The sequence below is a fragment of the Stenotrophomonas sp. 21LCFQ19 genome (assembly GCF_056861425.1).
The window spans coordinates 1-56653 of the sequence record NZ_JBSPUF010000020.1; the positions used below are offsets into that span (position 1 = coordinate 1).

At 64.6% G+C, this 56653-nt stretch carries 52 protein-coding genes and 2 pseudogenes (1 of these 54 cut by a window edge); 29 read left to right on the forward strand and 25 right to left on the reverse strand.

Going from position 1 to position 56653, the window contains the following annotated elements; genetic code table 11:
- Window positions 1–58: 58 nt before the first annotated feature.
- Window positions 59–847: a GntR family transcriptional regulator gene (locus tag AC13FW_RS18155; protein WP_282268348.1), complete on the reverse strand. Its 789-nt coding sequence runs from the start codon at window positions 845–847 to the stop codon at window positions 59–61.
- A gap of 56 nt (window positions 848–903) precedes the next feature.
- Between AC13FW_RS18155 and AC13FW_RS18160 the strand changes: the two genes are divergently transcribed.
- Genes AC13FW_RS18160 through AC13FW_RS18175 form a run of 4 tightly spaced genes read left to right on the forward strand, consistent with a single transcriptional unit; the run spans window position 904 to window position 4478 of the window.
- A complete protein-coding gene (locus tag AC13FW_RS18160; protein WP_482989991.1) occupies window positions 904–1683 on the forward strand; it encodes an enoyl-CoA hydratase/isomerase family protein in 780 nt (259 codons plus the stop codon).
- 11 nt (window positions 1684–1694) lie between these two features.
- Complete coding sequence (locus AC13FW_RS18165) at window positions 1695–2027, forward strand: DUF1330 domain-containing protein (protein WP_482989992.1); 333 nt, start codon at window positions 1695–1697, stop codon at window positions 2025–2027.
- A complete protein-coding gene (locus tag AC13FW_RS18170) occupies window positions 2024–3067 on the forward strand; it encodes a nitrilase-related carbon-nitrogen hydrolase (RefSeq protein WP_482989993.1) in 1044 nt (347 codons plus the stop codon). Before AC13FW_RS18165 ends, AC13FW_RS18170 begins: the two co-directional genes overlap by 4 nt.
- The gene (locus AC13FW_RS18175) at window positions 3060–4478 is read left to right on the forward strand and encodes an aldehyde dehydrogenase family protein (RefSeq protein ID WP_482989994.1); all 1419 of its coding nucleotides are present in this window, start codon (window positions 3060–3062) and stop codon (window positions 4476–4478) included. The genes AC13FW_RS18170 and AC13FW_RS18175 overlap by 8 nt, the downstream gene beginning before the upstream one ends.
- A 9-nt stretch (window positions 4479–4487) precedes the next feature.
- On the opposite strand, the gene AC13FW_RS18180 is transcribed toward AC13FW_RS18175, so the two are convergent.
- From AC13FW_RS18180 to AC13FW_RS18205, 6 genes are all read right to left on the reverse strand, one after another.
- The gene (locus AC13FW_RS18180; RefSeq protein ID WP_282268341.1) at window positions 4488–4802 is read right to left on the reverse strand and encodes a hypothetical protein; all 315 of its coding nucleotides are present in this window, start codon (window positions 4800–4802) and stop codon (window positions 4488–4490) included.
- A gap of 55 nt (window positions 4803–4857) precedes the next feature.
- On the reverse strand, window positions 4858–6441 hold the full coding sequence (locus AC13FW_RS18185) for an FAD-binding oxidoreductase (RefSeq protein ID WP_482989995.1): 1584 nt from the start codon (window positions 6439–6441) through the stop codon (window positions 4858–4860).
- The gene (locus AC13FW_RS18190; protein WP_482989996.1) at window positions 6438–7100 is read right to left on the reverse strand and encodes a hypothetical protein; all 663 of its coding nucleotides are present in this window, start codon (window positions 7098–7100) and stop codon (window positions 6438–6440) included. Before AC13FW_RS18190 ends, AC13FW_RS18185 begins: the two co-directional genes overlap by 4 nt.
- Window position 7101: 1 nt before the next feature.
- Window positions 7102–7821, reverse strand: a complete 720-nt coding sequence (locus tag AC13FW_RS18195; RefSeq protein WP_482989997.1) for a hypothetical protein — start codon at window positions 7819–7821, stop codon at window positions 7102–7104.
- Window positions 7818–8309 (reverse strand): VOC family protein, encoded by a 492-nt coding sequence (locus tag AC13FW_RS18200; RefSeq protein ID WP_482989998.1) that lies wholly within the window; start codon window positions 8307–8309, stop codon window positions 7818–7820. Before AC13FW_RS18200 ends, AC13FW_RS18195 begins: the two co-directional genes overlap by 4 nt.
- A gap of 67 nt (window positions 8310–8376) precedes the next feature.
- Window positions 8377–8808: a c-type cytochrome gene (locus tag AC13FW_RS18205; protein ID WP_482989999.1), complete on the reverse strand. Its 432-nt coding sequence runs from the start codon at window positions 8806–8808 to the stop codon at window positions 8377–8379.
- A 304-nt stretch (window positions 8809–9112) separates the two neighbouring features.
- Between AC13FW_RS18205 and AC13FW_RS18210 the strand changes: the two genes are divergently transcribed.
- Window positions 9113–11026, forward strand: a complete 1914-nt coding sequence (locus AC13FW_RS18210) for an alpha/beta hydrolase family protein (RefSeq protein ID WP_482990000.1) — start codon at window positions 9113–9115, stop codon at window positions 11024–11026.
- Window positions 11027–11136: 110 nt separating this feature from the next.
- A complete protein-coding gene (locus tag AC13FW_RS18215; protein ID WP_482990001.1) occupies window positions 11137–11913 on the forward strand; it encodes a glucose 1-dehydrogenase in 777 nt (258 codons plus the stop codon).
- 8 nt (window positions 11914–11921) lie between these two features.
- On the opposite strand, the gene AC13FW_RS18220 is transcribed toward AC13FW_RS18215, so the two are convergent.
- Entirely contained in the window at window positions 11922–12317 is a 396-nt protein-coding gene (locus AC13FW_RS18220; protein ID WP_482990002.1) for a c-type cytochrome, read from the reverse strand.
- A gap of 216 nt (window positions 12318–12533) precedes the next feature.
- Here AC13FW_RS18220 and AC13FW_RS18225 point away from each other — a divergent pair, with 216 nt between their 5' ends.
- Window positions 12534–12824, forward strand: coding sequence for a hypothetical protein (locus AC13FW_RS18225; protein ID WP_482990003.1), 291 nt, complete (start codon window positions 12534–12536; stop codon window positions 12822–12824).
- 206 nt (window positions 12825–13030) lie between these two features.
- Here AC13FW_RS18225 and prpB read toward each other — a convergent pair whose 3' ends face one another.
- The 6 genes from prpB to AC13FW_RS18255 all read right to left on the reverse strand — a co-directional run bounded on the left by prpB (window position 13031) and on the right by AC13FW_RS18255 (window position 19476).
- Window positions 13031–13915: a methylisocitrate lyase gene (gene prpB / locus AC13FW_RS18230; protein ID WP_482990004.1), complete on the reverse strand. Its 885-nt coding sequence runs from the start codon at window positions 13913–13915 to the stop codon at window positions 13031–13033.
- A 28-nt stretch (window positions 13916–13943) separates the two neighbouring features.
- The gene (locus AC13FW_RS18235) at window positions 13944–15623 is read right to left on the reverse strand and encodes an electron transfer flavoprotein-ubiquinone oxidoreductase (RefSeq protein ID WP_482990005.1); all 1680 of its coding nucleotides are present in this window, start codon (window positions 15621–15623) and stop codon (window positions 13944–13946) included.
- A 63-nt stretch (window positions 15624–15686) separates the two neighbouring features.
- Window positions 15687–16607, reverse strand: a complete 921-nt coding sequence (locus AC13FW_RS18240) for a polysaccharide deacetylase family protein (RefSeq protein WP_482990006.1) — start codon at window positions 16605–16607, stop codon at window positions 15687–15689.
- A complete protein-coding gene (locus AC13FW_RS18245; protein WP_482990007.1) occupies window positions 16604–17539 on the reverse strand; it encodes a polysaccharide deacetylase family protein in 936 nt (311 codons plus the stop codon). The genes AC13FW_RS18240 and AC13FW_RS18245 overlap by 4 nt, the downstream gene beginning before the upstream one ends.
- The gene (locus AC13FW_RS18250) at window positions 17536–18210 is read right to left on the reverse strand and encodes an isochorismatase family protein (RefSeq protein WP_482990008.1); all 675 of its coding nucleotides are present in this window, start codon (window positions 18208–18210) and stop codon (window positions 17536–17538) included. The genes AC13FW_RS18245 and AC13FW_RS18250 overlap by 4 nt, the downstream gene beginning before the upstream one ends.
- 27 nt (window positions 18211–18237) lie before the next feature.
- The gene (locus AC13FW_RS18255; RefSeq protein WP_482990009.1) at window positions 18238–19476 is read right to left on the reverse strand and encodes an MFS transporter; all 1239 of its coding nucleotides are present in this window, start codon (window positions 19474–19476) and stop codon (window positions 18238–18240) included.
- 140 nt (window positions 19477–19616) lie between these two features.
- On the opposite strand from AC13FW_RS18255, the gene AC13FW_RS18260 reads away from it, so the two are divergent.
- From AC13FW_RS18260 to AC13FW_RS18295, 8 genes are all read left to right on the forward strand, one after another.
- Window positions 19617–19925, forward strand: coding sequence for a hypothetical protein (locus tag AC13FW_RS18260; protein ID WP_481615768.1), 309 nt, complete (start codon window positions 19617–19619; stop codon window positions 19923–19925).
- A gap of 20 nt (window positions 19926–19945) precedes the next feature.
- Complete coding sequence (locus AC13FW_RS18265) at window positions 19946–20788, forward strand: SDR family NAD(P)-dependent oxidoreductase (protein ID WP_482990010.1); 843 nt, start codon at window positions 19946–19948, stop codon at window positions 20786–20788.
- 442 nt (window positions 20789–21230) lie between these two features.
- Complete coding sequence (locus AC13FW_RS18270) at window positions 21231–22097, forward strand: polysaccharide deacetylase family protein (protein WP_482990011.1); 867 nt, start codon at window positions 21231–21233, stop codon at window positions 22095–22097.
- Complete coding sequence (locus AC13FW_RS18275; RefSeq protein ID WP_296246636.1) at window positions 22094–22948, forward strand: HpcH/HpaI aldolase/citrate lyase family protein; 855 nt, start codon at window positions 22094–22096, stop codon at window positions 22946–22948. The genes AC13FW_RS18270 and AC13FW_RS18275 overlap by 4 nt, the downstream gene beginning before the upstream one ends.
- Before the next feature lie 88 nt (window positions 22949–23036).
- A complete protein-coding gene (locus AC13FW_RS18280) occupies window positions 23037–23555 on the forward strand; it encodes a MaoC family dehydratase (protein WP_482990012.1) in 519 nt (172 codons plus the stop codon).
- A 9-nt stretch (window positions 23556–23564) separates the two neighbouring features.
- Complete coding sequence (locus AC13FW_RS18285; protein ID WP_481615337.1) at window positions 23565–24734, forward strand: acyl-CoA dehydrogenase family protein; 1170 nt, start codon at window positions 23565–23567, stop codon at window positions 24732–24734.
- Between the two features lie 187 nt (window positions 24735–24921).
- On the forward strand, window positions 24922–26100 hold the full coding sequence (locus tag AC13FW_RS18290; RefSeq protein WP_482990013.1) for a CaiB/BaiF CoA transferase family protein: 1179 nt from the start codon (window positions 24922–24924) through the stop codon (window positions 26098–26100).
- Window positions 26101–26116: 16 nt separating this feature from the next.
- The gene (locus AC13FW_RS18295; RefSeq protein ID WP_482990014.1) at window positions 26117–27232 is read left to right on the forward strand and encodes a CaiB/BaiF CoA transferase family protein; all 1116 of its coding nucleotides are present in this window, start codon (window positions 26117–26119) and stop codon (window positions 27230–27232) included.
- Window positions 27233–27321: 89 nt separating this feature from the next.
- Here the strand turns inward: AC13FW_RS18295 and AC13FW_RS18300 are convergent, their stop codons facing one another.
- From AC13FW_RS18300 to AC13FW_RS18310, 3 genes are all read right to left on the reverse strand, one after another.
- Entirely contained in the window at window positions 27322–27678 is a 357-nt protein-coding gene (locus AC13FW_RS18300; protein ID WP_282268299.1) for a hypothetical protein, read from the reverse strand.
- Window positions 27679–28005: 327 nt separating this feature from the next.
- Entirely contained in the window at window positions 28006–30639 is a 2634-nt protein-coding gene (gene hrpB / locus AC13FW_RS18305) for an ATP-dependent helicase HrpB (RefSeq protein WP_482990015.1), read from the reverse strand.
- An 88-nt stretch (window positions 30640–30727) separates the two neighbouring features.
- Window positions 30728–31330, reverse strand: a complete 603-nt coding sequence (locus AC13FW_RS18310) for a hypothetical protein (protein ID WP_482990016.1) — start codon at window positions 31328–31330, stop codon at window positions 30728–30730.
- Between the two features lie 104 nt (window positions 31331–31434).
- Between AC13FW_RS18310 and AC13FW_RS18315 the strand changes: the two genes are divergently transcribed.
- Window positions 31435–32229 carry a TatD family hydrolase gene (locus tag AC13FW_RS18315; protein ID WP_482990017.1) on the forward strand — a complete coding sequence of 265 codons (795 nt, stop codon included), beginning with the start codon at window positions 31435–31437 and terminating at the stop codon, window positions 32227–32229.
- 22 nt (window positions 32230–32251) lie between these two features.
- On the opposite strand, the gene panE is transcribed toward AC13FW_RS18315, so the two are convergent.
- From panE to AC13FW_RS18330, 3 genes are all read right to left on the reverse strand, one after another.
- Entirely contained in the window at window positions 32252–33190 is a 939-nt protein-coding gene (gene panE / locus AC13FW_RS18320) for a 2-dehydropantoate 2-reductase (RefSeq protein ID WP_482990018.1), read from the reverse strand.
- Window positions 33191–33427: 237 nt separating this feature from the next.
- Window positions 33428–34222 (reverse strand): ABC transporter permease, encoded by a 795-nt coding sequence (locus AC13FW_RS18325; protein WP_282272006.1) that lies wholly within the window; start codon window positions 34220–34222, stop codon window positions 33428–33430.
- Window positions 34219–35172, reverse strand: a complete 954-nt coding sequence (locus tag AC13FW_RS18330) for an ABC transporter ATP-binding protein (RefSeq protein WP_282272004.1) — start codon at window positions 35170–35172, stop codon at window positions 34219–34221. Before AC13FW_RS18330 ends, AC13FW_RS18325 begins: the two co-directional genes overlap by 4 nt.
- Before the next feature lie 137 nt (window positions 35173–35309).
- On the opposite strand from AC13FW_RS18330, the gene AC13FW_RS18335 reads away from it, so the two are divergent.
- From AC13FW_RS18335 to AC13FW_RS18365, 7 genes are all read left to right on the forward strand, one after another.
- Window positions 35310–36020, forward strand: a complete 711-nt coding sequence (locus AC13FW_RS18335; protein ID WP_482990019.1) for a ferredoxin--NADP reductase — start codon at window positions 35310–35312, stop codon at window positions 36018–36020.
- The gene (locus AC13FW_RS18340) at window positions 36020–36196 is read left to right on the forward strand and encodes a hypothetical protein (RefSeq protein WP_482990020.1); all 177 of its coding nucleotides are present in this window, start codon (window positions 36020–36022) and stop codon (window positions 36194–36196) included. The genes AC13FW_RS18335 and AC13FW_RS18340 overlap by 1 nt, the downstream gene beginning before the upstream one ends.
- A gap of 173 nt (window positions 36197–36369) precedes the next feature.
- Window positions 36370–36954, forward strand: a complete 585-nt coding sequence (locus tag AC13FW_RS18345) for a hypothetical protein (protein ID WP_482990021.1) — start codon at window positions 36370–36372, stop codon at window positions 36952–36954.
- 9 nt (window positions 36955–36963) lie between these two features.
- The gene (locus AC13FW_RS18350; protein ID WP_303747954.1) at window positions 36964–37161 is read left to right on the forward strand and encodes a helix-turn-helix transcriptional regulator; all 198 of its coding nucleotides are present in this window, start codon (window positions 36964–36966) and stop codon (window positions 37159–37161) included.
- 67 nt (window positions 37162–37228) lie between these two features.
- Window positions 37229–38764 (forward strand): alpha/beta fold hydrolase, encoded by a 1536-nt coding sequence (locus AC13FW_RS18355; protein WP_482990022.1) that lies wholly within the window; start codon window positions 37229–37231, stop codon window positions 38762–38764.
- Window positions 38765–38793: 29 nt separating this feature from the next.
- The gene (locus AC13FW_RS18360; protein WP_482990023.1) at window positions 38794–39549 is read left to right on the forward strand and encodes an ABC transporter ATP-binding protein; all 756 of its coding nucleotides are present in this window, start codon (window positions 38794–38796) and stop codon (window positions 39547–39549) included.
- Entirely contained in the window at window positions 39546–40739 is a 1194-nt protein-coding gene (locus tag AC13FW_RS18365; RefSeq protein ID WP_296246669.1) for an ABC transporter permease, read from the forward strand. Before AC13FW_RS18360 ends, AC13FW_RS18365 begins: the two co-directional genes overlap by 4 nt.
- 286 nt (window positions 40740–41025) lie before the next feature.
- Here the strand turns inward: AC13FW_RS18365 and AC13FW_RS18370 are convergent, their stop codons facing one another.
- A complete protein-coding gene (locus tag AC13FW_RS18370; RefSeq protein WP_482987103.1) occupies window positions 41026–42012 on the reverse strand; it encodes an energy transducer TonB in 987 nt (328 codons plus the stop codon).
- 208 nt (window positions 42013–42220) lie between these two features.
- Window positions 42221–42811, reverse strand: coding sequence for a TIGR00645 family protein (locus AC13FW_RS18375; RefSeq protein WP_296246677.1), 591 nt, complete (start codon window positions 42809–42811; stop codon window positions 42221–42223).
- A 106-nt stretch (window positions 42812–42917) separates the two neighbouring features.
- On the opposite strand from AC13FW_RS18375, the gene AC13FW_RS18380 reads away from it, so the two are divergent.
- Window positions 42918–43607 carry a glutathione binding-like protein gene (locus AC13FW_RS18380; protein WP_296246679.1) on the forward strand — a complete coding sequence of 230 codons (690 nt, stop codon included), beginning with the start codon at window positions 42918–42920 and terminating at the stop codon, window positions 43605–43607.
- Window positions 43608–43667: 60 nt separating this feature from the next.
- On the opposite strand, the gene AC13FW_RS18385 is transcribed toward AC13FW_RS18380, so the two are convergent.
- On the reverse strand, window positions 43668–44981 hold the full coding sequence (locus tag AC13FW_RS18385) for a WD40 repeat domain-containing protein (RefSeq protein WP_482990024.1): 1314 nt from the start codon (window positions 44979–44981) through the stop codon (window positions 43668–43670).
- A gap of 102 nt (window positions 44982–45083) precedes the next feature.
- Between AC13FW_RS18385 and AC13FW_RS18390 the strand changes: the two genes are divergently transcribed.
- Window positions 45084–47309 carry a S9 family peptidase gene (locus AC13FW_RS18390; protein WP_482990025.1) on the forward strand — a complete coding sequence of 742 codons (2226 nt, stop codon included), beginning with the start codon at window positions 45084–45086 and terminating at the stop codon, window positions 47307–47309.
- A gap of 272 nt (window positions 47310–47581) precedes the next feature.
- Window positions 47582–49378 carry a DUF885 domain-containing protein gene (locus AC13FW_RS18395; protein WP_482990026.1) on the forward strand — a complete coding sequence of 599 codons (1797 nt, stop codon included), beginning with the start codon at window positions 47582–47584 and terminating at the stop codon, window positions 49376–49378.
- A 184-nt stretch (window positions 49379–49562) separates the two neighbouring features.
- Here AC13FW_RS18395 and AC13FW_RS18400 read toward each other — a convergent pair.
- Window positions 49563–50171, reverse strand: a pseudogene (locus tag AC13FW_RS18400) (NAD-binding protein); the annotation flags it as partial.
- A gap of 71 nt (window positions 50172–50242) precedes the next feature.
- Window positions 50243–51374: pseudogene (locus AC13FW_RS18405) on the reverse strand (monovalent cation:proton antiporter-2 (CPA2) family protein); the annotation flags it as partial.
- A 326-nt stretch (window positions 51375–51700) separates the two neighbouring features.
- Between AC13FW_RS18405 and mgtE the strand changes: the two are divergent.
- The 3 genes from mgtE to AC13FW_RS18420 all read left to right on the forward strand — a co-directional run.
- Window positions 51701–53071, forward strand: a complete 1371-nt coding sequence (mgtE, locus tag AC13FW_RS18410; RefSeq protein ID WP_481546878.1) for a magnesium transporter — start codon at window positions 51701–51703, stop codon at window positions 53069–53071.
- 274 nt (window positions 53072–53345) lie between these two features.
- Window positions 53346–56051: a bifunctional acetate--CoA ligase family protein/GNAT family N-acetyltransferase gene (locus AC13FW_RS18415; RefSeq protein ID WP_482990027.1), complete on the forward strand. Its 2706-nt coding sequence runs from the start codon at window positions 53346–53348 to the stop codon at window positions 56049–56051.
- 251 nt (window positions 56052–56302) lie between these two features.
- Window positions 56303–56653, forward strand: the start of a protein-coding gene (locus AC13FW_RS18420) for an alpha/beta fold hydrolase (protein ID WP_482990028.1). 378 nt of this gene lie beyond the right edge of the window; the window shows 351 of its 729 coding nt (coding positions 1–351); its start codon is at window positions 56303–56305; its stop codon lies beyond the right edge, outside the window.

Consider the following 56653-nt stretch of genomic DNA (forward strand, 5'->3'; position numbering starts at 1 on the left):
CCCCCCCCACTACAGGGCATCACCGGGAAAGCCTCAGCCGGGCATGGCCCGGCCGCCTTCAATCATGCCCGCCGGCATCCACATCCAGGGTCATCTGGTAGGTGAACTGGTCCGGCCGGTACAGCACGCTGAGCAAGTCCACCATGTTGCCGTCACCGTCATAGGAGCGGCGCTCCAAGGCCAACAGCGCGGTACCCGGCTCGACCTTCAGGTGCAGGGCGGCAATCGCATCGGCGTTGACGGCCGACAGCACCTGCTCCACCTGCTTGATCTGGATGCCAGCCGATTGGAACAGCTTCAGCCGTGAGCTGTTGGACAGCTTGGCTTCGCTGAAATCGGGGTGATCGGTATTGGTCCAGCTGTTGTAGTAGCCAAACGGGGTATCGCCACGCAGGCGCAGACGGATCGCATGTGCCAGCAGGTCGCGCGGGCCGGTATCGAACAATGCACGGATCGGCTCCGGTGGCACCGCACGGCGGAACTGCAGCAATTGCACCTTGGTGTGCTCGGCCAGCACTTCCAGGCTTTCCAGCAGCCCGGTCAAGGGGCTGTGCATCGGCTTGGGCCGGGAACGGTGAATGACGTGGGTGCCCTTGCCGCGGCGGCGCTCCACCAGTCCTTCAGCGGCCAGCTCGTCCAGTGCCCGTTTGGCGGTGATGCGGGACACACCAAAGCCATCGGCCAGGTCGAACTCGGTGGGGATGCGGGCGCCGCGTGGGATCTCGCCATTGAGGATGCGGTCGCGCAGCAGGCTGAACATCTGGTGGTAAAGCGGCGTCGGCAAGTCGTTGCGCAACAGCTTGTGCGCGTTGGCACTCAATAGTGTGGCCAGTGTGTCTTGGGACATCTCGCTTCACCCTCCTTTGGCTTAATGCTATAACGATAGAACAAATAGGATAGGCCATGGTCACTGAAGAAACCGTGATTTGCTGGAGCCGTGACGGCGCGCTCGCCCGCATCGGCATCCACCGACCCGACAAGCGCAACGCCCTGGCCACCCGCCACTGGGCGGCGATCGAGGCCGCACTGGACGAAATTGCCGCCAGTGATGCCCAGATCGTGGTGGTGTCCGGCGTCCCGGGGGCGTTCAGTGCCGGCGCCGATATCGACGAACTCGGCCAGCTGCTCACCGCTCCGGAGGCCTTTGCCGCCAACAACGCCCAGGTCCAACGCACCCAGCTCAAACTGCAACGCCTGCCGCAGACCACGCTGGCCGTCATCGACGGCGCCTGCGTGGGCGGCGGCCTTGGCCTGGCCCTGGCCTGTGACCTGCGCCTGGCCAGTACCCGCAGCCGGTTCGCTATCACCCCAGCCAAGCTCGGTTTAGTTTACAGCGCCGATGACAGTCGCCGGTTGCTCAACACCGTCGGCATGGCCCGTACCCGGGAAATGCTGTTGACCGGACGTCTGCTCGACGCAGCCACCGCACTGGATTGGGGCTTGATCAACCAGTTGGCGGGCGAGGATGGCATCGAGGCGCTGGAGCAGGCGCAGGTGCAGCAGTTGCTGGCCACCTCCGGCCAGGCGCGGCGGGCCATCAAGATCGTGCTCGGGCATCTGGGTGGCGATGCCAGCGTGGGTGTGGCACAGGCCGATGCGGCGTTCAACGACGCCTTCAGCAGCAGCGATTTCGTTGAAGGCGCCGCTGCCTTCCTCGAAAAGCGCGCGCCGCGTTTCAACTGAGGCCTGCATAGATGCCCGCCTACCTGATCATCGAAGCCCACGTTACCGATCCACAAGGCTTTGCCGCCTACGTCCGTGCGACACCAGCGGTGGTGGCGCGCTACGGCGGCCGCTATCTGGTGATGGGCGGCGAACAAACCAGCTTGGAAGGCGTACACGCGCCGAGCCGCACGGTGATTTCCTGCTGGCCTGACCGCGACGCTGCCTTGGCGTTCTGGCAGAGCCCGGAATACGCCGCGATCAAGCCGCTGCGCGCCGGCACCGGCAGCTTCCGCGTGCTGCTGGCCGATGGCGTGCAGACGCAAGCCCTCAACGACACCGCAACCGAAGGGAAAGCCCCATGATCGATGCTTATCGCGCGCTGGCGCTGCAGACCACCTGCCGCGCCATCAATGCCTGCGCCACGCCGGAAGACGCCGCCGTCGCGGTTGCGGACAATATCGAGCGCGTAGGCCGGCAGATCCGCGCCTCCAAGGCCTTCATCGGCGCCGACCTGAAACTGGTGGTGCTGCCGGAATACTTCGCCACCAGCTATCCGCTGGGCGACACCATTCCCGGCTGGGCGGCCAAGGGCTGCTTCGCCATGGATGGCGCCGAATACGAACAACTGGGTCGCATCGCCCAGGACAATGGTGTCTATCTGTGCTCCAACGCCTACGAGCGTGATCCGAATTTCCCAGAGCTGTATTTCCAGTCGTCGGTGATCCTGGACGACAGTGGCAACCAGGTCCTGCGCTATCGCCGGCTGATCTCGCTGTATGCACCCAGCCCGCATGATGTCTGGGACAAGTACCTGGACGTGTACGGCATCGACGGCGTGTTTCCGGTTGCGCGCACGCCGCTCGGCCGCCTGTCCTGCATCGCATCGGAAGAAATCCTGTATCCGGAAATCGCGCGGGCGATGGGCCTGCGTGGTGCCGAGGTGTTCCTGCATTCCACCAGCGAAGTCGGCAGCCCGGAGCTGACCCCCAAGGACATTGCCAAGCGTGCCCGTGCGCTGGAAAACATGGCCTATGTGGTTTCGGCCAATACCGCCGGCATCAGTGGTGTGGATATTCCGCTGGGCAGTGCCGATGGCATGAGCAAGATCGTTGATGACCAGGGCAGGGTGCTGTCCGCCGCCGGTACCGGCGAGTCGATGGCCGCCTACGCTGATCTGGATATCGCCGGCCTGCGCCGCCGCCGCCTGCGTCCGGGCATGGGCAACTTCCTGTCGCGGCTGCCGCAGGCTGCGATCAATGCCGGCCTCGGCAGTACCGCCTTGAAGCCGAACGCACTGCTGGACGGCGACAGCTTGAAGATTCCGCAGCGGGCCGACTTCGCTGCCCGCCAGAAAGCCACCCTTGATGCACTGCTGAGCGCTGGAGTACTGGGCAATGACTGACGCAAGCACGCTGCCGCTGCGCAATCCGCGCACCGGTCTGTTCGATGGCGAACTGCCGATCACGTCCGCTGCCGAAGTTGCTGCCTTGGGCGCTGGCCTGCGCAAGGCGCAGCTCGATTGGGCTGCATGCAGCATCGAAGAACGCTGCGCGCGCTTGAATGCCTTGGCCGATGCGTTGGTCGCGCGCCGTGACGGTTTCCTCGACGCCTTGCTGGCCGATACCGGCCGCTGGCACGAATCGCAGATTGAAGTGGACGGCACGGTCGGCGCGATCCGCCGCTGGGCGCAGCAGGCGGCCGGCTGTCTGGCGGAAAAGCCCGCCCAGCGGGAGGCCATTCCCTTCATCCAGAGCCAGCAGACCTGGGTGCCGTATGCGGTGGTGGGGGTGATCAGCCCGTGGAATTTCCCGCTGATGCTGACCTTGATCGATGCGGTGCCGGCGCTTGCCGCGGGCTGCAGCATCCTCGCCAAACCCAGTGAAGTCACCTCGCGCTTCGTGCCTCTGCTGCGCGAAGCATTGGACGAAGCGGACCTGGGCGCGGTGTTCAAGCTGGTCACCGGCGCCGGCGCCACCGGCCAGGCGGTGATCGATGCCAGCGACCAGATCTGTTTCACCGGCTCGGTCGCCACCGGTCGCAAGGTCGGCGAAGCCTGCGCTCGCCGTTTCATTCCGGCTTCGCTGGAACTCGGTGGCAAGGACCCGGCGCTGGTCTTGTCCGATGCCAATATCGCGCATGCCGCCCGCGCCTTGGCGTGGGGCAGCTTCGTCAATGGTGGCCAAAGCTGCATGTCGATCGAGCGGGTCTACGTGGAAGCGCCGGTGGCCGATGCCTTCATCGCCGCGCTGGTGAAAGAGGCGTCCGCATTGGAGCTGGCCTGGCCGGATCCGAAGCAGGGCCAGATCGGCCCGGTGATCGCCGCTTCGCAGGTGGAGCTGGTACGCGCGCAGCTTGCCGATGCCAAGGCCAAGGGCGCGCGAGCGCTGACCGGCGGCGAGCTGATCGACCATGGCGGTATCTGGTGCCCGCCGACCGTGCTGGTTGATGTCACTGACGAGATGGCGGTGGTCGCCGATGAAAGCTTCGCCAGCGTCCTGCCGGTGATGGTGGTGGCCGATGAAGCCGAAGCCATCGCGCGAGCCAATGCCACCGAGTTCGGCCTGTCGGCGGCGGTGTTCACGCAAAGCCCCGAGCGTGCGCAGCGGGTGGCGCGTCAGCTGCAGGCCGGCGGCATTTCGATCAATGACGCCTGCTTGACCGGCATGGTGCAGACCGCCGAGAAGCAGAGCTTCAAACTCTCCGGCATGGGCGGCTCACGCATGGGCACGGCATCGATCCGGCGATTCGTGCGCGCACGCGCGCTGCTGATCAACACAGGTACGGCATCACCCTGGTGGTTTGCGCCGGCCTGAGGATCTGCCTCAGCACACCAGTACGAACTGGCCCAGGAAAATACCGAAGCCCAGCATCCACATCGCCAGCATCGCTGGAACCCCGGCGATGCGCAGCAGCCAGCGCGGCTGCGGCCGCGCATTGCGTGTCGCGCGGAAGATCAACAGCAGCAACACAATGCCGCCGCCAACGAACAGCGCGAAGATCGACCAGCCCAGCAGCCAGAATTCGGTGGATTTGGTGGATTCCTGCGGGCACTGGGCCATTGCCAGCGCGGCCGGTGACACCATGGAAAGGGTGACGATGGATAACAACCGGGCCAGTCCCGGCGAAGCAACAGGCATGTGCAGGATTCCCCCCTGAGGGATGCGTCAACGGTGATCCTGCCACATCTTACGCTCAGAGCCCCAATACGCCGGGGTTCATGCGCCGCTGCGGATCCAGCAACCGCTTGATGTCGCGCAGCAGGGCGGCAGGTGGATCTTCCAGTTCCGACAGGAACGGATAGGTGCGCCCAATCTGATTGGAAGCGCCACCCATCCGTGCGAACAGGGTGCAGGTCAGCTGCCGCAATTGCTCGACCAGCGCCCGCGCATCGGGATTGTCCGGCCCTTGCGCAAAGGTCTGCAGCAGCGCTGGCTGCAGCGTGGCTGCGTGCAGCGGCTGCCAGTTGTCCTGCCAATGAAACACAGCCTCGAAGCTGAAGCTGTAGTTGCATAGCGCCGAGCACAGGTACGTAACGCGCACGCCACAGTGTTTGATCTCGGCAGCGTGCGCGGCGATCAGCTGTTGATGGGCGCGGATCAGTGCTGGCGCGCGTGAGTGCGCCACCTTGACGTTCAATGCCGCCCAACGGCTGCCGTTGGCGCCCAGCACCGCGTTGAGCCCTGGGAAGGGATCGGCGCGGGCGATACGTGGCACGGTTGCGGCGATCCCGCTGCCGCCGTGTTGCTGGGCCAGCGCCCGAGCAGTTGCCAGATCATGTTCAACCGCCGCCGGACTATTGCCCGCGGCAACCAGATGCAGGCTGAAGGCATCGGCCGGAACGACCCGGCGCCCGGCCCTGGCCATGCCGAGCAAGGCCCTGCACTTGCTGGCAATACCCGCGGTGCTTTCCAGCACCTGCCGCAGCGCCCGCAGCGCGCCAGCCACGCTGCGGGCGCGCTCGACATTCGCCGCCACCGCACCGGCATCCAGCACATAGGCTTCCTCGGCCAGGCCCGCGCGGGCAACGGCTGACAATGCACGCGCGGCGGATTCGAAATCGGTGAACGCGAAGGAGGCGTAACCGTTGTGTGCAGGCAGCGGAATCAAGCGGAACGCAGCACGGGTCTTGATGCCGAAAGCGCCGCCGTCATGCATGAACAGGCCGGTGGTGTCCGGGCCGAAGTTGCGGAACACCGGTTCGGGCGCTGCCTTCAGCGCCCACTGCCCGGTGCGCAACACGTCGCCATCGGCGGTGATGACTTCAACGCCGAGTACATTGTCGGCGGCCGATCCATAGCGCGCGCTGCCGAAGAACAAGGCACCGTGACTGAGTCCGCCGCCAATGCTGGCGCCTGCACCTGAGAACGTACCGAAGCACGGTACACGCAGGCCCAGTGGTGTGAGCGCGTCATGGAGTTGCTTCCAGGTCACCCCTGCCTGCGCCACCACGTACATGTCCTCGGCGCTGATATGTTCGATCTGGTTCAGCGCGGACAGATCCACCAGCACGCTGCCACTGCTTTCACACAGGTAACCGCCGGTATAGCTCAGGCCGCCGCCACGCGGGATGACCGATAGCCCCGCAGTGGTGATGCGTGCAACCGCCTGCGCCAGGCAAGCACGGTCGCGCGTGCGGATGACCGCCAGCGGCGGCGGCCCGCTGCTGTACAGGTCGCCGGCCATCAACTGCAAGGTGTCGCCATCGCACAGGACCGCGTCCTCACCCAGCAACCCGCGCAGATCTGCCAGCAACACGTTGTGATGGTTCATTGTCATGTTGGCTTGAACACGCTGACGAACACGATTGCGGCAATGAACAGCCACAGCATGCACAGCACCGAAGTCGCCTTGACATAGGTGCGACGGATGATGGTGTTGCTGGTATCGCTGGGGCCTTCCTGCGCCATCACCTTCCAGGTGCGGAAATGCGCGATCAGCGCGAGCCGTATGCCGACGCCGGATGCCATCACCCCGGCGTACAACGCCAGCTTCCAGCGCAGCCATGCGGGCATGTCCCAGCCGCCGCCGAGCAGGCCAGTAGCCAGGCACAGCAGCAGCGCCATGAACAGGTAACGGGAGCCGCGGTCGATCGCCGCCAGGCGTGCACCCAGGCGGGTATGCCGTAGCTGGTGCACGGCTTCGACGAAGATCAACCACAGCACGCACAGCACAGCGGCGATGGCGGCGGTGGTGTAAGCACCGGGTATCAAGCCATACAGCGCGGCCAGCGAGAATCCCAACCCTGCCTGTAACACCAGTGCGTAGCGCACGTGCTGGTCCACGTGCATCACATGCTCCATCAACCGGCTGCGCTCAACGAAGGGAATGTTGCTGCCATTGCAGACGTAGCGGTAGGTACTGTTGATCACCAGTTCCGAGCCCAGCCAGTAGCCAAGCACGGCGATGTGCGCAACCAGCAGGATCTGCAGCAGCACTTCAGTGCTCCTGCACGTGATAGCTGCTCAGCTCGTAGGCGGTCTGCATGTAGCCGGTGACGCTGGCGCGCAGTAGGGTGTAGTGCTCATCGGCGCTTACCCACAGATCGTAGTCAGGGTGCTCTTCCGGCATGCCGACATCGAGGATGCGGAAATGCCGTGCCTTGAAGCGGCCGGCGATGACATCGATCTCTTCCTCACCGATGTATTCGATGGCCAGTTGTACCGGGTAGATCATTGGGCCGGTAGCGCCACGATGATCCGGCGAGGACAGCAACATGAAGAAACGCTGCTTGCCCGGCCCCTGCGCCAGATCGTAGAGCGACATCGCATAGGCATCGTTGATGATGGCGTGGTTGCCGAAGGCCCGTAGCGGCGACTGCAGCGGGAAGCGCTGGTAGATGCGCCCCTCCACCGTAGTCGAGGATTCGCACTGGGCCTCGCTGGCGTTGAAGGTGAACCAACCCGAGCCGCGGAACTGGCCGCCAACGGCGATGCGCACGAAGCATTCCTGCGGCATGTTGCTGGAATCCACGCGCAGGTTGACGTCGCGCACAACAGCGGGCGCATCGTCGATCTCGCAATGCGCGGCCAGCACGCGCGAGCCGTCGCGGTGCACGTCCAGGCGGAAGCTTTCGCGGCCACGTTCGGCGCCCTGCCGGTGGCTCTGGTTGCTGGTGTACTGGATGCTGCCGGTGATGGAACGGGCGATGCCGGTCATGCCGTGGTCTCCTTGGGAAGCGGTTCAATCTGCAGGATGCTCACCGGCACGTGGTCCGGGTCGTAGACGATCATTTCGCGGTACAGGCCGGCCGGCGAACGGGCGCTGGCGGTGTGCTTGGGATAGGCGAGTGGCGGCGTCAGGAAGCGGTACCCGGCTGCGCCCAGCGCGCAATGCAGCGCATCGAAGCAACCGGTGGACAGCACCAGCGCTGCCTGCCCGTGGGCAGGTTTGCCCAGCGGCGGTGCAAGCGTGTTCAGCGCGGTCTGGCTTATCTCGAACAGGCCGACGATGACCGCTGCTTCCGCTTCGGCCGCGAGCATTGCGATACGGATGCGGCAGGCGGGCAACTGCAGCAGTCCGCCTGCCATCGGCCCTTCCAGGGTCTTTTCCTCGACCACCACCAAGCCCAAGGTGTCGCGGTAGAACCGCAGCGAGGCTTCCAGGTCGCGGCAGAACAGGGTGAAGCGCTCGAACTGAAGGTGCATGTCACTCCTCGTTGCTGCGCGGGGTGCCATCGGCGGTGGTTCTGTGGCCGTGCTGGCAGGAACAACGTCAGGGGGCCGACAGATACTCGATCAGCGCCTGCCGGCGCGCCGCATCGGGTACGGTGATGACCATGCGGGTACCAGGCACCCGCTTCGTCGGTGCTGCCAGATAGGCATCCAGTTGTGCGGCGTCCCAGGTGATGTCGCTGGCGCGCAGCGCGGGTGAGTAGTCGAAGCCGGGATTGCTGCCGGCCTTGCGCCCGAGCAGGTCGTGCAGGTTCGGCCCCATCCTTTGTGGTGCGCCGGCATCGCGGCTGTGGCAGGTCGCGCACATCGCGAATGCCTGTTCGCCATTGATTGCGGTGGTGGTCGCGGCGGGCGCTGCCTGGGTTTCGGCTGCGACCGGAGGTGCAGCAGGCGCACTGGCGACGGCCGGCTCGCGTTGTTTGCTGCAGCCAATGACGAGCAATGAGGCGACGATGATCAACATGGAGCGCATGGCGGGACCTTGCAGGAAACCAGAAAGGCGGGAGTACAGCGGACAGCTGGAAGGAGGCGGCGTCGGTTGGGCAGTTGCGGCCCGTTTGCCGTCCATGCAACAGGCTTGGTATTTGTCCGGACAAATAAATATCAGAATGCCGGCGCGAAGAAAAGCTGCAAGCTTGCATGGCCTGCGCCTGCCCGGATTCGAGGTTGTCGAATCTCCCCCGAATGCGCTCTTCTAGTCGAAGATGAAATGAAATACGCTCCCATTCAGGAATAAGACCGTTGGGGAACGCGTCATGGGAAAAGCAGGGAAAGCGATGTTCCGATCCATGTTGCTGTTGGCCTGCCTGGCGTGGCCGGCAGCCGCGCAACAGGTGCCGGTTGAAGTGTTTGCAAAGGCCAGTCCGTTCTCGATGCCGACGCTGTCGCCGAGTGGCGAATACCTGGCAATGGGCACCGACTTCGGTGAAGGCAACCACGCGGTACAGATACTGCGCCTGAGCGACATGCAGCGCACCGCGGTGCTGCGCCTGCCGCGCTTTGAAAGCCCGTACCAGATCATCTGGGTAAGCGACAAACGGCTGGTAGTCGCCAAGGGGAGAAAGTACGGTTCGCTTGAAAAGCCGCTGCCGATGGGCGAGATCGTCGCCAGCGATTTCGATGGACAGAACCAGCGCTATATCTACGGCTACGAGCAGCAGAATGCCGCCGCGGGCCTGGACCGTGGCTTCGGCTTCATCGAGGGCGTGGCCCAGGGCAATGATGACCGCTTCTACATGCGTCAGCTCAAGCGCAACCCCACCAACTCGATGTTGTACCTGGTGGATGCGGGACCACGTCCAAACTTCAAGTTGATTGCCAGCATCAATGTACCGAGCCTGGAGTTCGTGATCGACCGCAATGGCGTAGCGCGTTACGCATGGGGGCGCGACGATGACGACAACTACCTGCTGTACGCCTCCGGGGACGGGCAGCGCTGGCAGCCCGTCCTACAGGAAAACGTCGGTGGCGTCTGGACGCCCTATGCGTTCTCGGCCGACAACCAGCGTGTGTATGGGCGCTTCAGTCGCAACGACGGGCCGGTATCACTGGTATCCAGCGCTGCAGACGGCAGTGACCGGGACACCCTGCTCGCGGATGGCTTCAGCAACGTCGGCTTGTCGCAATGGACGCGCGATCCGGCGGTACCGTTTGCTGCCTCGCCAGTGACGGGGCGTCCACAGTTGCAGTACTTCGACCCGGGCAAGCCGGAGGCGGAGCTGCACAAGGCCTTGGCGGACCTGCTACCGGCACAGCACGTGACCTTCGACGACGTTAGCCGCGATGGCCAGACGGTCCTTGTGCACCTGGCCAGCGACCGTGATCCCGGCGGTTGGTACGTATTCCGGCGTGCGACCAACAAGCTGGAGAAGGTGTTGGCGCCCCGCGAGGGTATCGACCCAGCGCTGATGGCCGAGCGCCGCCCGGTGCGTTTCAAGGCTGGTGATGGAACGGAACTGGAGGCGATACTGACCATTCCGCGCAACAGCGAGGGGCGAAGGCTGCCAACCGTGTTGTTGCCGCACGGTGGTCCGCACGGTGTAAGTGACGATTGGTTCTACGACAACGACGCACAGTTCCTCGCGAATCGCGGCTATCTGGTGGTGCAGGTCAATTACCGCGGCAGTGGTGGCCGCGGCCACGCATTCGAAGAGCTCGGTTACCTGCAGTGGGGAACGCGCATCCAGCAGGACGTGCTGGATGGCTTGAACCATGCGGCTTCCCTGGGCCTTGCCGATACCTCGCGTGTATGCAGTTATGGCGCGAGCTTCGGCGCGTACTCGGCGATGATGCTGGCCGCGCGGCAGCCGGAGTTGATCCGTTGTGCGGTGGGTCTGGCCGGTGTCTATGATTTGAAGATGATGTACAAGAAGGGCGATATCAAGGACAACGCCTTTGGCCGCAACTACCTGACGCGCGTCATCGGACGCAACGACGAGGAGTTGGCGGCCAATTCGCCGACCTCGCTTGCGTCCAGCATCAAGGCGCCGGTGTTCCTCGCCCACGGTGAGCGTGACGAGCGCACGCCGATTGCACAGGCCAATGCGATGCGTGCGGCACTGGTTTCCGCCGGCAAGCCACCCGAGTGGATGGCGGTTGCGGGCGAAGGCCATGGCTTCTACAACGATGAAAACAGCGCGGCGTTCTATCGTGCGCTGGAAGCGTTCCTGGCGAAGAATATCGGCCAGTAAGCCTGCACCGGCGCCGGTCGCGCGTGCCGAAAGCTGCCCATCACCCCGCCCCTGGTGGTGGGGTGTATGGTGTCCGGGTCGATGAATCGCCCGGACAGGAGCACGTAACCATGATCCCGCAAGCGCATTTCGATCTCGCTGGCAAAGTGGCCATCGTCACCGGTGGTGGCAACGGTATTGGTCGCGCCAGTTCCCTGATGTTGGCGGCGTACGGCGCGGCCGTCGCCATCGCCGACCTGAAGCTTGCTGCTGCAGAAAAGGTGGCAGCGGAGATTGTCGCGGCCGGCGGCATGGCCTTGGCCCTGGAGTGCAACGTGCTCAAGGACGAGGACCTGGTTCGCGTGGTCGAGCGCACGGCGGCTGAACTTGGCGGCATCCACATTCTGGTCAACAACGCCGGTGGCGGTGGTGCCGGTCGCGAGAGTCCGTTCGAGATCAGCGTGGAGCAGTTCGAGCGGCCCTTCCAGATCAATGTATTCAGTGCGTGGCGGCTGTCGCAGCTGTGTGCGCCGCACATGAAGCAAGCGGGCTATGGCTCGATCATCAACATGTCGTCGATGAGCTCGATCAACAGGAGCCCGGCGATCAGTGCCTATGCTGCGTCAAAAGCGGCGATCAATCATATGACCGCGAACCTCGCGCATGACTATGGCCCGGCCGGGATCCGGGTCAATGCGGTGGGGCCGGGTGCGGTACGCACCGATGCCTTGGCGACGGTGCTGACGCCGGAGATCGAGGGGCGGATGCTGTCGCATACGCCGATCAAACGCCTGGGTGAGGCCGACGACATTGCCGGTGCGGTGCTGTATTTCGCTGCGCCGATCTCCAACTGGGTCAGTGGCCAGACCTTGTTCGTCAATGGTGGCGGTGTGCAGACGCTGGATTGATGCCCTGCTTATTCCGGTAGCGTGGACAGGAACTCGATCACGGCCTGGCGACGTGCCGGGTCGGAGGTGGCATTGACCATCTTGCTGCCGGGTATCTGTTTGGTCGGTGACTTGATGAAGGCATCCAGGGTCTGCGCATCCCAGATGATGCCGCTGGCCTTCATTGCGTCGGAGTAGTTGTAGCCCGGAGCGGTGCCGGCCTTGCGGCCAATCACGCCATGCAGATTGGGGCCAACGCGGTGGCCGAGGTTGGCGCGGGTGTCGTGGCAACCAGCACAGATGGCGAATGCGCGTTCGAGTTCGCGTTGATGTGGATCGGCATTGGCCGAGTGGTTGAAGGCATCGCGCTGGCCGCAGGCGCTGAGCGTCAGGCAGGCGAGGGCGATCAGTGGCAGGCGGGGCATTGCTTTCTCGGTGCAGGGGCGGCCGTGGCTGTTCGGCGTTGGCAATGATGGCTGGTGCTGGGAGGGGAAGCAAAGGGCTTGAGTTTTTCGCGGGTTGGGGTGGATGGAGAGCTTTGAAGGAATGGCTGAAGCAGAGGCAAAAACGGAGGCAGAAGCAGAAGCCCCCTCATCCGCCCGTTGGGCACCTTCTCCCGCAAGCGGGAGAAGGGAGACTTCATGCTTTCTGTCGTCGGTTGGAAAGGCCGAAGCAAAGCCAAAGCCAAAGCCAAAGCCAAAGCCGAAGCCAAAGCCAAAGCCGAAGCAAAGGCAAAGACCAAATGCAAAAGCCAAATGCCAAATGCCAAAGCAGAAGGCCAAAGCAGCAAGCCAAAGCAGCGAGCCAAAGCAGAAAGCCAAAGCAGAAAGCCAAAGCAGCGAGCCAAAGCAGAAAGCCAAAGCAGAAAGCAATTCATCTGCCCGTTGTGCTTTTCGCGTTCAGACGCCGAAATGCTTCAAAGCGTCGATTGAGCTGAGAGTGTTCGGCTGCGGAAAAAATTCGCGCAGTACGCCGAAGTCAGTAATGCTGGCCCACGCAGATTCGTCCCGAAGTCATCCCCTCTCCCGTTTACGGGAGAGGGGTAGGGGTGAGGGCAGCTTTTGAGCTTTTGGCATTCCAAGCTTCTAAGCTTCCAGGCCTTCCGGCTCATAGCTTCAAAGCCCCCACCAAAAAATCATCACTTCTTCGCAGCAAACGTCTTATCCAGACTCTGCTCAAAGGTGTGATACCCGATCCGCTCATACAGTTCCTCGCGGGTCTGCATGGTGTCCACCACATTGCGCTGGTGGCCATCGCGACGGATCGCGGTATACACGTTCTCCGCGGCCTTGTTCATCGCGCGGAACGCCGACAGCGGATAGATGCACATCGCCACACCCACCGAACCCAGCTCCTCGGTGGAGAACAAAGGCGTCTGCCCGAACTCGGTGAGGTTGGCCAGCACTGGCACCTTCACCGCATCGACAAAGCGCTTGTACGTCTCAAGGTCATACGAGGCTTCGGCAAAGATGCCATCGGCGCCGGCCTCGACGCAGGCCAGCGAACGCTCGATCGCCGCGTCCACGCCTTCCATCTGGATCGCATCGGTACGCGCGATCAGGAAGAAATCGGCATCAGTCTTGGCATCGGCCGCGGCCTTGACCCGGTCCACCATCTCGCCCAGCGACACGATTTCCTTGTTGGGGCGGTGGCCGCAGCGCTTGGCGCCGACCTGGTCTTCGATATGGCAGGCCGCCGCACCGGCCTTGATCAGTGACTTCACCGTACGCGCGATGTTGAACGCGCTCGGACCAAAGCCGGTGTCGATGTCCGACAGCAGCGGCAGGTCACAGACGTCGGTGATGCGGCGGATGTCGGTGAGCACGTCGTCCATGGTGTTGATGCCCAGGTCCGGCAGGCCCAGCGAGCCGGCGGCGACGCCGCCACCGGACAGGTAGACCGCACGGAAGCCCGCCCGCTTGGCCAGCAACGCGTGGTTGGCGTTGATCGCACCGGGGATCTGCAGCGGGCTTTCCTGTGTGAGCGCCGCGCGGAAGCGGGCGCCTGGACTGACAATGCTCATCAAAACTCCTGTGGGTTGATGGCGACGTTTACATCGCCGGATAGTTCGGTCCGCCACCACCCTGCGGGGTCACCCACACGATGTTCTGGGTCGGGTCCTTGATGTCGCAGGTCTTGCAGTGAACGCAGTTCTGCGCGTTGATCTGCAGGCGGGTATCGCTGCCTTCGCCGACGAACTCGTAGACGCCAGCCGGGCAGTAACGTGCTTCCGGGCCGCCATAGGTGGCCAGGTTGACCTTCACCGGCACGCTGGCGTCCTTCAAGGTCAGGTGGCTGGGCTGGTCTTCTTCGTGATTGGTCGAGGACAGGAACACCGAGCTCAGGCGATCAAACGTCAGCACGTTGTCGGGCTTGGGATAGTTGATCTTCGGCTGGCTGGCGGCCGGCTCCAGGCACTCGTGGTCGGCCTTGGTGCGGTGGATGGTCCACGGCGCATTGCGGATGCCCAGCTTGGGCAGCAGCCACTGTTCGATGCCGGTCATCAGCGTGGCCAGGGTGCGGCCCTTCTTGAACCACTGCTTGAAGTTCTTGGCCTGCATCAGCTCGGCCTTCAGCCAGCTGTTCTCGAAGGCTTCCGGATAGGCGCTCAGCTCATCGCGCGAGCGACCGGCGACCAGCGCATCGAACGCGGCCTCGGCGGCCAGCATGCCGGTCTTGATCGCGGCGTGGCTGCCCTTGATGCGGCTGACGTTGAGGTAGCCGGCTTCGCAGCCGACCAGCGCACCGCCTGGGAACACGGTCTTGGGCAGCGACAGGATGCCGCCGGCGGTGATCGCACGTGCGCCGTAGGCAACGCGCTTGCCGCCTTCCAGGTGCTTGCGGATCGCCGGGTGGGTCTTGAAGCGCTGGAATTCCTCGAACGGGCTCAGCCACGGGTTCTTGTAGTCCAGGCCGACCACATAGCCGATCGAGACCTTGCCGCCTTCGGCGTGGTACAGGAAGGCACCGCCGTAGGTGTCGTTGTCCAACGGCCAGCCAGCGGCGTGCACCACCAGGCCCGGCTCGTGCTTGGCCGGATCGATCTGCCACAGCTCCTTGATGCCCAGGCCATAGGCCTGCGGGTCCTTGCCGGCGTCGAGTTTGAACCTGCTGATCAGCTGGCGGCCGAGGTGGCCACGCGAGCCTTCGGCGAAGATCGTGTACTTGGCATGCAGTTCCATGCCGCGCTCGTAGTTCGGGCCCGGCGTGCCGTCCTTGTGGATGCCCATGTCGCCGGTGGCCACGCCCATCACCGCGCCGTTCTCGTCGTACAGCACTTCGGCGGCGGCAAAGCCCGGGAAGATCGACACTTCCAGCGCTTCGGCCTGCTGCGCCAGCCAGCGGCTGACTTCGCCCAGGCTGATGATGTAGCTGCCATCGTTGTGGAAGCATTCCGGCAGCAGGGCGTGCGGCGTGCTCTTGGCGCCGGTTTCATTCAAGAACAGGAATTCGTCGCGGGTGACGGCCTGCCGCAGCGGCGCACCGCGTTCCTTCCAGTCCGGGAACAGCTCGTTGAGCGCGCGCGGGTCCATCACCGCACCGGACAGGATGTGCGCGCCGGGCTCGGAGCCTTTCTCCAATACGCACACCGACAATTCCTGGCCCTTCTCGACCGCCAGCTGGCGCAGGCGGATGGCGGTGGCCAGACCGGCAGGGCCGGCGCCGACGATGACGACGTCAAATTCCATCGCTTCGCGCGGCGGCAGGGCGGTGTTGGCTTCAGTGTTCATGCAAGGGCTCTTGGGTAAAGGCCGGCGCGGTTTGGGCGACGACGGTTGCCTGGAACCGCCGCCTCAACGTGAGGCGGCGATGATCTGCGAAGGCGCAGCGTTCCAGATCAGCCCTGCGTTGTCTGCCAGATGGGAGAACACGCGTTCCAGGTGCTTGATGCGGTGCGGCTGGCCCATCACCCACGGGTGGATGTTGAGCGCGAGCAGGCGACCCTGTCCGTTGCGCTGCGCTTCCTCCAGCAGGAAATCGCAGGCATCGACCATCTGGTCCGCATACTCGGCCTCGGCATGCAGATTTTCGCCGACGATGAAGCGATCTTCCAATTCCAGTGACAACGGCAGTGCGGTGAGCGGGCCGTTGGCGGTCTGGAAGGGGTAGGGCAGCTCGTCGTTGATCCAGTCACCAAACCACTGCAAACCGGCCTGTTGCAGCAGTTCCGGGGTGTTTTCGGACTGCGATCTGGCCGGTGACAACCAGCCCTGGATGGGGGCGTCCGAATACGGGGCCAGCGCGGCCAAACTGCGCTGGATGTATTCAGCTTCGCGCGCCGGGTCCAGCCCGCCGTAGTGCACGCTGTCCATGTTCCAGCCGTGCGCGACCAGCTCGGCGCTGCGCGCCTTGAGCCGACGCAGCAGGGCCGGGTAGCGTTCGGCCAGCTCGCCGTTGACCGCAGTGCTGGCGCGCAGACCGTACTTTTCCAGCGCATCCAGTACGCGGAACACGCCGACCCGGTTGCCGTAATCGCGCAGCGTGTAATGGCGCAGGTCCGGATAGGGCATGACCATCGCACCGTGCGGTTTGAAGCCCTCGCCCTTGGGGTTGAGCGGGAAGTGCTCCAGGCTCAGGTTGATCCACAGCGCCAGCGGCTTGTCGTCGGGCCAGCGCACGGCCGGGCGCTCGGCCAGCATCGACCAGCTGTAGCGCGCATGGTCCATGCCATGGCGCAGCTGCGGGTACTCCAGGAAGCTGCGATCCAGGCTCATGCCGCGTCCTCCGCGTTGATCGCCGTCATCGAGGCAAGCGCATCGTCGTAGTGCTTGTCCAGATAGTGCTGGGCGATCTCGCGGCCGGTGGCCTTCCACACCTTGTCGTGGCTGCAGATGTAGTCCATCGCATCGTGGAAAGCGGCCAAGCGGTGCGGGTGGCTGACCTGGTAGGCATGCAGCGGCACGCACATCACCGTGCCGGAGTTTTCGCCTTCGGCGTACAGGCGGTCGAAGGCGTCCTTGATCATCTGCCCGTAACGGCGCGGCTCGATCTTGTTGGTGACGTAGACGATGGTGTCGTTGAGCTCCAGCGAGTACGGCACCGACACGAAGCGCTTGCCCGAGCGGGTTTTCACCGGCGTTGGCTGGTCGTCGTGGAACAGGTCGCAGGTATACAGGCCACCGGCCTCGGCGAACAGGTCGATGGTGGCGTCGGAATGCGACAGCGCTGGTGCCAGGTAGCCATCGCAGTGCTGGCCGGTGTGCTCGGCGATCAGCGCCATCGAGTGCGCGATCATCTCCCGCTCCTGCGCCTCGTCCATGCCGTAGGTGTAGCGGGTGTTGTAGATGCCGTGGCTGAAGAATTCCCAGTTGCGTTCGGCTGCCATCTGGATCACTTCCGGATGGTGCTTGAGCATGGCCGTGGACAGCGATACCGAGCCGCGCAGGCCGTACTGGTCCATCACCCGCATCATCCGCTGGTGACCGACGCGGTTGCCGTAGTCGCGCGTGCCATAGCCCTGGATGTCCGGCAATGGACGCGGCCACGGTTTGCGCTGCGGGTTGGCCGGCGGCGCGTACTCGTAGAACTCGATGTTGGGCGCGATCCACAGCGCCACGCGGGCACCGCCCGGCCATTCGATCTTCGGACGGCTGTCGTAGGGCCAGTAGTCGAACAGGCCGGGGTCGGACTTGGTCGTGGCGTTCATGCGCGCAAGGCCTGCAGCTGTGCGGCCACATGCTCGACCGGCTCCACGTCGCCGTACTTGAGCATGATGTCGCTGAGGTTGGCGAAGTGCGGGATCTCGTGCTTGTCGGCCACGCATTCCTCCGGAACGATGCTGCGGTAGCCGCGCGACAGGCTGTCGATCACGCAGGCGCGGATGCAGCCCGAGGTCGAGCCGCCGGTGATGATCAGCGTGTCGATCTTGTGGAAGGTCAGCAGCGACCACAGGTTGGTTTCGAAGAACGGGCTGGCCATGCGCTTGTGCATGACGATGTCGCCGGGCTGCACGTCGGCGCGTGGATCGAACTGCGCGCGCTCGGAGCCGTGCTTGATGTTCTGCAGCGAGTCCGGGGTGTTGGTGCGGGTGCCCCAGGTGCCGGCGTCTTCGCCCGACTCCAGGTACGCCACATACGTCCACACCACCGGCAGGCCGAGCGCGCGCACCTGCACCGACAGCGCATTGATGTGCTCGATCTGGCGCGGGTCGGTCTCATACGCGGTCTTGAACGCGGCCAGGTCGGTATAGGCGCGTTGCACATCGATGTTGACGATGGCCGGGCGCGCGCCGAAGCCGAACTTGGCGCGGTTGGGGTTGGCCTTGACCTGCTCCCAGTACTGGCGGGCGGTGAGGTTGGACGTTTCCATCACGGGCATGGGGTCTCTCCGTTGCAGTAGTGGGGATCAGGCGGCCGAAGCGCGCGCGCGTTCGTCGCGCACCAGCGTTGCGGCCAGCAGGGCCAGCACGATCAGCACGCAGATCAGGCTGAAAGCGATGTGGTAGCTCTTGGTGATATCGAAGATCTTGGCCGTTACCCAGATGCCGAGGCCGGCGGTGGTCGCATCGAGCAGGGTGATGGTGCCGAGGATCTTGCCGGCCGAGCCCAAGCCGAAGGCGTTGACCGCCAGCAGCTGGATCATCGTGTACAGGCCACCCCAGCCAAGCCCGAACAGGGCCAGCGAGTACCAGATCAGGTCGGCGCGCATCGTCGCCAGGATCAAAGCGCCTGCGGCCATGATGCCCAGGTTGACCAGGAACACGCGCTTGGCCGGCAATACATCGGCAAGGAAGCCGAAGATGAACTTGCCCACCATCGCCAGCCCGAACATCAGGCCAAGGCCATTGCCAGCGGTGGCCGGCTCAAAGCCGAGGTCGCGCATGTGCAGGAACAGGTTGGACGCGACCGCCATGATCGAAAAGAAGGTGGTCATCGCCACGAAGGCCAGCACCCAGAAGGTGCGGGTGCGCATCGCCTGCTGGTAGCTCAGGTCGGGCAATGAAGACGCCGCAGGCTTGCCGGCGGCTGCCTTGGCGGCCAGCGTGTCCGCGCCCCACGGCTGGATGCCGCCCGGGCGGGGGCTGCGCACGAACAGGAAGGCCAGGATCAGGAAGGCCAATGGAATTGCGGCTTCCCACAGCAGCGCGGCGCGCCAGTCCATGCTCTGCATCAGCTGCACGCCGAGTTTGGGGAACACCATGCCGCCGAGGCTGGTACCGACCAGGGCAATGCCGATCGCGGTGCCGCGATGGGTGGCAAACCACTGCGAGACGAAGATCACCGCCACATTCAGGCCGGCGGCGACCAGCACCGCGGCAAAGCCGACGTGGATCCAGTACAGGTGGGCCAGCGAATGGATGTGTGCATAAGCCGCATACAGCGCCGCCAGCAGCGCGATGCCGGCCAGCACCAGCTTGCGCGGGCCGACCTTGTCGATCAGCGCACCCAGGAACGGCGCCATCCAGCCGGCCAGCACCAGGGTGATCAGGTCGCGCAGCTTGAGCTCGCTGCGGCTCCAGCCGAAGTCCTTGAGCAGGGATTCGTCGAAAGCGGTGAGGCCGGTCACGGTCAGGCCGTTGGAGACCAGCAGCACCAGCATCCCCATCAACGCCATCAACCACGGGTAATAACGCTTCAACTTCATCGACGCACCTCAAGAGTTGGGTTATGGCAGGTAGATACGCCGATGGGGGACTTCCGCCGCCGACGTTGACCGGGAGCGGATGGCATGCCTACACTTTGTCCGGACAAAGTGTGCCACAGTCTTTTACCCGGGAGGAAGCCATGCAAACCGTGATCGTCCTGTTCAACCTCAAAGCCGGCGTCAGCCGTGAGGAATACGAGGCCTGGGCGCGTGCCAGCGACCTGCCGGTGGTCAATGCGCTGCCGTCGGTGGAGACGTTCGAGGTACTCAAGGCCAGCGGTCTGTTGATTGGTGAAGGCAGCTCCCCGTACGACTACATCGAGCTGATGCGCATCCCGGACATGGCCGCCTTCGGCGCAGACCTCGCCGACCCGAGCGTGCAGGCCGGTGCAGCGCAGTTCCAGCAATACGCTGACAATCCGTTGTTCATCCTCACCAGCGCGCTGTAAGCGCACAAGGAACATTGGTCATGGCTCGTTTCCCCGAATTGCAGGGCAAGGTCGCACTCATCACCGGCGCTGGTCGCCGCGCCGGCCTGGGCGAGGGCATTGCCCGCCGCCTGCTGCAGGAAGGCTGCAAGGTGGTGCTGACCGACATCGGCAAGGTGCGCGGCGCCGAGATGCCGGTCACTGCGGTGGGTACCGACGAGGAGCTGGCGCAGGTTGCCGCCGAATTGGCTGCCGGCAGCGGTGGCGAGTGCGTGGCGATGGCATTGGATGTGCTGGAAGAGGCGCAGGTGGAGGCGGTGGTCAAGGCCACGGTCGAGCGCTTCGGCCGCCTCGACATCCTGGTCAACAACGCCGGCATCGGCTATTTGATGAAGTCGCTGGTCGACATCGATGTCAGGGAGTGGGACGCGGTGCTGGGTGTGAACCTGCGTGGCGCCTTCCTGACCATCAAGCATGCCGGGCGGCAGATGATTGCCCAGGGTGGTGGCCGCATCGTCAACATTGCCTCGCAGGCGGCCAAGTCGGCGTTCCCGCATGCAGCGGCGTATTGCTCGTCCAAGCATGGTTTGGTGGGGCTGACCCGCGTTGCGGCGCTGGAGTTGGGTGCGCATGGGATCAACGTCAACGCGGTGTGCCCGAACCATGTGACCACGGGTCTGGGGGCTTGGCAGAACGAATATTTCGCCGAGAAGCAGGGCAAGAGCGTGGAGCAGTACCTGGCGGACATGCGTGCGCGCATTCCGGCTGGGCGCGCGGGTCTGCCTTCGGATACGGCCGCAGCCACGGCGTTCCTGTGCTCGGACGATGCGGTGTACATCACTGGTGAGGCGATCAATGTTTCTGGTGGTGAGGAGAACCATTGAGATAGGGACTCTTCGCGACCCCCTGGCAGATCGTCATTCCCAGCCAACCTCCAGATCGTCATTCCCGCGAAGGCGGGAATCGCTCTTGCTCCGGCTCGTCATTCCCGCGAAGGCGGGAATCGCTCTTGCTCCGGCTCGTCATTCCCGCGAAGGCGGGAATCGCTCTGGCCTTTGACTTCCACGTCAAAGGCGAAAGGGCAAAGGCAAAGGCGAAGAACGAAGAACGAAGAACGAAGAGCGAAGAGCGAAGAGCGATTCCCGCCTTCGCGGGAATGACGGCATAAGGCATAAGGCAGAAGCAGCAAAGTAACAGCAGAAAAGCACAAGCAGAAAAGCAGCAAAGCAGCACAGCAGCACAGCAGCAAAGCAGCACAGCAGCAAAGCAGCACAGCAGCAAAGCAGCAACCCCACCACGCACCTCAACAACCGCACCGAGACCACCATGTCCAAACCCGCCTACCAGTGGCCCAACAATGCACGCCTGGCCTTGTCCGTGGTCGTCAATGTTGAAGAGCTGTCCGAGTACAACGTGGGCCAGGGTGACAAGATCACCGAGCCGGTGGACGAGCTGCACGTCACCCTGTCCAAGCCGGTGCGCAACTACGGCAACGAATCCAACTACCGCTACGGCGTCAACGAAGGCCATGCGCGCGTATCCGCGCTGCTGGACAGGTACAACGTCACCAGCACCTATACCGCTGCTGCAGTGTCGCTGGAGCGCGCACCGGAAATCGCCGACTACCTGCGTGGCAGCCGCCACGAAGTGTGTTCGCACGGTCACCGCTGGGTCCACCAGTTCCGCTTCAACGAGGAACAGGAGCGCCAGTTCATCCGCGACGCTGCCGACAGCATCGAGAAGACAACGGGCGCACGCCCGGTGGGTTGGCTATCGCGTTACCTGCATACGGCTTCCACCCGCCGGCTGTTGCAGGAAGAAGGCTTCCTCTACCACATGGACGATTACTCAGCCGACGCGCCGTTCTGGGGCGATGTCGACAGCAGCGACAAGCCGATGATCGTGGTGCCGTACCAGCTCGACACCAATGACATGAAGATGTGGGTGGCGCCGTCCTACCTGCCCAAGGATTGGCTGGACTACGCCATCGACAGCTTCGACACGCTGTACACCGAAGGCGAGCACAGTCCAAAGGTGATGTCGTTGGGCCTGCACCTGCGCATCATCGGCCGCCCGGGTCGCATTGGCGCATTCGAGAAGTTCCTGCAATACGTCGCGCAGAAGCCAGGCACCTGGTACGCAACGCGTCGTCAGATCGCCGAACACTTTGCTTCACAGGTGGCTGCACCATGAGCGCCGCACTGAACAACCCGCGCCGCTGCCTGCTGTTCGTGCCGGGCTCGCGCCCGGAGCGCTACGCCAAGGCAGTGGCCACCGGTGCCGACCAGGTCTGCATCGATCTGGAAGACGCGGTTGCTCCGGCGGACAAGGAAAGCGCGCGTGCTTCGCTGTTCGCGTTTCTTGCGGAGACGCAGGATAGCCGTAGCGAAATCGGCCTGCGCATCAATCCCCTGTCTACCGAACTGGGGCAAGCGGATCTGAAGGCATTGGCGGCGTCAGGCTTGAATCCCGCTTTCGTGATGCTGCCAAAAGTCGAAACCGTGGCCGAACTGCAGCAGGCCGATGCTGCACTCGCCGGCATCGACACCGTGTTCATCGCACAGATCGAAACGCCGAAGGGTCTGCTGGATGCGCGCGCGCTGGTCAACGCCATTCCGCGTCTGCAGGCGCTGATGTTCGGTGGTTTCGACTACATCGTCGCGCTGCGTGGTCGTGCCGGCTGGGACAGCTTCTTCCACCCGCGCGTACAGTTGGCGACGATCGCCGCCGAAGCCGGTGTCGGCTGTCTCGACGTGCCATTCCTCGACATCAAGGACGAAGCCGGGCTGGTCAATGAAACCGACCACGTGATCGACCTTGGCTTTACCGCCAAGGCAGCGATCCATCCGGCCCAGGTCGATCCCATCCAAAGCCGCTACCTGCCAACCGCAGGCGAGTACGAGCGCGCCCAGCGCGTGATCGCCGCCCTGGCCGCAAGCGGCGGCGAAGCCATCCAGCTCGACGGCAAGCTTGTGGATCGTCCCATCGAAATTGCCGCCGAACGCGCAATCGCACTCGGTGCACTCGGCGTACGCGCCGGCTGACCGCAACGCTCCAGTGAACGCCTGATCGCCCCCTCTTTGACCAAGCTGCGCCCAGCGCCAGCCCAACCCGCACCAAAAGGACATCGTCATGGTTCAGAACGTCAAGCAGATCTCCGAAAACCGCTTCCGCGAAACCTTCGGCCGCTACTACGAAGAGTTCAATGTCGGCGACATCTACGAGCACCGCCCGGGTCGCTCGATCACAGAGACCGACAACACCTGGTTCACCCTGCTGACGATGAACACCCATCCGATGCACTTCGACAAGGAATACGCCAAGGCATCGGAGTTCGGCAAGATCATCGTCTGCTCGCCATTCACCGTGGCGCTGATGGTCGGCATGAGCGTTACCGACGTCAGCCAGAAGGCCGTGGCCAACCTGGGTTGGAGCGAGATCAAGATGACCCACCCGCTGTTCGTCGGTGACACCCTGGTGGCCGAATCGGAAGTGCTGGAAAAGCGCGAATCCAAGTCGCGTCCGGGCGCTGGCATCGTCACCTGCCGTACCGATGGTTTCAACCAGGACGGCAAGCTGGTCTGCACCTTCAACCGCACCATGCTGATCGCAAAGCGCGGCCATTCGGTGGAAGACAAGGTCAACTACTGAGGCGCGATGATGAGCACCGAACCGGAACAGCTGTGGGGCCCTGAGGAAGAACAGGCGTTGCTGGATTCGATCGACCACTGGGTCGAGAAATCCGTTGCGCCAATCGCCCAGGAATACGATCAGGAAGACAAGTACCCGCATCACCTGGTCGAGGAGATGAAGGACCTCGGCCTGTTCGGTGCCACCATCTCGCCCGAATATGGCGGCCTGGGTTTACCGGCGCGCATCTACGCCAAGATCGTGATCAAGGTGTCCTCGGTATGGATGGCGCCGACCGGCATCTTCAACTCGCACCTGATCATGGCCGCAGCCATCGAGCGTTGTGGCACGGAGGCGCAGAAGCGCACGTACCTGCCGCGCATGGCCACCGGCGAGCTGCGGGGTGCATTGGGCTTGACCGAGCCCAATGCCGGCACCGATCTGCAGGCAATCCGCACGGTCGCCAAGCGCGAGGGCGATCATTACGTCATCAACGGCGCCAAGACCTGGATCACCAATTCCATGTATGGCGACATGGTGCTGCTGCTGGTCAAGACCGACCCGGAGGCGCAGCCGCGCCACAAGGGCATGACCATGTTCATTGCCGAGAAGGGTGAGGGCTTCATCGTCGCCAAGAAGCTGAAGAAGTCCGGTTACCGCGCCATCGACACCTGCGAGCTGGTGTTCCAGGACTACAAGGTGTCGGCTGACTGCATGCTCGGCGGCGTTGAAGGCCAGGGGTTCCAGCATGCGGTGGGTGGACTGGAGTTGGGTCGTATCAATGTGGCGGCGCGTGGCTGCGGCATTGCCGAGGGCGCACTGCGCCTGTCGGTGCGCTATGCGCAGGAGCGCATGACCTTCGGCAAGCCGATCGCCGAGCACCAGGCCATCCAGCTCAAGCTGGGCGAGATGGCCGCCAAGGTTGAAGCCTCCAAGCTGCTGATCGAGAGTGCGGCCAACGCTTATGACAAGGGCGAGCGCTGCGACATGGAAGCGGGCATGGCCAAGTACTTCGCCACCGAAACCGGCGCGTACTGCGCGCAGGAAGGCATGCGGATTTTTGGTGGCTACAGCTACTCGGTGGAATACGACATCGAGCGTTTCCATCGTGACGCCATGCTGATGTGCATTGGTGAAGGCACCAATGAAATGCAGCGCATCATCATTGCCAAGCAGCTGGTGGCCAGGAACAAGATCTGACGCTCAAAGCCCCTCTCCCACCGGGAGAGGGGTTGGGGTGAGGGTAAGGGCGAAGCCTGCTGGTACTGGTGGCGCCAACCCTCATCCGCCCCTTCGGGGCACCTTCTCCCGAAGGGAGAAGGGAGAAGGCATCCCTTCTCCGCGGTCCTCAACCGCCGCGGTGCTTTTTACAAACCAGAGGCCACACATGAAAGACCTTCCCCTGCAGGGACTGCGCATCCTTGCCGTCGAACAGTACGGTGCTGGCCCCTATGGCTCGATGCATCTGGCCGACCTCGGCGCGGAAGTCATCAAGATCGAATCCCCTCCGGGCGGCGACGTGTCGCGCGGCACCGGCCCGTACTTCCTTGGCGAAGGCGACAGCCTGTTCTTCCAGACCTTCAATCTCAACAAGCGTTCGTTGCGACTGGATCTGAAAGCCGCCGAAGGCCGCGAAGTCTTTGAAAAGCTCGTCGCCAGCGCAGACGCCGTGCTCAACAACCTGCGCGGCGACCAACCCGGCAAGCTCGGCCTGGACTACGCCACGCTCAGCCAGCTCAACCCGAAGATCGTCTGCGCCCACCTGTCCGCCTATGGGCGCGACAATGAGCGCGCCGCATGGCCGGGCTACGACTACCTGATGCAGGCCGAAGCCGGCTTCATGGCCTTGACCGGCGAGCCGGACGCGCCGCCGGCACGCTTCGGCCTGTCCATGGTCGACTTCATGACCGGCACCACGATGTCGATGGGCCTGCTCGCCGCCATCATCGGTGCGATGCGCACCGGCCTTGGTCGCGATGTGGATGTCAGCCTGTTCGATGTGGCCCTGCACCAGCTCAGCTATCCGGCGACCTGGTACCTCAACGAAGGCCACCGCACCGAGCGCCTGTCGCGCAGCGCACACCCGTCCACCGTACCCTGCCAGGTCTATCGCACCGCCGACGGCTGGGTGATGGTGATGTGCATGCTGGAGAAGTTCTGGCAAACCTTCGTTGAAGGCATCGGCAGCCCCGCCTGGGCCGCAGAAGCGCGCTTCGCCAGCTTCGCCGAGCGTCGCCAGGTGCGCGAGGAGCTGACCGTGCTCGTCGACGCAATCCTCAGCACCCAGCCCACCGCTTACTGGACACAGAAGTTCGCCGGCCGTATTCCAATCGCGCCGGTGCTGGACATCGCCCAGGCGCTGGACAATCCCTATGTGCGCGATGTCGATATGCTGCAGGACGTCGAGCATGCACAGGGCACGCAACGGCTGCTGCGCAATCCGATCAAGCTGGATGGCCAGCGGTTGAGTGGCAATGCCTGCCCGCCGCTCAACGCCGATGCCGATGCATTGCTGCGCGAGCTGGGCTACAACGATGCAGACCGCGCGCGCCTGCTCGGGGCATGAGGCAACGGAGTCGAAAATGAAGCTCGAAGGTGTACGCGTACTCGATCTGTCGCTGTTCCTGCCTGGGCCGCACCTGACCATGGTGATGGCCGATCACGGTGCCGATGTGATCAAGATCGAGCCGCCCAGTGGTGAGCCGGTACGCGAGGTCGGCTTGAAGCAGGCCGGTGTTTCCACCTGGTTCCGCAATACCCATCGCGGCAAGCGCTGCATCGTGCTGGATCTGAAAAGCGCGGATGGCAAGGCCGCATTCGCCAGGTTGGTCGAGTGGGCCGATGTGGTGGTGGAAGCGTTCCGGCCCGGTGTGGCCCAGCGTCTTGGCATCGACTATGCCAGCTGCAAGGCGATCAATCCGAAACTGGTGTACTGCTCGATCAGCGCCTTCGGCCAGACTGGGCCCAAGGTCAACCGGCCCGCACATGATCTTGCCATGCAGGCCGACACCGGCGTGGTTAGCCTGAATCGCGCGCCGGATGGCACGCCGGCCATGCCGCATATGCCGGTGGCCGACATGGCAGGCTCCCTGATGGCACTCAACGGCATCCTGATGGCCTTGTTCCGCCGCGAACGCACGGGTGAGGGCGACTACATCGATCTGTCGATGCAGGATGCCTTGATGGCGTGGTTGCCGAACGTGCTGGGCCCGCCGTTCGCACTCGGTCGCGACCCGGTGGTCAAGGAAGAACGCAGCTGGGGCGGCAATGCGCTGTACAAGCTCTACCGCTGCGCCGACGACCGCTGGATCGCACTCGGCGGTGCCGAGCACAAGTTCGCCGAGAACCTGTTGAACGCGCTAGGCCGCGCTGATCTGATCCATCTCTGCCATCTGCCACCGGGCAGCGGTCAGGACCCGGTCAAGGCTTTCCTGGCCGAAACCTTTGCCCGCCGCACCTTGGTGGAGTGGACGCTGTTCCTGCACGACATCGACGTGTGCTGGGCACCGGTCAAGACGCTGACCGAAGCCTTCAATGATCCGCATACGCGTGCGCGCGAAATGGTCTGGACAGATGCAAAGGGCGGAACCCACCTGGGCATACCGATCAAGTTCGCCAACGAGCCTGGGCGTATCAATCCGCAGCTGGATGACATCGGTCAGTCCACCGCAGCCGTACTGGCAGAACTAGGCCTCTAGCAAGCTGCGAGCTTTCCTCCCTCCCTTGCGCGAAGCGCAGGGGAGGGTCGGGGAGGGGTGCTCTTGCCTCAAGCACCACTCCAAAAAACTCAGGCGTCGCTACCAATATCGCTGGTCTCATCGGTCACGCTGGCCGCATGACGGCGACGCTGCGCGATCTGCCGCGACTTGGCCTCGATGGCCTCGTTGTCGCGCTTGTTCTTGCGGTACAGCGCATAGCCAATCAAGCCCAGGCCAACAGCCGCAACAGCGACGGTAGCGGTGGGGTTGCGCTTGGCGACGCGGGTGACGGCACGGCCGCCGGTCTTCATCGCACCAATGGCGGCACCGGTCTTGAGCCATTCGGCTGCGCTGGAACCACCGTGCTTGATGTTGCCACCGGCGCTGTTGACCAGTTCCAGTGCACGTTCCAGTGCCGGGCCGGTGATATCGCTGAACTTGCTCATGTGGGGACTCCATGTAGATGAGGGCCAGACCCTCATTCTTACCAGAGGGCCGTGTACGGGATGTTAGCCGGGAAGCGTTGGGCGTGGTTGTGGAAGGCTGAAGCGGGAGTAACGGTGGCGGCGAGCGTCAAAAGCTACCCCTCCCCAACCCTCCCCTGTGCTTCGCACAAGGGAGGGGGCAGAGCGGCTGCGCTGCTCTGACAGATTGCCAAGAACCGCCCCCTCCCTTTGCCGCAGGCAAGGGGAGGGTTGGGGAGGGGTGCTGTTGCTGTTGCTGTTGCTTTTGCACTCGCTTCCGCCTTTGCCCCAAAACCCAAGCAACCCCATTCAAGTCCCCCGAGGCTTCGCCCGATGCGTCGCCGTAGCACTCCAAGGATCATCCGGCCACGGATGCCGTGGATAACGCCCCTTCATTTCTTTCTTAACTTCGGCATAAGTGTTCTGCCAGAAATTGCGCAGGTCACCGGTTACCTGCAGGGGCTTTCCGCCCGGCGACAGCAGGTGCAACAGCAAGGGCACGCGCCCATCGGCAATACGCGGCGTATCGGCCAGGCCAAACAGCTCCTGCAACTTCACCGCCAGCACCGGCGGGCGCGGGCTGACGCCGTCGTCATCCAGCGCGTACTCGATGCGTCGCTCCATCCCCGAAGGCACGCTGATACGCGTCGGCGCATGACGATCCACCAGCTGCCGCTTGCTCCAGTCGATGCCGGACTTCAGGGCTTCGCCGAGCTCTTCCTCGGACAGGGCTTCCAGGCGTGTCTTGCCGTTGAAGGCTGGCAACAGCCAATCGTCCAACGTCTCCAACAGCGCCGCATCGGATAAGTCGGGCAGTTCGAGCTCCGGCATCCAGTGCCGCAGGCCCATCACCCGCCAGCGCAGTTGCTGCAGGTTCTCGGTCCATGGCAAGGCATCCAGGCCCAGTTCGCGGACCGCATCTGTCAGTGCGCGTGCAGCGCGTGCCGGGTCCACCTGTCCTGCCGGGCGGCTGTCCAGCACGATGCGCTCGAAGCTGCTTTCACGACGCGCTTCCAGTGCGCGCTTGGCGCTGTTCCAGCGCACCACGTCCTGCGTCTTGAAACGATCAGGAAAGTCACGGCGCAGCCGCTGTTCGTCCACCGGTGCCGCACGCAGGATCAGCGCATCGCGCGGGTCGTGGCGCAGTTCGCTGATCACCAGCCAGGGCTCGCCACGCAGATCGCTGTTGTCGAACTGGCGTGCGCTGCGGCCATTGGCCAGCTGGTAGCGCTGTGGGTCGTTCGGGTGCTGGGTGGCGATGCGGTCGGGGAAGGCGTGGGCGAGAAGGTCGCCGAGTTCATGCGCTTCGATATCGGCTGGCGGCGTCGCATCACAGCGCAGGCGGCGGCGCCATTGCTTGGCCGCCGCATCGATGGCGGCCAAGCCACCGCGGTTGGCATCGTAAGGCGCGCGGCCATTGCGGAAGGCGGCAAGGGCGCGCCAACGCGCGGCCAGTGCGTCACCGCCTTGGCGCAGTGGATCGCGTGCTTCCAGCAGTGCGGCAACGTCGGCGGCCAACGCCTGCTCGCGCGGATTGCCCGCAGACAGCAGCATCGCCGCCATGCGCGGATGCGTGCCCATCGCCAGCATGCGCTTGCCCAGCGCGGTGATGGTGTTGTCTGCGCTCAAGGCGCCCAGCCGCTGCAGTAGTTCGCGCGCGGCCGACAAGGCGCCGCTCGGAGGTGGATCGACGAAGCGCAGCGCGTCACTGCCCCAGGCCGCCAGTTCCAGCGCCAGACCGGCCAGCTCCACCTGCGCCATTTCCGGGCGCCGCTGTGATTCCAGCCGCTGTGATTGCGGCCACAGCCGCCACGCCCAACCGGAAGCAACGCGGCCGGCACGACCGGCGCGCTGGTCGGCCGAAGCCTGCGAGATGGCCACCGCATCCAGTCGCGAGAAGCCGCTGTTGGGGTCGTAGCGCGGCTCGCGTGCCAAGCCGGCATCGATCACCACACGCACGCCGGGCAGGGTGACGGAGGATTCGGCGACATTGGTGGCCAGCACCACCCGGCGGCGGCCGTCCGGATCGGGCTGCAGCACGCGGCTTTGTTGTTCGATGGGCAGCTCGCCGTGGAGGGGGAGGACCTCATATCCTTCTCCCGCCGGGAGAAGAGCCTGTCCCCGCGAAGGCGGGGATGGCCGAGCGCCGGATGAGGGTGCGGGCGAAGCCTCATGCAATTGGACCGTGCGGGTGGCTGCGCCACCTACCCTCTCCCCAACCCCTCCCCCGGAGGGGGAGGGGCTCAGAGCGGCCTGCACCCGCGCTATCTCCCGCTGCCCCGGCAGGAACACCAGCACGTCGCCAGGATGCTCGGCCAGCGCCTGTTCCACCGCGCGCCGGGCCTGGGCTTCCAACGTCTCGTCGCGCCGTGCCGGGAAATGACTTATCTCCACCGGATAGTTGCGGCCTTCGCTGGACAGGCGCGGCGCATCCAGGAACTGCGCCAGCCGCTCACCATCCAGCGTCGCCGACATCACCACGATGCGCAGGTCGTCGCGCAGTTGCGATTGCACGTCCAGCGCCAAGGCCAGGCCAAGATCGGCGGACAGATGGCGCTCGTGGAATTCGTCGAACAGCAGTGCGCCCACGCCTTCCAGCAGCGGGTCGTCCTGCAGCATGCGGGTCAGGATGCCTTCGGTGACCACCTCGATGCGGGTACGCGCCGAAACCTTGTTCTCGAAGCGGATGCGGTAGCCGACGGTTTCGCCAACCGCCTCACCCAGCTGTTTGGCCATGAAAGTGGCGGCACTGCGCGCGGCGACCCGGCGCGGTTCCAGCATGATGATCTTGCCGCCCTGCAGCCACGGCGCTTCCAGCAGCGCCAACGGCACCTGGGTGGTCTTGCCGGCGCCGGGCGGTGCTTCCAGCACCAGCCGCGTGTGCGCGACCAGCTGCTGGAGGATGTCGGGGAGCAGCGGAGTGATGGGGAATGCTATTGCCATTGCAGCATTGTAGAAGCCGCGCGCCAGATGCGCCGCCGCAAGCCCGTAGCCCGGGTAAGCGCAGTGCACCCGGGCTACCAGCTACAGGTTAGGAGGTCGCATTCTTCGTGCAGGTGAGGAATACCTTTTCTGGATCGAAAGCTCCCTGTCCGGGATCAGGGAGCAACCTGTTGCTCTCATCCTCCTTCCAATAGTCATACGCTGCCTTGCGCAATGCCGGATCATGAATCTGAAAAGCTCCACTGACTTCGAGTTCCTGAGCCAGTCGGTGGTTCGCGTCAAATGCTTCGGTGCCGCTTGGGTAGAACCGCAATCTTCCGCCGCCATGGTTGCGGTGAACATAGCCTTGGGCCATTTCCCCGGTGATCAATGCGGATACAACGAAGCGCCTGATATCTGGCTTGTCATACTCCGGCGTTGGATAGGGAATACATGCACGCGAGCGCTGGAATGCTGCCTCAGCGCGAACCAATGTTGCCTCATCTGGTAGCCACTCGCTGCGATGTTCGCGCATATACGCATCTATCGCAGGCAGTATTGTCAGCTCACGCAGTTTTTCCCCTGCGCTGGCTGTGTCTTCGCCCAATTGCGAGCGTAGGATCGGCTGTTGACCGTAATGCGCAACTACCTCATCTGAGGCATGCGCCAGTGGGATAAAGAGGCTGAACAGCAGCAGGGGTGAAAGGCGCATCACGATTCCTTCGCAGGGCCATGTCGGCGGACTCTAGCACCGAGTCAGGCGGTTATGTAGAGGCGCCCTATAGAATGACCTCTCCCCCAGCAATAGCACCTCCCATGCAACTGATCGACATCGGCGCCAACCTCACCCACGAATCCTTTGATCGCGACATCGACGCGGTGCTGGAGCGCGCGCGCGCCGCTGGCGTGGTGCAGATGGTGATCACTGGTGCCAGCCGCGAGCATTCGCCGATGGCCTTGGCGCTGGCGCAGCGACACCCCGGCTTCCTCTACGCCACGGCTGGCGTGCATCCGCACCACGCCAGTGAGTACACCGACGAATGCGATGCGGAAATGCGTGCGTTGCACACGCATCCGGAAGTGGTGGCAGTGGGTGAGTGTGGCCTGGATTTCAACCGCGATTTCTCGCCGCGACCGTCCCAGCGCAAGGCCTTCGAGCGCCAGCTGCAGATCGCCAGTGAGAACGGCAAGCCGCTGTTCCTGCACCAGCGTGACGCGCACGACGACTTCATCGCGATGATGAAGAACTTCGACGGCAAGCTTGGCCCGGCGGTGGTGCATTGTTTCACCGCCGAGCGCCGCGAACTGTTCGATTACCTGGACCAGGATTGGTATATCGGCATCACCGGCTGGCTGTGCGATGAGCGCCGTGGCGCGCACCTGCGTGAGCTGGTCAAGCACATCCCGGCCGAGCGACTGATGATCGAGACCGATGCGCCGTACCTGCTGCCGCGCACGATGCGGCCGCTGCCCAAGGACCGCCGCAACGAGCCGGCGTTCCTGTCGCATATCGTCGAGGAACTGGCCCGCGATCGTGGCGAAGATGTGGCGGTCACCGCTGCCAACGCTACCGCCGCGACCCGCGCCTTCTTCCGCCTGCCGCCGGTCTGACGGCAGGCGCGAGGCTGAAACCTCAAGCGGCGCGCTGCGCCTCGTAGGCCTGCAGGTGGCAGTAGGCTGCCTGCAGCAGCGGTGCTGATTGCCCGGCGGCAAGTGCACGGCCCAGCATGTCGCCGACGATGTGGGCGGCTTCCACGCGCTGCCCGGCTTCCAGATCACGCAGCATCGATGCTTTGATTGGCGAGCCGGGTCTGGTGATCGCGCCCAGTGCGATTTCCTGTGCCTTGGCGGGGATCGGCTGCCCGGCCTGCGCGGCGACCGCCAGGCATTCGGCGTACAGGGCCTGCATGAAGGCGGTGCCGTGATCGCTGGCAACGATGCTGCCGACATCGGCGCGCATCAGGCAGGTGCCGGCCGCCAGCGCGGTCAGGAAGGTGTACTTGATCCATTGTTCCTGGGCGATATCGGCTGAGGCGACATGGTCGATGCCGGCCTGTTCGCAGGCCTTGGCCAATGCAGCGACGCGTGCGCTGTCGGTTGCGCCATCGCGCTCGCCGAAGGTGATCTTCGCTGGCTTGTCCAGGTGCAGCACGGCACCGTCCTCGGCCTTGGTTGCGCTGATGAAGCACAGGCCGCCAAGTACGTTTGCACGGCCGAAGCGCGCATCCAGCGCGGCGTAGTGACGCAGGCCGTTGAGGATCGGCAACACGGTGGTATTGGCGCCAACGGCAGGTGCGATGGCCTCGATCGAGCTGTCCAGGTCATAGGCCTTGCAGCTGAGGATGACCAGATCGAAGGGCTGATCCCTGGCCAGTTGCGGCAGGGCATCGGCAGTGACGTGGGCGACCGGGAATGCGGCGTCACCAAGCGGACTGCGGATCACCAGGCCATCGCGATCCAGTTGCGCAGCGCGGTTGGCGCGTACCAGGAAGGTGACATCAACGCCGGCCTGCGCCAGCCGACCACCAAAGTAACCGCCGGTACCACCGGCACCGAGAATCAGGATGCGCATCAGCTTGGATATCCATCGACAAAGGGGAGTGAAGACATCATAGGTGTTGCTGCCACGGATTTTGTGGGAGCGGCGTGAGCCGCGAAGCTGAGATTGACTCCGAGCAGAGAAAACATGGTTCGCAATACCCTGGATGCAGCGTCATCTTGGTTTGAGTTTGTGCGAGCTTCGCGGCTTATGCCGCTCCCACAACAAGCAAAACAAAAGCAAAAAAAAGGCGCCTTTCGGCGCCTTCTTTCAGCTACGCAGGCCTACGCCCCGGCGCAGCAGCCACAGGGCCAATGCGGTAAGCGCGGCAACAAAGCCCAGCATCAACGCATACGAGACCCACAACGGCACGTCGCTGCTGCCCAGCAGGCCGTAACGGAACGCATTGACCATGTAGAAGATCGGATTGGCATGCGTCATCGCCTGCGCCCAGCCCGGCAACAAGGTCACCGAGTAGAACACGCCGCCCAGGTAGGTCAGCGGGGTCAGGATGAAGGTCGGTACGATCGCCACGTCATCGAACTTCTTCGCATAGACGGCATTGATGAAGCCGGCCAGCGAGAAAATGGTCGCGCCCAGCAGCACCGTGGTCAGCGTCACCAGCGGATGCGGGATGCGCACGGGGGTGAAGAACATGGCGATGATCAGCACGATCACGCCCACCATCAGGCCACGCAGCACGGCGCCGGCCACATACCCCCACAGGATCACCCAGTTCGGCATCGGGCTGACCAGCAGTTCCTCGACATGGCGGCCGAACTTGGCGCCGAAGAACGAGGAGCTGATGTTGCCGTAGCTGTTCTGGATCACGCTCATCATCACCAGGCCCGGCACGATGAACTGCATGTAGCTGTAGCCGCCCATCTGCCCGATCTTGGAGCCGATCAGGCCGCCGAAGATCAGGAAGTACAGGGTCATGGTGATCGCCGGCGGCACCAGAGTCTGGCCCCAGATGCGCAGGATGCGGTTGACCTCGCGACGAACGATGGTGCCCAGCGCCACCCAGTTGCGGCTGCTGTCGGTCACGGGAACGGGGGTACTCATGCTGCGGTGCTCTCCAGGTTGCCGGTGAGGCGCACGAACAGCTCCTCCAGGCGGTTGCTCTTGGTACGCATCGAACGCACGCGGATGCCGGCGGCATTCAGGGCGTCGAAGACTCGGTTCAGATCCATCGCACGCGGCATGTCCAGGTCCAGCGTATGCGCGTCGGTGGCGACCAGGGTGGCGCCTTCGATCTGCGGCAGCTGCGCGGGCAGCTCACCGTCGATGTCGAACAGGAAGCCTTCCACATCGAGCTTGGCCAGCAGGCCGCGCATCGGGCCCTGCTCGACGATCTGGCCGTGGTTGATGATGGCCAGGTTGCGGCACAGCTGCTCGGCCTCTTCCAGGTAATGCGTGGTGAGGATGATGGTGGTGCCGGCGGCGTTGATCTCCTGCAGCGTCTTCCACATGTCGCGGCGGATCTCGATGTCCACGCCGGCGGTGGGTTCATCGAGGATCAGCAGGCGCGGCTGGGTCATCATCGCGCGGGCGATCATCAGCCGGCGCTTCATGCCGCCGGACAGGGTGCGGCTCATCATCTGCGCCTTGTTCCACAGATGCGCGCGCTTGAGCTCCTGCTCGGCGCGGGCCTCGGCCTCGGCACGCGGGATCCCGTAGAAGCCGGCGTAGTTGACCAGGATGTCGAAGGGCTTCTCGAACAGGTTGAAGTTGATTTCCTGCGGCACCAGTCCGATCAGGCGCATGGTCGCGCTGCGGTTGGCCACCAGATCACTGCCAAACACCTGCACCTGGCCTTCGCTCAGGTTCACCAGTGAAGAAACGATGCCGATCAGGGTCGACTTGCCGGCACCGTTGGGGCCGAGCAGGGCGAAGAAGTCGCCCGGGGCGACTTCCAGCGACACGCCTTTCAGCGCCTGGACGCCGTTGTCATAGGTCTTGCGCAGGTCGGTGATGCGCAGGGCGGCTGCGCCGGGAGGGGTACGGGAGTCCAATCTGTGGCCTTCGCGCCAGGTACAGGCGTCGGATAAGTGCAGGCGGCTATTATAGAAGGCCCCGTGGTCCATACCCGGTTACACACTGTTCCCCTCCTGTGCCAATCCAATTCCCCCTCAAGCTGGTCGGCAGCCGCATGCTGGCCCCCAGCGTCGGTCACTACCAGTTCGTCCGTGACGACGGCCAGCCGCTGGATTTCCTGCCCGGCCAGTTCATTCAGGTCCATTTCGACTACGCCGACGGCACCGCAACCAAGCGCAGCTACTCCTTGGCCACCATCCATGACCACGCGATGGGCCCGGGCGAGGCGGTGGATATCGCGGTCAGCTTCGTGCCCGGCGGTGCTGCCACCGCGCTGTTCGAGGGCCTGAAGGCCGGCGACCACATCAGCGGCAGCGGCCCGTTCGGTCGTTTCTGCCTGCAGCCGGGTGACCACAATGGCCGCTACCTGCTGATCGCCACCGGCACCGGCGTCACCCCGTACCGCTCGATGTTGCCGCAGCTGCGCACGGCAATGCTTGAGCGTGGCGTGGAAGTGGTGCTGCTGCAGGGTGCGCGGACCCCGGAAGAACTGCTGTACAGCGACGACTTCTACGCGTTTGCGGCCGCCAATCCGGGCTTCCGCTACCTGCCCTGCCTGTCGCGTGAACTGCCGGAGAACCCGCATGCCGACGTCCGCAAGGGTTATGTGCAGCAGCAGTTGGCCGAGATCGCGCCGGACCCGGCCCGCGATATCGCCTACCTGTGCGGCAATCCGGACATGGTCGATACCTGCGTGGAAGCGCTGAAGGAAGCCGGTCTGCCGATGCCGCAGATCCGCCGCGAGAAGTACGTCAGCAGCAAATGATGGCTGGCGGCTACCAGGCCGCCACCGCAATAGTTGATCCGGCCTGTCTGGCCGCTGGTTTTGATGTTGATCCATGTGAAGGCGCGATCCTTGTGGTCGCGCCTTTGTTCGTCATGGGCGCTGCTTTGACCGACTGGCCTGTGCAACCGGTCGCCGGCTGGCTTGCTTGTCTGTAAAGGTCGCTTGACAGCCGGACCCGGCTGACTTCAGGATGTGTCAAGCGTGCTTTACAGGAGTTGGCCATGCGTCATTGCAGGTTTCTTGTTTGTTTCGCGGCGACGGGCTCCGTTGCCCGCCGCTGTGCTGTTGTACCGTCCGGCTCGCGGCAGCAGCTGCAAGGGGCCGAGCGATGAGCCGCAATCTTTGGACGGTCGGCATGCTGATTGCCGCCGCTGCATTCACCTTGGTCGCGTCCGCGCTGCTGCTCTGGCAGCCGATGGGCGCACAGCCGCGGTTTTCCGGCATCCTGTTTGGTATCGCCCTGGGTCTGGCAATCGCGGCACTGCTGCGCCGGCTGATGCCCGATGGCTGCGATGCCGCCCCGGCCAAGCTGCGCAAGCGCTATACCCGCGAGGTGATGCTGGCCATGACCGGCTATGTGGTGTTGCTGGTGCTGTCGATCCTGCTGCTCAAGCGGGTCGAGGACGGCCTGCTGCGCGCCTTGATCGCCTTGCTGCCGGTGCCGCCGATGATGCTGGTGCTGCGGGCGATGATCCGCTACATCCGCGATGTCGATGAGCTGCAGCAGCGCATCGAGCTGGAGGCGGTGAGCTTCGCCACGGCATTCATTTCGCTGGTATACCTGACAGGGGGCTTTCTGCAGTCGGCCAAGGTCATCGATGTACCGTCCAACGTGGCGATGATCTGGGTGTTTCCCTTGGTGTGCCTGTCGTACGGGCTGGCCAAGGGTGTTGTCGCGCGGCGTTACCACTGAGCCGGGGCGATGGATAACCGATTGCGCGAGCTGCGTGAGGCCAAGGGCTGGTCGCAAGGCGAGTTGGCCGAGCAGCTGGAGGTATCCCGGCAGACCATCAATGCGCTGGAGACCGGAAAATACGATCCCAGCCTGCCGCTGGCCTTCCGCATCGCCCGTTTGTACGAAAGCCGGATCGAAGAAATTTTCTTTCCTGATGTCACATAGCTGCCGCGCCCGCGTCTGGATGCAGGTAGACCCGTTTTCTTTTCAACTGTGAGGGGCTGTTCCGATGATGTCCCGTAAGACCCAAACCATCCTCGCCCTGGCTGTGATCGCCGGCATCGTCGGTTACCGCCTGGTGCGGTCAACCGATACGCCTGCGTCAGCGCCTGCCGCGGCCGGCACCAGCGATGTTGCGGCCGTAGCCAGCAAGCCGCAGACGCTTGGCAGCTTGAACTTCCAACCCTGCAGCCTGAGCTCGGCCGGCAGCCGAGACAGCCTGGAAGCGCAGTGCACCACGCTGGAAGTGCCTGAAGACCGGGCAAACCCGCAAGGGCGCAAGATCAGTTTGAACATCGCCTGGGTCGCCCCGGAGAAGGAGAGCGACCTGCAGCCAGATCCGGTGTTCTTCCTCGCCGGCGGCCCGGGCCAGGCCGCGGTCGCCACCTACCCGCAGGTGGATGCGGCGTTCTCCGAAGTGCGCAAGCACCGCAACGTGATCCTGGTCGACCAGCGCGGCACCGGCAAATCCAACCTGCTGGCCTGTGACACGCCGGATGATGCCGATTTCACCACGGCGTCGATGCAGGCAGCGGCGCAGAACTGCGCCACCCAGCTGTCGCAGAAGGCGGATCTGCGCTTTTACACCACCACCGAGGCGGTGGCGGATCTGGATGCGGTGCGCCAGGCCATCGGTGCGAGCCAGATCAACCTGGTCGGTGTCAGCTACGGCACCCGCGTGGCCCAGCAGTACGCCATGCGCCATCCGCAGGCCACGCGCAGCATCGTGCTCGACTCGGTGGTGCCGAACAGCCTGCAGCTGGGCAATATCTTCGCGCGCAACCTGGATGATGCACTGGCGCTGCAGTTCGCCCAATGCACCAAGACCGCCTCGTGCAAGGACAAGCTGGGTGATCCACGTGCCGAGCTGGACACGCTGCTGGCCAAGCTGCGTGCGCAGCCGGTGACGGTGCAGTACCGCGACGCCAGCACCGGCGAACAACAGCAAGGCGAGCTGCGTGCAGAAACCGTTGCTGGCCTCGTCCGCATGTACGCCTACATGCCGGCTGCCGGCGCGCTGTTGCCCAAGCTCATCCATGAAGCCAATGGCGGCCGCTATGACAACCTGATGGCGCTGACGCAGATGCTGCAGGGCGAAATGAAGGATGCCATGGCGATGGGCATGCAGCTGTCGGTGGTGTGCAGCGAAGACAAGGAAGGCATGGTCGCCAACGGTGCCGACGCGGACACCGTGCTCGGCAACCAGATGGCCGAAGCCATGGGCGCGATGTGCGCCAGCTGGCCCAAGGGCACGGCACCGGCCGACTTCCACACGCCGCTGGCCGGCAAGGTGCCGACGCTGGTGCTGGAAGGCGGGTTCGATCCGGTCACGCCGCCGCGCTATGGCGAGGAAGTGGTCAAGCATCTGGATAACGCGCGCCTGTTCGTGCTGCGCGGCCAGGGCCACAACGTGATCGGCGCGGGCTGCATGCCCAAGCTGTTCGCGCAGTTCATCGAGAAGACCGACCCGAAGGCGCTCGACGGTGCCTGCCTGGAAAAACTCAACTACGTGCCGCCGTTCACCAGCTTCAATGGCTGGGAACCGTGACATCACCGCATCACTGAGGAACCGCTTACATGATCGTTGCAGAACGACTTCGCAAGACCTTCCCCGGCAGGGGCAAGGACAAGACGCCGGTGATTGCCGTGGATGACGTGGGCTTCACCGCCCATGATGGCCAGATCACCGGTCTGCTCGGCCCCAATGGCGCCGGCAAGACCACCACGCTGCGCATGCTGTACACGCTGATGACGCCGGAAAGCGGCCGCGTACTGGTCGATGGCGTCGACGCCGCGGTTGACCCGAATGCAGTGCGCCGCAGTCTTGGCGTACTGCCGGATGCACGTGGCGTGTACAAGCGCCTCACCGCCCGCGAGAACATCGACTACTTCGGTGAACTGCATGGCATGAGTTCGGCCGCCATCGTCGAGCGCACCGCGCGCCTGGCCAAGGCGCTGCAGATGGAGGATTTCCTCGATCGTGCCACCGAAGGTTTCAGCCAGGGCCAGCGCACCAAGACCGCAATCGCCCGCGCGCTGATCCATGATCCGCGCAACGTCATCCTCGACGAGCCGACCAACGGCCTGGACGTGATGACCACCCGTGGCCTGCGTGGCTTCCTCAAGGAACTGCGCGAGGAAGGCCGCTGCGTGATTTTCTCCAGCCACATCATGCAGGAGGTCGCCGCGCTGTGTGACCGCATCGTGATCGTCGCGCAGGGCAGGGTGGTTGCCCAGGGCACACCGGATGAGCTGCGCGAGCAGGCCCATGAGACCAACCTGGAAGACGCGTTCGTGAAACTGATCGGCAGCGAGGAGGGCCTGCACGCATGAGCCAGACTGGATATTTCCGCGCCATCTTCACGGTGATGCGCAAGGAGCTGCGTGATTTCGCCCGCGACCGCCGTACCTTCCTGCTGACGCTGCTGACCGCACCGTTGCTGTACCCGTTGCTGTTCCTGGGCATGAACAAGCTCACCAACCTGCGTGCCGAGACGCAGTTGGAAAAGGACTTGAGCATCCCGGTGGTGGGCATCGCCCGTGCCCCGAACCTGGTTGCTTTCCTGGCCAGCCGCGGCATCAATGCCACCGAAGCGCCGGCTGACTACGAAGCACTGATCCGCAGCCAGCGCGAAGACCTGGCCTTGGTGATCGACGAGAACTTCGCCGCCGATTGGCAGGCCGGCAAGCCGGCCAAGGTGGAGATCGTCGCCGACACCACGCGCCGTACCGGCGATGTGCAGATCGCCCGCGTACGCAATGTGCTGACGGCCTACGGGCAATCGGTGGGGGCCTTGCGCTTGTTGGCACGTGGCGTCAATCCGATGGTGGCCGCACCGGTCAATGTCGGCACCCGCGATCTGGCAACGGCCGAGGCCAAGCGCGGCATCTTCCTGTCGGTGGTGCTGCCGCTGGTGCTGATGCTGTTCGCCTTCATCGGCGGCTCGCATCTGGCCATGGACACCACCGCCGGTGAACGTGAGCGGCAGTCGCTGGAGCCCTTGCTGGCCACGCCGGCAGCACGCGGTGCGCTGGTCAGCGGCAAGATGCTGGCGGCGGTGTTGTTGGGTCTGGCGTCGATGCTGCTGATCCTGGTGTCGTTCAAGATCAGCGCCAGCATTGGCGGTGGCGCGGCGCGCTCGCTGGACGTGAGCTTCGCGGCGATGGGCAAGCTGCTGGTGATCCTGCTGCCGTTGGTGCTGATCGGCACCGCCCTGCTGACCTGCCTGTCGGCCAGCTCCAAGAGCATGAAGGAAGCGCAGAGCCACATGGTCTGGCTGATGTTGCTGCCGATGCTGCCGGGCTACGCACTGATGGCCTACCCGCTGAAGGACACCCAGCTGTGGCAGTACGCAGTGCCGTTCCTGTCGCAGAACCAGATGCTGGTGAAGGTCACCCGCGGCGAGATGCCATCGGCCACGCAGTGGGCGGTGTATCTGGGCGCCTCGGTGTTGCTGGCAGTGCTGCTGTGGGCGGTAGCGGTATGGCGTTATCGCCAGGAACGCCTGGCAATCTCCGGCTGATAGCGCTTTTCCTGTAGTGCCGAGCCATGCTCGGCATGCGGAACGAAGCAGCAATGTTTCAGATATACAAAGGCCCGGATCACTCCGGGCCTTTGCTTTTGCTCCACCTGTAGTGGGGGGGGGGGGGGGGGGGGGGGGGGGGGGGGGGGGGGGGGGGCGGGGGGGGGGGGGGGGGGGGGGGCCCCCCCGCTTTTGCTCCACCTGTAGTGCCGAGCCATGCTCGGCAGAGGCCTTACCGGTAACGCTTCTGCCGAGCATGGCTCGGCACTACCAAAACCAGAACCGCTTACTTGTTCGGCGCAAACGCCAAGGTGCGACGGGTGGTGGTCGGGCTGCTGATCGGCTCGAACTTCCAGCGTCTCACCGCATTCAGGGCTTCGCGGTCGAAGGTGCGTGCCGGGGTGGCGCGCAACACGCGGGCGTCGGTGACCGAGCCGTCGGTGCCGATGGTCAGTTCCACCAGCACTTCGCCCGAGGTGCCCGAACGCAAGGCGTCGGCCGGGTAACGCGGGGCCGGGGTGCTGACCGCACGCAGTGCCGGTGCTGCGGCCGGCTTGGGCGCGGCGGCCTGCTGGGCGGCGGCCTGGGCAGCGCTGCGCTGTTCGGCTTCGCGGCGGGCAGCGGCCTGACGTTCTGCTTCCAGGCGCTCGCTGTCCTTGCGCGCGGCTTCCTGCTTTGCTGCAAGCTGCTGGGCGGCGGTGGCTTCGGCGGCCTGCTGTTGGGCCAGGCGCTGCTGTTCGACCTGCTGCTTGGCGCGGGTTTCAGCGTCCTTCTTGGCCTTGTCGGCTTCTTCGACGGTGCGGCGTTCGGCCACCTGCATGCTGCCGGTGACGCCCTGCTTCAGGCGCGGCAGCGCCGGTGCGGTTGGGTCTACCTTCTCCACCAGTGCGATCAGGCGCTGGGTTTCGGTGAAGTCCTCGCGGCTCAGGGCCTGCTCGGCGGCAATCAGGGTGTAGGGCTGCAGATCGGTCAATGCGCTCTTGATCGACGCGTCGTCAGGCAGCTTGTCGCGCAGCGCGAGGTAGTACTCCATGGCGTTGTCGCCGGCCGGTGCATACATGCGGTTGTCGCGTAGTGCGGCGCTGGCCAGATCGCGCAGCTGCTGGGTGTCCATGGCCTGGACCTTTTCCGCTACTGCTGGTGCGGCGGGTGCAGCTGCTGCAGGCGTGGCCGGTGCAGCTGCCGGTGCGGCGGGTTCATCCCTGCCGGAACAGGCAACCAGCGTGGTCAGCAGAAGAGCGGGCGCCAACAGACGCAGCTTGCCTTTACTCATGACGTACGACATCAAACATCCCCTTGAATCGACGAACGTGGACTGCGTTTGCCTTGACGGCGCGAGGCGATGGCATTTCCCGATGCCGTACCCATCAGCAGTGAAGCGCGAATCTAGCATCGCCGGCGCAGTAAGCGGGGGTCGATGATGACGCTGAAATGAAAAAGTGATGGGCGTCACATCGTGTGCCGCCCATCATTGCGGTTGCTCAGTGTGCGTTGGCCGCCGGTTTGGCATGGCCGTTGGACATCAGTTTGTCGGTCCAGGCGATGCCGATGGCCGACAGGATGAACACGCAGTGGATGATGGTCTGCCACATCACACCGTCGCTGGTGAACTTGGTGCACAGGTCGCCGGAAGCGATCAGGTCCTTGGTGCACAGCGGCAGGCCGACCTGGCTGGCCTCGATGAAGGTCTTGAGCAGGTGGATGGAGGAGATGCCGATGATCGCCATCGCCAGTTTCACCTTCAGCACCGAGGCGTTGACGTGGCTCAGCCACTCCGGCTGGTCCGGGTGGCCCTGCAGGCGCAGGCGCGAGACAAAGGTTTCGTAGCCGCCGACGATCACCATCACCAGCAGGTTGGAGATCATCACCACGTCGATCAGGCCCAGCACGATCAGCATGATCTGCTGCTCGCTCCAGGTGCTGGCGTGGGAGATCAGGTGCCACAGCTCCTTGCCGAACAGGAACACGTAGACGCATTGCGCGACGATCAGCCCCAGGTACAGCGGCAGCTGCAGCCAGCGCGAGGCAAAGATCAGGGACGAGAGCGGGCTCAGTGGTTTGTGTTCGGACATTGGAAGGATGGTGCGTTGCGGAAACAGGGGAGGTTACCGGTCGCCCGGAAGGCTGCCAAGCGGCTACCGTAGGAGCCCCTGAGGATGGTTCTGCCGAGGCGTATTCATGATCGACCTTTACTACTGGCCCACCCCGAATGGCCACAAGATCACCTTGTTCCTTGAAGAGGCCGGGCTGGAGTACCGCGTGCACCCGGTCAACATCGGCAAGGGTGACCAGTTCCTGCCGGAATTCCTCGCCATTTCGCCGAACAACAAGATGCCGGCCATCGTCGACCATGCCCCGGCCGACGGCGGCGCGCCGCTGAGCGTGTTCGAGTCCGGTGCCATCCTGCTGTACCTGGCCGAGAAGACCGGCCGCTTCATCCCCGCCGACCTGCGCGGCCGCGCCGCCACCCTGGAATGGCTGTTCTGGCAGATGGGCGGGCTGGGCCCGATGAGTGGGCAGATGGGCCACTTCAACGTCTATGCGCCGGAGCGCATTCCCTACGCGATCGAACGCTATGACAGCGAGGTACGGCGCCTGCACCGGGTGATGGACAAGCGCCTGTCCGAGTCTGCCTATCTGGGTGGCGCCGAGTACGGCATCGCCGACATGGCCAGCTATCCGTGGATTGGTGCCTACGCCAAGCTGCCGGTGGACTTCGAGGCCTTCCCGCACCTGCGCCGCTGGCACCAGGCCATCGCCGAGCGTCCGGCCACCCAGCGCGCTTACGCGGTCGGGCCGACGGTGAACCCGCAGGCCGGGCAACCGCTCAGCGACGAAGAAAAGCGCCTGCTGTTCGGCCAGCGCTGAAACGCAGCAGGGGTTCGGGCAGCGGCCGCCAAACCGGCGGCTCGCTGCGCGGCAGGGGAATCACCACGCCAGCGGCGTGGCTTCCTGCCTCCAGAACAGCCAGCGGCGGATCTCCGGGTGCGCGCCCATGCCGACCTGTTCCGGATTGGCGGCGGTCGATGTCAGGTCGAGCAGGTGCACCGTGCCCGAATGGCTGCCCACCGCCAGCAGGCGGCCATTGGCGGAACTGGCCATCGCACTGATGGTGCTACCGACATGCTGCTTCCACAGCAGGTTGCCGGCCGCATCCACCGCGCGCAGGTAACCATAGGCGTCGCCCAGCACCAGTCCACCGGCTACCGTCGCGCTGGCGTAGATGCGCCCGCCCGGGTCCACCACCCGCAGCGCCGGGTGGTCTTCGTAGAAGTCGGTGCTGATCTGGCCAAAGGCGGCGGTTTCCACCGCGATGGTGGCGCCGTTGTAGAAGTGGCAGGCGTTCAGCGCGACATGCTGGCCATCGGCGAAGAACGCCGCGTGGTGCGGATACTCACCGTGTGGGCCGATCGTGCAGACCGCCTGGCCCTGGCCGTTGAAGATCCGGTGGTGGCCGTCCTGCTGGCCGCATGCAATCCACTGGCCATCGGGCGAAACCGCGGCATGCACCATGTCCAGCCGCACTGCATAAGGGTCCTCGTCGGCAGCCAGTTGCTGCAGTTCGTCGGCGGTCGGCAACAGCCGCTGGATGCCACCCGCGCTGCACAGGAACACACCATCGGCACGCACCACCACCGCGCGCTGGCCGTCGTTGAAGGGGATCAGCTGCTGGATCGCGGCCTCGTCTTCGGCTTCGGCCAAGGCGGCCAGGTTTGCCGGCAAGGCCTCGTCGCCATGTGGCAGCGCAAGCTCGGCGACGGGCTCGGTCCGTTCGTTGTGCATGATGCGGATGTGCCTGTCCGTGGCGAACGCGACCAGCTGCCGGTCCGGGCTGCTGCCGAACATCACCACGTCGGGCAGAGGACGGGCGTCCAATCCGCGCACCATCAGAACCTGGCCCGGCTCGTACCAGGCGCCGGTGCGCACCAGCAGGCTGTCGTCGGGCAGCCAGGCCAGCGCGCTGAAGCCCTGGCCATTGGCCTCCAGCAGCGGCTGGGTGGCCTCATGCAGCGGCGGCCATTGCCCGCGCAGCTGCGCCAGTGCCGCCTCGTCGCCGTTGGCATTGGCGGTGCGCAGCGCTTCCATCAGCGTCGGCAACAGCGCCGACAGATCGGGTGGATCCTGCGGCTGGCCCATGCCCTTCCAGTTGCAGGCATCACCACGGGCGACGTAATCGTTGAGATGGCTGGCGTAGGCATGGACGGCGGCCTGCCAGCGCAGGTGTGGAGCGGAATCGGTCATGTGGGTGCGAACGGGATCGTCGAAGCAGGACTTTCGATGGAAGCACAGCACGCCGTGGTTCGCTAGGATGACCCGATCCGTGCTGTCCCCGACAGGAATCCCATGCGTCCCTTGTTTCTAGCCCTTGCCATGATCCTCGCCACCCCCGCCGTCCACGCTGAAAAGCTCACCCTCGAAGCCATCACCGGCAAGGCGCCGCTGTCCGGCCCCACGTTGATGAAGCCCAAGGTCGCGCCGGATGGTTCGCGGGTCACCTTCCTGCGTGGCAAGGACAGCGACGTCAAGCAGCTGGACCTGTGGGAATACGACATCGCCAGCGGCCAGACCCGGCTGTTGGTGGATTCCAAGGTGGTGCTGCCCGGCACCGAAACCCTGAGCGATGCCGAAAAGGCACGCCGTGAGCGCCAGCGCATCGCCGCCTTCAGCGGCATCGTCGATTACCAGTGGTCGCCGGATGCGAAGACCCTGCTGTTCCCGCTGGGCGGCGAGCTCTATCTCTACGACTTGGGTAAGCAGGGCAGCGCTGCGGTGCGCAAGCTCACCAATGGCGAAGGCTTCAGCACCGATGCCAAGCTCTCGCCCAAGGGCGGCTTCGTCAGCTTCGTGCGCGAGCGCAACCTATGGGTGATCGACCTGGCCAGCGGCAAGCAGCTGCAGCTGACCCGCGACGGCAGCGCCACCATCGGCAACGGTGTGGCCGAATTCGTCGCCGACGAGGAAATGGACCGCCACACCGGTTACTGGTGGGCGCCGGACGACTCGGCCATTGCCTTCGCCCGCATCTACGAATCGCCGGTGCCGGTGCAGAAGCGCTACGAGATGTATGCCGACCGCGTGGAGATGGTCGAGCAGCGTTACCCGGCGGCTGGTGATCCGAACGTGCTGGTCACCCTGGGTGTGATCGCGCCGCGCGCTGATGCGGCGGTCAACTGGGTGGACCTGGGCAAGCAGACCGATATCTACCTGACCCGCGTCAACTGGCGCGACGGCCAGCACCTCACCTTCCAGCGCCAGAGCCGCGACCAGCACACGCTGGAGCTGATCGAAGCCAATCTGGCCGACGGCAAGCAACAGCTGCTGCTCACCGAGACCAGCAAGACCTGGGTGCCGCTGCACAACAGCCTGAAGTTCCTGAAGGATGGCCGCTTCCTGTGGTCGTCCGAGCGCAGCGGCTTCCAGCATCTGTATGTCTCCAGCGCTGACGGCCGCAGCCAGACCGCCTTGACCTCGGGCAATTGGCCTGTCGATGAACTGCTGGCCGTCGATGAAGAAGCAGGCACCGTCTACTTCCGCGCCGGTGTCGACTCCGCGCTGCGCAGCGAAATCTATTCGGTGCCGCTGGCCGGTGGTACGCCGACCAAACTGTCGAAGACCGCCGGCATGCACAGCGCCGCGTTCGCCAGGAACGCCAGCGTCTATGTGGACAGCTGGTCCAACAGCACCACGCCGCCGCAGATCGAGTTGTTCCGCGCAAATGGCGAAAAGATCGCCACCTTGCTGGACAACAACCTGGCCGACGCCAAGCACCCGTATGCCAGGTACCGCGATGCACAGCGTCCGGTCGAATACGGCACGCTGACCGCGGCCGATGGCAAAACGCCGCTGAATTACAGCGTGATCAAGCCGGAAGGCTTCGACCCGGCCAAGAAGTATCCGGTTGCCGTCTATGTGTACGGTGGCCCGGCCTCGCAGACCGTGACGGACAGCTGGCCGGGTCGTGGCGATCACCTGTTCAACCAGTACCTGGCCCAGCGCGGCTATGTGGTGTTCTCGCTGGACAACCGTGGCACGCCGCGCCGCGGCCGTGACTTCGGCGGCGCGCTGTACGGCGTGCAGGGCACGGTGGAAGTGGCCGACCAGCTCAAGGGCGTGGAGTGGCTGAAGTCGCAGCCGTGGGTGGATGGCAACCGCATTGGCGTGCAGGGCTGGTCCAACGGCGGCTACATGACCTTGATGCTGCTGGCCAAGGCCTCGGACCAGTACGCCTGTGGCGTCGCTGGCGCACCGGTCACCGATTGGGGCCTGTACGACACCCATTACACCGAGCGCTACATGAACCTGCCGGCAGCCAATGTCGATGGCTATCGCGAAGCACGGGTGCTGACGCACATCGCCGGGCTGACCTCGCCGCTGCTGCTGATCCACGGCATGGCCGATGACAACGTGTTGTTCTCCAATTCGACCGCCCTGATGAGCGCGCTGCAGCAGCGTGGCCAGCCGTTCGAGCTGATGACCTATCCGGGCGCCAAGCATGGGTTGTCTGGGGCGGATGCGCTGCACCGCTATCGGATGGCTGAGAACTTCCTTGGGCGTTGTTTGAAGCCCTGAGGAGTGTTGCTGTTTTGATTTTTGGGTGAGGGTGGCTGCAAGCCAAAGCGAAAGGCACCCCTCCCCAACCCTCCCCTTCGCTGCGCGAAAGGGAGGGAGCAAAGCTCAGCCCCCTCCCTTTGGCCAAAGGCCAAGGGGAGGGTTGGGGAGGGGTGCTCCTGCTGTTGCTCCTGCCCCAATCCCGAATCTCCAATCCGGCCCACCCCCACTTCCTACCCTTGCCGCCCCGGCAGCGACTGCGTACGGTCAGCCCATCCCTTACGGAGCTGTCCATGAAGCCTCTCGTCCTCGCCGTCGCGCTCGCCCTTGCCGCCCCGCTGCCGCTCACTGCGACTGCCGCCGCACCGGCAACGACCAAGACAACCCCCGCTGCCCCGGCCTGGGTTGCGCGCAGCAATGAGCTGGCGCAGATCCTGCTGCAGGCGCAGGCGCCGTTCCAGCCGGAAATGACCAGCTTCTTCGGCGTGCCCGGTTATGACGACAAAGTCGTCGATCTGGGCGCGGACAACGCCGGCCGCTACCGCGCCGCCATGAACAAGGCGCGCGATCAGCTGCGCGAGAAGCTGCAGGTCGAGCGCGATCCCAATCTGCGCCAGGATCTGGAGATCATGATCGGCGCCGCCGAGCGCAATATCGAAAGCAGCACCCTCAACGAGCAGCACCTGATGCCGTGGGTGGATGTGCCGCAGACCGTGTTCGGCGGCATCAACGGCCTGCTGTCCGACCAGGTGCCCGAAGCGCGCCGTGCCAAGGCACTGGACCGCCTCAATGCCTATCTCGGCAAGGCGCCGGGCACGCAGCCGCTGGCCACCCTCGCGCGCCAGCGCTACGAGGAAAAGAGCGGCACGCCCAACCTGCTGCAACCGACGAAGATTGAAGTGGATCAGGCGCTGGCCAATGTCGACACCTACATCGCAGGCATCGGCAAGCTGTTCGCCAAATACAAGATCGATGGCGCCGATGCCTCGCTGGCGGAGCTATCCACGCAGATGAAGGACTACATCGCCTGGACCAGCAAGGACGTGCTGCCCAAGGCGCGCACCGACAACCGCCTGCCGGCCGAGTTGTATGCCTTCCAGCTCAAGGAAGTGGGCGTGGACATCGATCCGGCCCTGCTGATGCAGCGTGCCCAGCTCGAGTACATGGAAACCCGCGCGATGATGCGCCAGCTGGCACCGCTGGTGGTGCAGGCCAAGGGACTGAAGGTCGCCGACAACACCGACTACGTGGCGGTGATCCGCGCGCTGAAGCAGGACAAGATCAGCAACGACCAGCTCGAATCGCATTACCGTGGCGTCATCGATGCGATCGATCCGATCATCCACAAGCAGGGCATCGTCGATGTGCCGCAGCGTCCGCTGCAGATGCGCCTGGGCAGTGAAGCCGAAAGTGCCGCCTCGCCGGCACCGCATTACCTGCCGGCACCGCTGGTCGGCAACACCGGCCAGCAGGGCACCTTCGTGCTGCCGCTGGGCAACCCGGCCTCGGGTGAGAAGGCGCAGTACGACGACTTCAACTTCGGTTCGGCGGCATGGACGCTGAGTGCGCACGAAGGCCGCCCGGGCCACGACCTGCAGTTCGCGGCGATGGTCGAGCGCGGCATCTCGCTGGCGCGCACCATGTTCGCTTTCAACTCGGTGAATGTTGAAGGCTGGGCGCTGTATGCCGAGGCCGAGATGGTGCCATTCGAGCCGCTGGACGGGCAGATGATCGCGCTGCAGTTCCGTCTGCTGCGTGCGGCGCGCGCCATGCTCGATCCCGCGCTCAACCTGGGCCAGACCGATCGCGAGCGCGCCCGCAAGGTGCTGGTGGAAGGCGTGGGCCTGTCCGAGGCGATGGCCACCCAGGAACTGGACCGCTACACCGTGCGCGCGCCGGGCCAGGCCTGCAGTTACTTCTACGGCTACACCCGCATCATGGAACTGCGCATGCAGACCGAGCTGGCCTTGGGCGACAAGTTCGACCGCCTGGCATTCAACAACTTCCTGCTCGACCAGGGCCTGTTGCCGCCGGATCAGCTGGCCGCCGCAGTCAACGAAGTCTTCGTGCCGGCCCAGCGCCGCAAGTAAGCAAAAGGGCGCCGCAAGGCGCCCTTTCCAATTGGACCGGCTTTTGTGGGAGCGGCGTAAGCCGCGAAGCCGCTACATCATCAGATAGCAAAGCTGCCAAGGCCTTCAGCACCATCAGCTTCGCGGCTTACGCCGCTCCCACAGCTCCCACAGCGCGCACAGAACAACGCCAGCCCAGGCAGCTTCATTCCTTGTCGTTTGAAGGCTTCACCGTCGTACTGTCTGTCGCATCAGCCTCGAACAGATGCATCAGGTCGGCACGGGCATCGCGCGAGGTCTGCATCACCGCCACCTCGTCGTCGTACACCAGATGCTGCGCCTTGAGCAGCGCTTCATCGTGCTCGCGGAAACGCTGCACATGGTCGCGTGCGACATTCTCCGGGAAGCCGAGCGCGGTCAGTACACGCTCGCTGGCTTCAAGACTGGAGCCGAATACCTCGCGGAACGGTTCGGCCGACATGTCCAGCAGCTTCCACGCGTGCTGGCGGTTGCGCGCACGCGCCAGCACCGTCGCCTTGGGATACATGCGCCGCACCAGCCGCACCGCACGCAGATTGGTGTCCGGGTCGTCCATCGCCATCACGAACACGCGGATGTGCTCGGCCCCGGCGGCGCGCAGCAGATCGGGGCGGGTTGGGTCGCCGTAGTAGAGCTGGTTGCCAAAGCGGCGCAAGTCCTTGACCGTGTCCGGGTCGGCTTCCAGGGCAACAAAGGGAATGCGCTGCGCGGTCAGCAGACGGCCGACGATCTGGCCGAAACGGCCCATGCCGGCAATCAGCACCTTCGGCCGTTGCTCGCCTGCATCCTTCAGGGTCTCATCCGGTTCGGGTTGCGTCGGCCGCGCAGGCGGCTTGAGCTGCAACGTGCGTTGCAGCGCGAGCAGCAGCAAGGGAGTGATCGCCATCGACAGGCTGACCACCGCCACCAGCCGGTCGTGGTTGATCCGCCCAAGCAGATGCGCACGCTCGGCTTCGTTGAACACCACGAAGGCGAACTCGCCGCCCAGCCACAACACGCTGCCAAGCATGAGCGCATTACGCAGCGACATCCGCGCTGCCAGGCCCAGCGCGATCAGGATGGAGAACTTCACCGCCAGCAGGATGGTCACGCCCAGCGCGATGATCTCGGGTTCGGCGGCAACCCGCTTCAGGTCGATGCCCATGCCAACGGCGATGAAGAACAGACCAAGCAGCAGGCCCTTGAACGGTTCGATCTGCGATTCGATCTCGTGGCGGAACTCGGAGTCGGCCAGCAATACACCGGCGATGAAGGCGCCCAGGCTGGCGCTGAGCCCGGCCTCTGCCATGAACCAGGCCGTGCCCAGCACCACCAGCAGGGCGGTGGCGGTGAACACTTCCGGCATGCGGGTGCGGGCGACGATGTTGAACAGCTGGCGCAGCATCGGCCGGCCCAGCACGATCACCAGCATCAGCGCGCCGAGGGCGATGGAGGCATCCTGCCAGCTCAGGGTTTCGTTCTTGACCCCGCCCAGCAGGGGAATGGCCGCCAGCAGGGGAATGGCGACCAGATCCTGGAACAGCAGGATGGCGAAGCCGAGCCGGCCATAGTCGGAATTGAGCGCCTTGTGCTCGGACAGCAGCTGCAGGCCGACCGCCGTTGAAGACAGGGCCAGCGCGGTGCCGATCACCAGCGCGCTCTTCCACGAGAAGTGATTGAGCAGCAGCAAACCGCCCAGCACCACCGCACTTATCAGCACCTGCACCGTACCGGCGCCAAACACCGGCCGTCGCATCACCATCAGTCGCGACGGCGACAGCTCCAGCCCGATCACGAACAACAGCATCACCACGCCGATCTCGGCGGCATTGAGGATGCGGTCGGCGTCCTGCACGAAGCCCAGCACATGCGGCCCCAGCACCACGCCAGCGGCCAGGTAGCCCAGCACCGCGCCCAGCCCGAAACGCTTGAATACCGGCACGGCGATGACCGCCGCCAGCAGCAGTACCAAGGCTAGTTCGAGACCGGTGCCATGCATTTGAAGGGATTCCTTGATTGATTCCGCTGACCGGTCGGGCAGCTGCCTACCGACGATTTCACATTATGCGGACTGTGCCGTGAGTGAATGCGAACGGCAGCCCTTCATTGGCGGGACGCAGCGATGCAGGCTTGACCCCGTCGGCCAACAGGACCAGACTCGCGCCGCTGGCGGTAGAGCCGCGCAGCACCTTTCCGGAGTCCAACCCATGTCCAGCGACAGTAGAAGTCGATCGCGATCGTCGACACCAGCGACGGCAACCGCCTGACAGGGCTGGTTCGCCCTGTGCTGGCGTTGCGGTCGCAATCCAGAACAGGCGAATCAACATGAACCAGAAGCAATTTCTGCGGCCAGTGGTGGACGCAGCCACGCTGAGCGCGCCCTTGGCCGATTACAACACCGCCGACGCGGTGGAGTATCTCAACGCCCTGCCATTGCCACTTGCGGCCAATACGCTGGCGGCACTGTCTTTGCCGCGTGCGGTCAAACTGCTGGAAGCCCCTGAGCTGCAGCATGCAGGTGAGCTGATCGCGGCGCTGCCGCCGGCCCGCGCCGCAGCCCTGCTGGGGCTGATGGCCGACGACCGTGCCACCGATATCGTCCATGAGCTGGATGATGCCGAGCGCGCGCGGCTGATCCCGCTGCTGGCGCCGGAGGCGCGGCGCTCGATCCAGCTGCTGCTGAGCTATCCGCCCAATACCGCCGGCGCCTTGATGACCACCGAGTTCGTCGGCGTGCCGGCAGACTGGACGGTGGCGCAGACCCTGCAGCACATCCGCGAAGTGGAGCGCAGCCGCGAGACGGTCTACGCCATCTATGTGCTGGACCCGCAGACCCGTCAGCTGCAGCAGGTGGTGACGATGCGGCGGCTGATCACCGGCGAGCCGGAGGATTCGATCCTGTCTGTTGCCCAGGTCAATCCGCCGGTGACGGTGGATGCCTTGCTCGACCAGGAAGAGGTGGCGCAGCTGATCCGCCGCCACGATCTGCTGGCGATCCCGGTGGTGGATGCCCAGCAGCAGATGCTGGGGATCGTCACCGTCGACGACATCCTCGATGCACTGATCGATGAATCTACCGAGGACGTGCACAAGTTCGGCGGCGTGGAAGCCCTGGACAAGCCGTACATGCAGATCGGCTTCCTGGAGATGCTGCGCAAGCGCGCCGGTTGGTTGAGCGTGCTGTTCCTCGGCGAGATGCTCACCGCCAGCGCCATGCAGCACTACGAGGATGAGCTGGCGCGTGCAGTGGTGCTGACCTTGTTCATCCCGCTGATCATGAGCTCAGGCGGCAACTCCGGCTCACAGGCGACCTCGCTGCTGATCCGCTCGCTGGCGTTGCGTGAACTGCGCCTGCGCGACTGGTGGAAGGTTGCCCTGCGCGAGCTACCGACCGGCGTGGTGCTGGGTGCGATCCTCGGCACCTTGGCGATCATCCGCATCACTGTCTGGCAGCTGGCCGGCCTGCACGACTACGGCGAGCACTGGAAGCTGTTGGCAGTGACCATCGGCGCGGCGCTGATCGGCATCGTCACCTTCGGTTCCCTGTCCGGCTCGATGCTGCCGTTCGTGCTCAAGCGCCTGGGCTTCGATCCGGCCAGCGCCTCGGCGCCGTTCGTGGCAACGCTGGTGGATGTCACCGGCCTGGTGATCTATTTCAGCATCGCCGCAATGATCCTGGGCGGCACGCTGCTCTGAATGTAGTGCCGAGCCGTGCTCGGCAAGGGCTCTACCGGCAAACCCAACGGCAAACGCAGAAGCCACCCCTCCCCAACCCTCCCCTTGGCTACGCCAAAGGGAGGGGGCTGAGCCTGTCTCCCTCCCTTGCGCGCAGCGCAGGGGAGGGGTGCTCTTCGCAGCAACCAACGCCGCTCGCCACCAACATCCCAAAAACCCCCCACTTTGATCCAACGCAGCCCACCCAGCACCGCAGCCGTGTACCTTTGACCCGGTACCCGCAACAGGCGTCGCAATGAGCACCTATCACCTGCAGACCGTATTCCGCCCCCGTTCGGTGGCAGTGATTGGCGGCAGCCCACGCGATCGCTCCGCCGGCCGCGCAGTTATCCGCAATCTGCGCGCCGGCGGCTTCGCCGGGCAGATCGGCTGGGTCAGCCCGCGCTATGCCGAAATCGATGGCATGCGCACGGTCAAGAAGCTCAAGGACCTGCCGTGGATTCCGGACCTGGTGGTGATCACCGTGCCGGCGACGCTATTGCCGCAGGTCGTCAGCCAGGCCGCCGAACTGGGCGTGGCCGCCGCCATCATCCTCACCTCCGGCCTGGGAAAGGGCCCGGGCTCGTTGGCCGCACAGGTTGAAGCCGCCGCACGCCCGAAGGGCATGCGCGTGCTCGGCCCGCATTGCCTGGGCGTCATCGCCCCGCATGCGCGGCTCAACGCCAGCATCGCCGCGCACACGCCGCAGGCCGGCGATCTGGCGTTGATCTCCGAATCCAGCGCGATTGCCGCTGCGCTGGTGGAATGGGGCGTGGCGCGCTCGGTCGGCTTCTCGGCGGTGGTATCGCTGGGCGATGCGCTGGACGTCGACTTCGGCGACCTGCTCGATTACTTCGCCAGCGATTACCGCACCCGCGCCATCCTGCTCTACGTCGACCAGATCAGCGACGCGCGCAAGTTCATGTCGGCCGCCCGTGCCGCCGCCCGCGCAAAGCCCGTGGTGGTGGTCAAATCCGGGCGCAAGCCGCGCGGCAGCGCAGAGGTGGTCACCACCCATTCGCAGGCGTTGGCCGATTCCGATGCGGTCTACGGCGCAGCCTTCAACCGCGCCGGCCTGCTGCGGGTGAACGCATTGGACGAGTTGTTCACCGCCGCCGAAACCCTGGGCCGTCTCGGGACCTTCCCCGGCCGGCGCTTGGCTATCCTCAGCAATGGCGGCGGTGTCGGCCGGCTGGCAGTGGATCAGCTGCAGGCACTCGGCGGCAGCCTGGCCGAGCTGTCACCAGCCACCGTCGAGCTGCTGGACCAGGCCTTGCCGCAGGGCTGGTCGCGCGACAACCCGGTCGACATCGTGGTCGATGCCGATGGCGGCCGTTACGCCTCGGCGATTGAAGCGCTGCTGTCCGACGATGCCAACGACGCGGTGCTGGTCATCAACGTACCGACTGCGTTCACTTCCTCGGCCGAGGCCGCGCAGGCGCTGACCACCACGCTCGGGCAACGCTCGCGGCAGCTGCGCGACAAGCCGGTGTTCGCGGTATGGCTGGGCAATGACGACCGCGCCACAGTCACCCTCAACACCGCCCGCGTGCCGACCTACCCAACCGAAGCCGACGCCGTGCGCGGCTTCCAGCATCTGGTGCGTTACCGCGAGGCGCAGACCGCGCTGATGGAAACGCCGCCCAGCCTGCCGGCGGATTTCGTGGTGGACGTGCCGGCCGCACGCGCGCTGGTCGAGGCGGCGCTGGCCAATGACCAGCAATGGCTGGACCCGGTGGCGACGCACAAGCTGCTGCAGGCCTACGGCATCCCGTCATTGGAAGTGATGGTCGCGCGTGATCCGCACGAAGCGATGGACCTGGCCCAGCCACTGCTGGAGCAGGGCATGAGCGTGGCGGTGAAGATTCTCTCGCCGGATATCCCGCACAAATCCGAAATCGATGGCGTGCGCTTGAACCTGGGCAGTCTGCGCGCGGTGCAGTCCGCGGCGACCACCATCCTGCAGCGTGCCCGCGAGAAGCGTCCGCAGGCCCGCATTGAGGGGGTGCTGGTGCAACCCAGCCTGACCCGGCCCAAGGCGCGCGAGCTGATCGCCGGCATTGCCGATGATCCGGTATTCGGACCGGTGGTGGTGTTCGGCCGTGGCGGTACGGCGGTGGAAGTGATCGATGACAAGACCCTGGCATTGCCGCCGCTGGACCTGCGGCTTGCCCATGAAGTGATCGGCCGCACCCGTGTCTCGCGCATCCTCAAGGCCTATGGCGATGTGCCGGCGGCGGACGAGCGGGCGGTGGCGATGGTGCTGGTCAAGCTGGCGCAGCTGGCGGCGGATATCCCCGAGATCCGCACGCTGGATCTCAATCCCCTGCTGGCCGACCGCAACGGCGTGATCGCCCTGGATGCGCGTGTGGCCATCACCCCGGTCAAGCGCCTGCACAAGGGCCGTGGTCATCCGCGCTTCGCGATCTTCCCGTATCCCAACGAATGGGAACGCACGATCGATCTGTCCGACGGTGGCAAGGCGTTCATCCGCCCGGTGCGGCCGGAAGACGATGGCCTGTTCCGCGCCTTCTTCGCACGTGTCACCGACGATGACCTGCGTCTGCGCTTCTTCCAGTCGGTGAAGCATTTCAGCCACGAGTTCATCGCCCGCCTGACCCAGCTGGATTACGCACGCTCGATCGCGCTGGTGGCGATCGATCCCAAGACCGGCGAAATGCTCGGCGCAGTGCGCCTGCACGCCGATGCGGACTACAACCGCGGCGAGTACGGCATCCTGATCCGCTCGGACCTGAAGGGCCACGGCATCGGCTGGAAGCTGATGCAGATCATGATCGAGTACGCCGGCTGGCTGGGTTTGAACGTTGTGGAAGGGCAGGTGCTGCGTGAGAACAGCACCATGCTGGCGATGTGCCAGAGCCTGGGCTTCAAGGTGAAGGCGGATCCGGATGATTCGACCATCATGAATGTAACGCTGCCGGTGGGCGAGGCTAAGAGCTGAGCGCTGAAGGCTGGGAGCCAAAGGCACCCCTCCCCAACCCTCCCCTTGCCTTCGGCAAAGGGAGGGAGCGGAGCTGCCCCCTCCCTTGCGCGCAGCGCAGGGGAGGGCCGGGGAGGGGTGCTCTGCTTCGCTCCCTCCCTTGCGCATAGCGCAGGGGAGGGCTGGGGAGGGGTGCTTTGGCTCTGGCTTTGGCAGTTGCCCAACCCCCACCCCGTCACCCCCAAACCACCCCAAGGCGCGACAATAGCGCCATGCAAACGAACCAAGACCCAGCAGCCAGAACCTCGCTGCTACTGCTGCCCGGCCTGCTCAACGACGCCACGCTGTGGCAGGCCCAGCTCGAAGCACTCGCCGACATCGCCGATTGCCAGGTCGGCGACCTCACCCAACAAACCACGATGCGTGCGGTCGCTGAAGACGTACTGGCCAAGGCCCCGGCGCAGTTCGCCCTGGCCGGCTTTTCCCTCGGCGGTTACGTCGCCCAGGAAATCCTGCGCATCGCACCGCAGCGGGTACTCAAGCTGGCGCTGCTGGATACCTCGTTCAAACCCGACTCGCCCGAGCGCGCCGCACAACGCCTGGCACAGCAAAACAGCGTCCGC

Coding starts and splice junctions, on each gene's coding strand:
- AC13FW_RS18155 (WP_282268348.1), bottom strand. CDS start 847: ATGTCCCAAGACACACTGGCCACACTATTGAGTGCCAACGCGCACAAG.
- AC13FW_RS18160 (WP_482989991.1), top strand. CDS start 904: ATGGTCACTGAAGAAACCGTGATTTGCTGGAGCCGTGACGGCGCGCTC.
- AC13FW_RS18165 (WP_482989992.1), top strand. CDS start 1,695: ATGCCCGCCTACCTGATCATCGAAGCCCACGTTACCGATCCACAAGGC.
- AC13FW_RS18170 (WP_482989993.1), top strand. CDS start 2,024: ATGATCGATGCTTATCGCGCGCTGGCGCTGCAGACCACCTGCCGCGCC.
- AC13FW_RS18175 (WP_482989994.1), top strand. CDS start 3,060: ATGACTGACGCAAGCACGCTGCCGCTGCGCAATCCGCGCACCGGTCTG.
- AC13FW_RS18180 (WP_282268341.1), bottom strand. CDS start 4,802: ATGCCTGTTGCTTCGCCGGGACTGGCCCGGTTGTTATCCATCGTCACC.
- AC13FW_RS18185 (WP_482989995.1), bottom strand. CDS start 6,441: ATGACAATGAACCATCACAACGTGTTGCTGGCAGATCTGCGCGGGTTG.
- AC13FW_RS18195 (WP_482989997.1), bottom strand. CDS start 7,821: ATGACCGGCATCGCCCGTTCCATCACCGGCAGCATCCAGTACACCAGC.
- AC13FW_RS18200 (WP_482989998.1), bottom strand. CDS start 8,309: ATGCACCTTCAGTTCGAGCGCTTCACCCTGTTCTGCCGCGACCTGGAA.
- AC13FW_RS18205 (WP_482989999.1), bottom strand. CDS start 8,808: ATGCGCTCCATGTTGATCATCGTCGCCTCATTGCTCGTCATTGGCTGC.
- AC13FW_RS18210 (WP_482990000.1), top strand. CDS start 9,113: ATGTTCCGATCCATGTTGCTGTTGGCCTGCCTGGCGTGGCCGGCAGCC.
- AC13FW_RS18215 (WP_482990001.1), top strand. CDS start 11,137: ATGATCCCGCAAGCGCATTTCGATCTCGCTGGCAAAGTGGCCATCGTC.
- AC13FW_RS18220 (WP_482990002.1), bottom strand. CDS start 12,317: ATGCCCCGCCTGCCACTGATCGCCCTCGCCTGCCTGACGCTCAGCGCC.
- AC13FW_RS18225 (WP_482990003.1), top strand. CDS start 12,534: ATGCTTTCTGTCGTCGGTTGGAAAGGCCGAAGCAAAGCCAAAGCCAAA.
- prpB (WP_482990004.1), bottom strand. CDS start 13,915: ATGAGCATTGTCAGTCCAGGCGCCCGCTTCCGCGCGGCGCTCACACAG.
- AC13FW_RS18235 (WP_482990005.1), bottom strand. CDS start 15,623: ATGAACACTGAAGCCAACACCGCCCTGCCGCCGCGCGAAGCGATGGAA.
- AC13FW_RS18240 (WP_482990006.1), bottom strand. CDS start 16,607: ATGAGCCTGGATCGCAGCTTCCTGGAGTACCCGCAGCTGCGCCATGGC.
- AC13FW_RS18245 (WP_482990007.1), bottom strand. CDS start 17,539: ATGAACGCCACGACCAAGTCCGACCCCGGCCTGTTCGACTACTGGCCC.
- AC13FW_RS18250 (WP_482990008.1), bottom strand. CDS start 18,210: ATGCCCGTGATGGAAACGTCCAACCTCACCGCCCGCCAGTACTGGGAG.
- AC13FW_RS18255 (WP_482990009.1), bottom strand. CDS start 19,476: ATGAAGTTGAAGCGTTATTACCCGTGGTTGATGGCGTTGATGGGGATG.
- AC13FW_RS18260 (WP_481615768.1), top strand. CDS start 19,617: ATGCAAACCGTGATCGTCCTGTTCAACCTCAAAGCCGGCGTCAGCCGT.
- AC13FW_RS18265 (WP_482990010.1), top strand. CDS start 19,946: ATGGCTCGTTTCCCCGAATTGCAGGGCAAGGTCGCACTCATCACCGGC.
- AC13FW_RS18270 (WP_482990011.1), top strand. CDS start 21,231: ATGTCCAAACCCGCCTACCAGTGGCCCAACAATGCACGCCTGGCCTTG.
- AC13FW_RS18275 (WP_296246636.1), top strand. CDS start 22,094: ATGAGCGCCGCACTGAACAACCCGCGCCGCTGCCTGCTGTTCGTGCCG.
- AC13FW_RS18280 (WP_482990012.1), top strand. CDS start 23,037: ATGGTTCAGAACGTCAAGCAGATCTCCGAAAACCGCTTCCGCGAAACC.
- AC13FW_RS18285 (WP_481615337.1), top strand. CDS start 23,565: ATGAGCACCGAACCGGAACAGCTGTGGGGCCCTGAGGAAGAACAGGCG.
- AC13FW_RS18290 (WP_482990013.1), top strand. CDS start 24,922: ATGAAAGACCTTCCCCTGCAGGGACTGCGCATCCTTGCCGTCGAACAG.
- AC13FW_RS18295 (WP_482990014.1), top strand. CDS start 26,117: ATGAAGCTCGAAGGTGTACGCGTACTCGATCTGTCGCTGTTCCTGCCT.
- AC13FW_RS18300 (WP_282268299.1), bottom strand. CDS start 27,678: ATGAGCAAGTTCAGCGATATCACCGGCCCGGCACTGGAACGTGCACTG.
- hrpB (WP_482990015.1), bottom strand. CDS start 30,639: ATGGCAATAGCATTCCCCATCACTCCGCTGCTCCCCGACATCCTCCAG.
- AC13FW_RS18310 (WP_482990016.1), bottom strand. CDS start 31,330: ATGCGCCTTTCACCCCTGCTGCTGTTCAGCCTCTTTATCCCACTGGCG.
- AC13FW_RS18315 (WP_482990017.1), top strand. CDS start 31,435: ATGCAACTGATCGACATCGGCGCCAACCTCACCCACGAATCCTTTGAT.
- panE (WP_482990018.1), bottom strand. CDS start 33,190: ATGCGCATCCTGATTCTCGGTGCCGGTGGTACCGGCGGTTACTTTGGT.
- AC13FW_RS18325 (WP_282272006.1), bottom strand. CDS start 34,222: ATGAGTACCCCCGTTCCCGTGACCGACAGCAGCCGCAACTGGGTGGCG.
- AC13FW_RS18335 (WP_482990019.1), top strand. CDS start 35,310: ATGCTGGCCCCCAGCGTCGGTCACTACCAGTTCGTCCGTGACGACGGC.
- AC13FW_RS18340 (WP_482990020.1), top strand. CDS start 36,020: ATGGCTGGCGGCTACCAGGCCGCCACCGCAATAGTTGATCCGGCCTGT.
- AC13FW_RS18345 (WP_482990021.1), top strand. CDS start 36,370: ATGAGCCGCAATCTTTGGACGGTCGGCATGCTGATTGCCGCCGCTGCA.
- AC13FW_RS18350 (WP_303747954.1), top strand. CDS start 36,964: ATGGATAACCGATTGCGCGAGCTGCGTGAGGCCAAGGGCTGGTCGCAA.
- AC13FW_RS18355 (WP_482990022.1), top strand. CDS start 37,229: ATGTCCCGTAAGACCCAAACCATCCTCGCCCTGGCTGTGATCGCCGGC.
- AC13FW_RS18360 (WP_482990023.1), top strand. CDS start 38,794: ATGATCGTTGCAGAACGACTTCGCAAGACCTTCCCCGGCAGGGGCAAG.
- AC13FW_RS18365 (WP_296246669.1), top strand. CDS start 39,546: ATGAGCCAGACTGGATATTTCCGCGCCATCTTCACGGTGATGCGCAAG.
- AC13FW_RS18370 (WP_482987103.1), bottom strand. CDS start 42,012: ATGAGTAAAGGCAAGCTGCGTCTGTTGGCGCCCGCTCTTCTGCTGACC.
- AC13FW_RS18375 (WP_296246677.1), bottom strand. CDS start 42,811: ATGTCCGAACACAAACCACTGAGCCCGCTCTCGTCCCTGATCTTTGCC.
- AC13FW_RS18380 (WP_296246679.1), top strand. CDS start 42,918: ATGATCGACCTTTACTACTGGCCCACCCCGAATGGCCACAAGATCACC.
- AC13FW_RS18385 (WP_482990024.1), bottom strand. CDS start 44,981: ATGACCGATTCCGCTCCACACCTGCGCTGGCAGGCCGCCGTCCATGCC.
- AC13FW_RS18390 (WP_482990025.1), top strand. CDS start 45,084: ATGCGTCCCTTGTTTCTAGCCCTTGCCATGATCCTCGCCACCCCCGCC.
- AC13FW_RS18395 (WP_482990026.1), top strand. CDS start 47,582: ATGAAGCCTCTCGTCCTCGCCGTCGCGCTCGCCCTTGCCGCCCCGCTG.
- mgtE (WP_481546878.1), top strand. CDS start 51,701: ATGAACCAGAAGCAATTTCTGCGGCCAGTGGTGGACGCAGCCACGCTG.
- AC13FW_RS18415 (WP_482990027.1), top strand. CDS start 53,346: ATGAGCACCTATCACCTGCAGACCGTATTCCGCCCCCGTTCGGTGGCA.